Source organism: Rhizorhapis sp. SPR117 (assembly GCF_021742065.1).
Genome location: NZ_JAKKIE010000028.1, coordinates 1 through 55,339, shown reverse-complemented (window position 1 = coordinate 55,339; position 55,339 = coordinate 1). Strand labels below are relative to the sequence as shown.

The following is a 55,339-nucleotide window of genomic DNA, read 5'->3' as shown; positions in this document are numbered from 1 at the left end:
ATCGTCAACAACAACCAGCCCGTTCCCGACGTGTTCTCCAAGATGACCAAAATCGCAGCTTCGGGCCGACTGGGCCAAGATCGACCTGATATTGGCGGATATAAAACTGACCGGCAAGCGGAGTGGCATCGATGTTGCGCAAATCGCGCATGACAAGGGGGTCGCCGTACTGTTCGTGACCGCTTTTTGTCCGGCCGACGCCAAGCATCTGGCTATTGGATGCCTGTCAAAGCCCTATGCCCAACGTGACCTGCTGACCGCTATAGAGATCAGCGACGCTATTTTACGCGGTGAAAAGCCTGGTCGTCTGCCGCGCGCGCTCAGACTGTTCTGACAAGATTTGCGCACTGGTCAAAGCCTGAAATTACTATAGTTTCGCAGACGGTTACAGCAAGCGGAGGGTTAGGCGATGGAGGCAGCGCAAGACGTAAAGGGTTGGCGCATGGCATTGCCGGAATCCGTGCGACCCTATACCGAAGCTGCGCCGCTTGCGGCCTTTTTTTTGGGGGTTTCATCGGGTTTTCCCTATGCGATGATCGGCGCGACGCTGACCACGCGACTGGCGCAGGACGGTATTGACAAGAAGGCTGTAACCGCCTTTTCGCTGGCCTTTCTTGTCTATAATCTGAAATGGCTTTGGGCATGGATTGTCGATGGCGTCCATATTCCGTTGCTGGGCCGGCTGGGCCAGCGCGTGTCCTGGCTGCTGCTTGCCGGGGTGTTCGTCATTGCCGCGGTGGCCAATCTTGCTCTCGTCAATCCGCAAACAAGCTTGCTGGAAACGGCGTATGCCGCCGTGTTGGTGGGCGTTGCCGGGGCTACATTCGACATTGTGATCGATGCCTATCGTATCGAGATATTGAAACCGCGACAGTTGGGTGTGGGGTCGGGCATGGTGCAATATGGCTGGCGCATAGGGTCCGTGGCGGCGGGCGGCCTTGCCCTGGTCCTGGCGGCGCGCATTGGGTGGCAGGGGGCGTATCTCGCCTGCGCCATGTTTGCTTTGCCCGCCATGCTGACCGGCCTCATCATGGGCGAACCAGCGCGTCATAGAGAGCCAAGCGAGAAACGCGGTATGGCGGAAGTGTGGCAGTCGATAGCAGGACCGCTCGTCGAGTTCTTCAAACGGCGTGGAGCGTTTCTGGTGCTGCTGTTCATCCTATTGCACAAGATCGGAGACACGCTGGCGAACCTGACATTCCGCCTGTTGTTCGAAGATCTCGGTTACAGCAATGACGAGATTGCAATATACGACATTGGCTTTGGTTTCTGGGCATATCTGGCCGGCATATTCATTGGCGGTATCCTTTATTCCCGCATGGGGATGAAGCGATCGGTGCTGCTCAGCCTGATATTGATGGCCGTGTCCAATTTCAGCTTTGCCGCGCTGGCCGCAGCGGGACACAGCAATTGGGGGATGGCGGGCGCCATTGGGTTTGAAAATTTTGCCAGCGGCATCGGCGGAGTAACCGTCGTCGCTTATTTCTCGGCGCTCTGTGATCTGCGCTTTACCGCATCACAATATGCAATGATTTCAGCGGCGGCGAGCATTGTCGGACGGTTCCTGACTGGAACAACGGCGGGTGCGCTGATCGAAGCGTTTGGATATGTGAATTTCTACCTGCTCACCACGCTGGCAGCGGTTCCGGGCATCATCCTGTTCTGGCTGATGATGAGGTCGGGGTTGATAGACAGCTCGGTAGGCAGTGCAGGGACAGTGAATGGCGAAGGTCAGGCAGGATAGCGGGTGGTCAGGCAATTTCCGCCATCCATTCAGCCAATTCCGCCCGCGCGCGTGACGTCATGGCTTCCTTGCGCTGCTTCTTGTGCACTTTTTCGTCCATCGGCGGGAACAAGCCGAAATTGACGTTCATCGGCTGATAGCTATCGGCTGTCGCGCCGCCGGTAATATGGCCCAGCAATGCACCAAGGGCCGTTGATAGCGGGGGTGGGGCAATAGCATTTCCAGCCAGTTCAGCCGCCGCAAAACGTCCGGCAAGCAAACCGATGGCCGAGCTTTCGACATAGCCCTCGCAGCCCGTGATCTGACCAGCGAAACGGATGTGCGGCGTTTTTTTCAGGCGCAACTGTCGATCCAGCAGCTTGGGCGATTGAATGAAGGTATTACGGTGCAACCCGCCCAGCCGCGCGAACTCCGCCTTTTCCAGCCCTGGAATGGTACGAAACAATTCGACCTGCGCGGCATGCTTCAACTTCGTTTGAAACCCCACCATGTTCCACAACGTGCCGAGCGCATTGTCTTGCCGCAGTTGCACCACTGCCCATGGCCAGTGACCCGTGCGCGGATTGTCGAGGCCCACCGGCTTCATCGGCCCGAAACGCAGAGTGTCGAGCCCCCGCGCGGCCATTACTTCAATCGGCATGCAGCCTTCGAAATAAGGCGTGTCCTTTTCCCACTGCTTGAATTCGGTCTTTTCGCCATCCAGCAGTCCCTGATGAAAGGCGAGATATTCTGCCTTGTTCATCGGACAGTTGATATAATCCTTGCCGTCGCCTTCCGGACCCACCTTGTCCCAACGGCTCGCCATCCAGCAAATGTCCATATCGATGCTGTCACGATGGACGATGGGTGCAATGGCATCAAAAAAGGCCAGCGCCTCTTCCCCTGTTGCCGCGCCGATACTTTCCGCCAAACCCATGGCAGTCAGAGGGCCGGTGGCGACGATCGTCAGGCCGAACGATGGAAGAGCATCGATCCGCTCACGGACAATTTCCACATTGGGATGTTCGGCAAGGGCGCGGGTGACACCGGCGGAAAAGGCGTCTCTGTCGACAGCCAGCGCCGATCCGGCGGGCACCTTTGCTTTGCCGGCTTCTGCCATGATGAGTGAATTCAGGTTGCGCATTTCGGCATGGAGCAGTCCGACCGCATTGCGATCCGCATCGTCCGAACGGAAGCTGTTCGAACATACCAGTTCAGCAAGGCCATCGGTCTGATGCGCTGGCGTCATGTCGCCGCTACCACGCATTTCCGACAGGCGCACCTTGACGCCAGCTTGCGCGAGTTGCCATGCCGCCTCTGAACCGGCAAGGCCGCCACCGATGATATGAACCTGATATGTCATGGTCTGGGGAGATAGGCTTTGCGGGGCGGATGGCAAGTGGAAGGTTATTTCATACTGTTGAGCCAATTCTTCGTCATTCCCGCGAAGGCGGGAATCCATCTCCCAATGTCACATCACGCGAACAGGTCTGGAGCTGGATCCCCGCCTTCGCGGATATGACGGTGGATAAGACCCTAAAACCCCGCCGGAAAGCTGTGTTTGCCATCGGAACCCAATCGAAGGGTTGCTTTGGTCACAACCGCAGCCAAGGGAAGCGGCTCGTATAAATGCGGAAACTTCTGCCCTCCGCGCGATACCTCCCATTTGACCGCATCGCCCAGGGCGGCAAGATCGACCATCGCGAGCACCAGATCATCCTGGCCGGCAAAGTGCTTTGCCACGGTTTCAGCCACCTGCTCGCGCGTAGACATATGGATATAGCCATCACTCAGATCGACAGGCGCACCCTGGAAGACCCTGTCGTTTCCAAAGGTCTTCCATTGATCGCGGGTGAAAACTTTATAGACGAAGAGTTCGCCCATCGCTTACGCCTCCGTTTCGCCAATGACCTCTTCTGCGCCTTCTTCTCCCTCGCTTTCCTTGATCTTTGCAGCACTGACCACATGTTCATTGTCGGCAACGTTGAACAAACGCACACCCGCTGAATTGCGGCCGATGACGCGCAGAGAATCAAGGCCCATGCGAATGAGCTTTGCCTGATCCGTGACGAGCATCAGCTGATCGTCCTTGTTCGCGGGGAAGCTGGCGACGACGGGGCCGTTACGTTCGATATTGTCGATATTGGTGATGCCCTGACCACCCCGACCCGTGCGGCGATATTCATAGGCGGATGACAGCTTGCCATAGCCATTGGAGCAGACTGTAAGGATGAACTGTTCCTGTTCTGCAAGTTGCTGGAACCGTTCGGCGTCCATGCTTGGTTCGCCGTCTTTTTCGGGCTTCCAGGGGGCAAAGCGCAGATAATCCTCACGCTCTTCCTGGCTTGTACCGACGCGGTGGAGGATCGAGAGCGAAATGACGTGATCGCCATCTTTCAGCGTCATACCACGCACGCCGGTTGAGGTGCGGCTCTGAAATTCGCGGACATCGGTGGCGGCAAAGCGGATTGCCTTGCCGTTTCGCGTAGCCAGAAGGACGTCGTCCCCTTCTGTCAGCAAAGCAACACCGATCAGATGGTCCTCGGCATCTTCGTCGAACCGCATGGCGAACTTGCCATTCGTTGGGACATTGGTGAAGGCATCCATGCTGTTACGCCGCACGCCGCCATGCGCGGTTGCGAACACGACATGCAGATTCTTCCATTCTTCCTCATCGTCCGGCAGGGGCAGGACGGTCTGAATGATTTCGCCATTGGCAAGCGGCAACAGATTGACCATCGGTCGTCCGCGTGTTGCCGGACCGCCCTCCGGCAAGCGCCAGACCTTCATGCGATAGACCTTGCCATGATTGGAGAAGAACAGCACCGGCGTATGCGTGCTGGTCACGAACAGATTGGTGATGGCGTCTTCGTCCTTGGTCGCCATACCCGCGCGACCTTTGCCGCCACGCGCCTGAGCACGGAAACTGTCGAGGCTGGTACGCTTGATATAGCCTTGCAGGGTCACGGTCACGACCATGTCTTCACGCTCGATCAGATCTTCGTCGTCGATTCCGTCGGCAGCAGGCGCAATAAGCGAGCGGCGCGGCGTCGCAAATTCGTCACGTACAGCCTCCAACTCGCCGCGCATCACTTTATAGAGCTTGACCCTATCGCCGAGAATTGCGAGATATTCTTCAATATGGACTGCAAGCCCTTGTAACTCATTGCCTATTTCATCACGACCAAGGGCGGTCAGGCGATGCAGACGCAGGTCGAGTATGGCGCGTACCTGCAGTTCGCTCAGCTTGTATGTGTCGCCTTCAACCTCATGTTCGATGGCTTCGACCAGCTTGATATAAGCTGCGATCTCAGCCACCGGCCATTCCCGCGCCATCAGCGCTTCGCGCGCGGCGAGGGGGCTGGGGGAGCCACGGATGATCCGGACGACCTCGTCCAGGTTGGTGACGGCGATAACAAGGCCAAGCAAAAGATGCGCCCGCTCCCGCGCCTTGTTCAATTCAAATTTGGTGCGGCGCGTGATGACTTCTTCGCGGAACTTGATAAATGCTTCGATAATGTCGCGCAGGTTCAGCAGTTCGGGACGACCGCCCCGAATGGCGAGCATGTTGGCGGGGAAGCTCGATTGCGCCGGGGTGTGACGCCAAAGCTGGTTCAACACGACTTCTGGCGTCGCGTCGCGCTTCAGATCGATGACGATACGCACGCCAAGACGATTGGATTCATCACGAATGTCGGAAACGCCTTCGATCCGTTTGTCCTTGGCGGCTTCGGCGATCTTTTCCACAAGGCCGTTCTTGCCGGTCTGGTAAGGAATCTCGGTCAGAACGATCGACCGGCGGTCGCCACGCCCTTCCTCGACTTCATATTTCGATCGAACCATGATCGAACCGCGCCCCGTGTGGTATGCGGACCGCGCACCAGATTGGCCAAGGATCGTTGCGCCTGTCGGAAAGTCCGGTCCCGGCACGATTTCGATCAACTCATCCACACTGATCGCTGGGTTGTCGATATAGGCGAGGGCCGCTGCAATGACTTCGCCCAGATTATGGGGCGGAATGTTGGTCGCCATGCCAACGGCGATACCGCCCGCGCCATTGACCAGCAGATTCGGGAAACGCGCGGGCAACACCTGCGGTTCGCTTTCCGATGCGTCATAGTTGGGCGTGAAATCGACCGTATCCTTGTCGAGGTCGTCCAGCAGACTGTTGGAAACCTTTGCCAGTCGTGCCTCGGTGTACCGCATGGCCGCAGGATCGTCCGGGTCCATCGACCCGAAATTGCCCTGACCGTCGATCAGCATAACCCGCATCGACCAGTCCTGGGCCAAACGGGCAAGCGCCATGTAGATCGCGCTGTCGCCATGGGGGTGATATTTACCCATGACGTCACCGACGATGCGGCTGCATTTGCGATAGGGGCGCCCCGCGACATAGCCCGCTTCCTGGCAGGCATAAAGGATACGGCGATGCACGGGCTTCAATCCATCGCGCACGTCTGGCAGGGCGCGGCTGACGATGACGGACATGGCATAGTCGAGATAGCTCGACTTCATCTCGTCAACGATATTGATGGGTCTGATGTCCGAAGGATCGGCGAGTAATGTCTCGTCGGTGCTCAAATGTTTTACTCTTTTTTTCTGAGTGGCAGTTCGGTGATGCTTCTAGCCGAGGGGGCGAGTTATGTCACCCCTCGCGCACGCGCACGCGCGAGAAAATACAGGATCATCGATGGACGAAGCGCCACATGGACTCGGAAGACGCTTCCTGATCGTAGCTGTAACCATCGCTATCGAAGGATTTGAGTGATTCGGCATCCGTCAGGTGATGTTCGCACATGTATCGCGCCATCATCCCGCGCGCCCTTTTTGCCCCGAAGCTGTTGAATCGCAGACCGTTGGGTCCCCGTTCGCGAAAGTCTATGTCGATGACGCGAATGTGCGGCGGCATATGTTCTTTGGCAGCTTTCCAATATTCCTGGCTGGCCAGGTTCACCAGTACGTCAGTGCCCTGTGCTCGCATATCGTCGGCAATCAGCGCCGCGATGCGCCCGCCCCAGTATCGATACAGATTTTTGGCCTTGGGCGCCCACGACGTACCCATTTCCAGTCGATAGGGACGGATCGCATCGAAAGGCCTCAATAAGCCATACAGACCCGACAATATGCGCACATGATTCTGTGCGAAATGCAGTGATTCTTCTGGAAGGCTGCGCGCTTCGAATCCGACATAGACATCGCCCGCAAAGGCCATGATGGCGGGCCGTTCCGATTGGCCAAAAAAATCGGCATAGCGTCCAACGTTCAGTTCAGCCAAGGCATCCGATATATGCATCAGCCTTTTCAAGTCTCCAGCTTTCAGCTTTGCTGCGGCGCGCACCAGTTCTTCGGTTTGCGGTCCAAAACGCAAGCTCGTGACCGGAAGATCTGGAAGAGCTGAATTATAATCGAGTGATTTGGCGGGCGAGAGGAGAGTGAGCATGCGTTCCGCCTAGCCGAGGCGGAGCGGTCGGTCAAAGGGGCTGTAAACGCGTTCAACCGGTATTCAGTCACGACTGTCTAGGTCCATGAACGAGAGTTGGTCTTGTGCAGGACCGGCGCGGCATCTAGGGACATCATCAGAGCCGTATCAAGGAAGTGTTTGGAGGGTAATATTATGCGTTTCGTTTCTCCCTTGGCCCTTGGCCTTTTGCTGACGGTCACTGGCGTTGCCGTGGTGGGCGCATCACCCGCCATCGCCGCGAAAAAGGAAAAGGCACCAAAACAGAATTTCAGCGACGGTTTCCGCACGCCTGCCTCAGAACTGCAAAAGGCGATTACGGACAAGGACTTCGAAGCTGCCAAAACCAAGCTAGCGGCCGCCGAAGCCGCGGCAAAAACGCCCGATGATATTTATACGCTTCATCTTTTGCGTCTCCAGCTTGGCATTGGCCTGAATGATAATGCGATGCAGCGCGCCGGAGTGGAAGGCATGCTGGCGAGCGGAGCGTCCCCGGCGAGCGAAGCTCCCAAATATCATTTCTATGCCGGCCAGTTCGCGTTGAATGCGGACGACGTTGATGCTGCGATTTCTCATCTGCAACAGGCAGTCGATGGGGGTTTTCCAGGCAGCGCCCCGCATGTGTTGCTTGCCGAAGCCTATTTCAAGAAAGCGACCGCCACTGCCAAGGGCAATCAGTTGACGCCGGATGGGAAGGCCGCCGTGCAGGCCGGATTGCCGCATCTCAAACAGGGCGTGGAAATTGAAAAAAGCGAGGGCAAAGCCGTCCCCGCCAGCTGGTATGAGCGTGGATTCCAGCTCGCCTATCTTGCGGGATTGCCGGAGGCCAGCGATTGGGCGATGATGACCGTTGACGCGGACCCGAATGCGAAGAATTGGCGGAATTTGCTGCGCGGCTATCAGGATACGCATCGCGCGCTGACCAAGGCCGAAAATCTTGATCTGATGCGCCTGATGCGCGTGACAGGCGCGTTGGAGAGCGAACATGATTATTCCGAATATGCTGAAGCGGCGGTCAGCAGCGGTCTGCCCGGCGAAGCCAAGGCGGTCATAGATGAAGGTCGCAGCAAGACCAAGATCGGCCCAGCGCGCCTGTCCGAAATCTACGGCATCGCCAATAGCCGCATAGCCGGCGACAAGGCCAGTCTCCCTGCAGGCGCGCGCGATGCGGCGAAGGCAGCCAATGGCAAGGTCGCATCATCAACTGCCGATGCCTATCTGGGCTATGGTGAATATGCAAAGGCAGCGGAACTGTACAAGCTTGCTTTGCAGAAGGGCTCCGTCGATGCCAATGAAATCAATACACGCCTTGGCATTGCGCTGGCCAGGTCGGGCGATTTGCCCGGGGCGAAAGCCGCATTTGAAAAGGTCACGGCAGGAGCACGGCAGGATATTGCCAAATTCTGGCTGACGTGGCTTGGCAAGCAGCAAGGCTGATTTGAATGCTAATTCAAAAGGGAGCAGAATTCCTCTGCTCCCGTTTTCATATCCGGTCGTTGTGACTGCGGTACAGCGAAAGATTTTATGAAAAACGACTCATTTCGCATAATGCTCACACTGGGCGCAGCCTTGGTGCTTGGACTGTCGACCGGTGCTAATGCAGCAAAAAAAAGCAAGACGCCCGATTATGTTCTTGGCAATGACTTTCGTTTGGCGGCGCGCAATGCTCAGGCAGCAATGGATATGGGCGACACCGTGACCGCCAGCGCCCGGATAGGAGCGCTTGAGGCGGCCGCTCACACAGGTTCGGAAAAATATATCGCCGCAGCGTTGCATATGCAGTTGGCGGCGAAACAGGCTGATTTTACCGCGCAACGGAAAGCATTGAATGCGATGCTGGAAAGCGGTGGAGCCCCCGGAAGCGAGATACCATATCTACGTTATCTGGCCGGCTATTTCAGTTTCATGCTGAATGAGTTGAAGGACTGTGTGGCGCAGATCACGTATGCACGGCAGTTAGGGTATGACAGTCCACAAGCAACACTGATGCTGGCAGATGCTCATCTGCGGATGGGCAACTATCCGGAGGGCATGGGTTTCTTGTCTCAAGCCGTGACACAGCAACGCGCCGCAGGCGGAAAAGCCGATGCATCATGGTATGATCGGGCCGTATCCTTCGCTTATAAGGCGAAGGATTGGAGTGGCCTTGCATCCTGGTACAGGCAGAAAATCACGCAGTATCCGGCGCCCGAAAACTGGCGCAGCGCTATCAGTAATTACCTGGATAATCCTGCATTGACCTCGGCGATGCGGCTGGACCTCTATCGCCTTGTTTCCGCCCGTGATGCACTGGCAAGTGAGCGTGATTATCAGGCCTATGCGCAGGCGGCCGTCGACAATGGCCAATATGGCGAGGCCAAGGCGGTTATAGAGGCTGGTCGAGCCGACGGCAGTCTATTGACGGGCGATGCGGCTATTGCAGGCATGTACAAGACCGCCGCAGCCAGAGCGACCAAGGACCGGGCGAAGCTCGCTACGCAAGCAGCCAAGGCCGCGAGCGCGGGAGAAGCGGCCAATGGTTATCTGGCGCTTGGTGAATATGGCCGTGCCGCCGAACTCTATCGAACTGCGCTGGCACAAGCATCTGCGGATCCAGGGCTAATCAATACCCGGCTGGGTATCGCGTTAGCACGTTCGGGTGATCGGGAAGGCGCCCAAAAGGTCCTTTCCGCTGTTACCGGGCCATGGACCGACATTGCTCAATTCTGGCTGCTATGGGCAAGTCAGACGGCGGCGGCGACTCCCAAATAAGTTTCATTTCCGTAGCGGGACGCCGGGCAAATTTTTCGCGGTGCGGATCGTAAGCGAAGTTTTGACGCTCACTACATTAGGCGCCGGCGTTAGTTGCGACGTGAGGAATTGTTGAAAGCTTTGCAGATCGCGCGCGACGACCTTTAACATGAAGTCGATTTCGCCGTTCAACATATGACATTCACGCACTTCCGGCAGATGCGCGACATGATCTTCGAATGCCTTTAAATCGGCTTCGGCCTGGCTTTTCAGACTGACCATCGCAAAAACGGTAATGCTGTAACCAAGCGAAGCCTGATCGATCATTGCATGGTATGATTTAATTACGCCGTTATCTTCCAGAGAACGCACCCGGCGCAAACAGGGTGGCGCGGTCAGGCCCACCTTTTTGGCCAGATCCACATTGGTCATGCGGCCATTGTCCTGCAATTCGGCCAGTATCTGCATGTCAATGTCGTCGATGTTCATTCCAGCCATGAACTTGCAATAACCTTTCCTGTTGATGCGCCGGATACTAATAATATTTCAGGAAAATGCAATTGTCCCACTATGCGACGTTTCATTCTGGTATCTTCCTATTTCGCGTGAACCGGCCTATTCGAAAACCTTAATGAAAGATTAGGAAAGTTCGGGAGCCAGCATTGCGCTTCAATGACATATTGCAGACTGTGCTTATGGCGCAGTCGTCAAATGGAAACGGGGCTGTGACCCGTTGGAGGCAATGTGTCGATTTACTGGCACAGTTCGACCGGCCGAGCGGCGATGCGATAGCGCCCGCTGACCGGGAATCGCTGATACATATACTGGAATCCATGCGTGATCAGATCAGCGAACGGCAACGGATATCCACCGTTGTTGACTTGGGCAGCCGTTTGCGTTCGCCCAGACTCATTCGTTTTTTTGCCGCGGACCGATCCGCGATTTGCGCGGCGGCAATGGCCCGCGCGGAATTGCCGGATGCATCTTGGGCCGAATTGATTGGGGAGCTGTCACCTACCGCACGAGGTATATTGCGCCACCGTCGCGATCTGGGGCCACTTGCACGCCGGGCAATCGACAGCTTTGGCGCGCATGATCTGGTGCTGACCAATCGCATGGCGGCCAATGCGAATGAGGGAAGCCCTCAATCAGAAACGCCATTGCAAGCCATATCGGAGCCGCAGGAGGAGGAAAGCCAGATCCGCCGCCTGGTGGATCGAATCGAAAGCTTTACCAGTGGTCGCGGCTTGCGTGCGCCTGTCGCTGAAACGCGCAAGGAATTGGATGCTGCCGTTGGGGAAGCAACTGAGCATGAAATCAGAGAATTCAGCTTTGAAACCAATATGGACGGCGTCATCCATTGGGTGAAGGATGCTCCGCGTGCCCAATTGATCGGTCTTTCCATTTCCCAGCCGCCGCCATTTGCCAATGCCGGTCCGGACGGGCACGTCGCAGGGGCTTTTCGCCATCGCACAGCCTTTCGTAATGCGCGTTTTACGATCGAATCGGGGCGACTTGCAGGCGAGTGGCGGATGTCGGCCATACCTTATTTCGACCAGCAAACCGGCCGGTTTCAGGGTTACAGAGGCAATGTCCGGCGACCGCATCTGCATGAAGTCAGCGCGACTACAGGCCGCTCCGGGGGACTTTACGGATCATCCGTTCCCGGCGAATCGCTGCGCGAATTGATCCATGAGCTGCGCACGCCTCTCAATGCCATTTTGGGTTTTGCGGAAATTATCGATCATCAGTTTTTCGGACCTGTAAGTGGGCAATATCGCACCTTGGCGAGCAATATCGTTACAGATGCGCAGCAGCTGCTCGGCACGTTCGATGATCTGGATCTGGCAAGTCGTATCGAACGCGGCGATCTGGAATCGCGTCCGGGATTCGTTGATGCCGCCGATCTCCTGCTTGGACTTGCGGCCCGGTTCAGCGACAACGGCGCAGCTGCGCGGCTCAGCATAGAGACAGGGGATGAACTGCCGCCACTGGGGCTGGAAGCCGTGCAGGCCGAACGCATGTTCCAGCATCTGTTACGTGCGGTCTTGTCCGTTTCGGGTCCGGGAGAGCCCGTCCAAGGCCATTGTTCATACGACCACAGCAGCAGAGCGATCGTATTTGCTCTGGATCGTCCGATAGCTTTGCGGGGTATGGCAGAAGCGGACATGTTCGATCCTGCTTATGGACCCGATGGCGAATGGCCGGACGCGCCCCTGTTAGGCATCGGTTTTTCGCTTCGGCTTGTACAGAATCTGGCGCGCGGTGGTGGAGGGCAATTCGTGATCGAGAACGACCGCTTCATTCTCACCTTGCCCGCCATGGTCGAGGCGGAGGAAAGCGGAACCGGCGCCTGATCGAATTATTGGCGGGCTGTCCCGTTCGCATTTTACCGGAATCTTCATTCCCATGAGTCATTTTCCCGTCAAAGCTTGATTCGGCTTCGACATCGAAAGGGAATGAACTTGCCTTCTGCCGCCATGCGGACCGATACTCACGACGGAGCCTTCAACCGCTATCCCGACCAGCGGGACGTCATCGCGCTCGCGCCCGAATTTGGTGTGCGTTTCACACTGTTTATCGACACGGAAGAAGAGTTTGACTGGGGAAAGCCATTTTCCAGAACGGACCACACAGTCAACAGCCTGCGGGGACTTGCTGAAGGACAGAGTTATCTGACCCGATCGGGAGTGCGTCCAGTACATATGGTCGATTATCCGATCCTAGAAAGCCCTGCTGCCGTCGAATTGCTGCGGGCATGGTTGGCGGCGGGGGAGTGCGATGTCGGGGCGCAGCTTCATCCCTGGGTCAATCCACCGCATGAAGAGCAAGTGACAGCCGCCAACAGCTATGTCGGCAGCTTACCGGAGGAACTGGAGCGCGCCAAAATTTGTGCACTTCGCGACCGGATAACAGCAGAATTGAGCAAGCCGCCGGTCAGCTTTCGGGCCGGTCGCTACGGGGTTGGGCCAAATAGCGCTCGCTTGCTGGAGGAGGAGGGCTTCCTCCTGGACAGTTCCGTACGGGCACTGTTTGATTACCGCGATCAGCTTGGTCCGAACTTCTATCACCTTCCGCTTGTGCCCTATTGGGCTGGGCCGGAGCGTCGGCTGGTCGAATTGCCGCTATCTACGACCTTTACCGGATATTTGCGGGGACTCGGGCGACCACTATACAGCTTTGCCCGGAAATTCGGCCCTCTACCGGGTGGCTTGTCGAAGCTTGGCATGCTGACACGCGTGGCACTGACGCCCGAAGGTATTCCGGTGGGCAATGCCCTTGAAGCGATCGACAAAATGCTGGACGATGGCGTGCGCGTGTTGAACCTGTCTTTCCATTCGCCTTCGCTGGAGCCGGGACATACGCCATATGTACGGGATGCCGCCGATCTACGGGCTTTTTATGGCTGGTGGGATGCTGTGCTGAACCGCATGACGCTGCGCGGCGTTCAAGCGGCATCGCTTGATGAGTTTCTTGCTGCTGTGCCCCCGCCTGAATTCCGCATAAAGGCTTGCAAAGACAAGCAGCGGTCCGCTATCGGACGGCCTTCGACTGGTGGGGGCCTGTAGCTCAACGGTAGAGCCGGCCGCTCATAACGGCTAGGTTGGGGGTTCGAGTCCCTCCGGGCCCACCAATTCGTCTGTAAATTTCATTCTTTCGCCCCGGCGCGGCCTTTTCGGGTTGCCAGAAGAGCGAAGGGGTGCTTAAGGCACATCGACCTCGGGGAGTGGCGCAGCCTGGTAGCGCATCTGGTTTGGGACCAGAGGGTCGCAGGTTCGAATCCTGTCTCCCCGACCATTTAAATCTCAGTAAGATTAATCCTAAAGGTCATATCTCGCGATTCAGGAGCATTTGAATTGGTGGCGGCTGCCGCCATAGTGCAACTGGATGACTAGCCAACGGCAGGTCTGCGTGAGGAAGAAAATTGCGACTGTTGCTGATCAACCATCGCTATTTCGTCGCGAGCGGCGCGGAGCGCTACCTGTTTAATGTGGAACGGGTGCTGCAGCGCGCCGGGCATGAAACAGCTGTCTTTTCGATTGATTATGAGGAAAACCGGCCCAGTCAATGGTCGGATTACTTCACATCGCCGATCGGCGGGCGGGATGAGGTTTATTTCGATGAACACCGCAAACATCCCGCGACTTATACCAAGACTGTTGCCCGTCTGTTTTATTCCAGAGAGGTCGAACGCGATCTGTCGCGTTTGATCGAAGCCTTTCGGCCTGATGTTGCGTATCTGATGCTTTTCCTGCGAAAATTGTCGCCATCCGTTCTCGTGGCGCTCCGCCAGACAGGAATACCCATCGTCGTCAGAGTATCGGATTATGGCTTCCTTTGCGCCGAGCATCATTTTCTCCGCGATGGAAAAATGTGCACGCTATGCCTTGGCGGCCGCCTGTTGCCCGGCGTCCTGCATGGCTGCGTTCATGACAGCCGCATTGTATCCGCACTTGATGCGGCTGCCACATGGCTTCACCGCAAACGAGGCTATTTCGATCTGATCGATCGGTTCGTGACGACTAATCCCTTTCTGACCGACATGATGATCAAGGGCGGTTTTGCTCCCGAAAAACTGACCTGCATCCCGACATTCGCCGATGAGGAAATTTTCTCGCCGCGTAAGGACGGCTCGGCGGAATATCTACTCTATACCGGACGACTTGATCCATCGAAGGGTCTGGAGACGCTGATCGATGCCATGGCGATCCTCAAACATCGTATGGGCAAGCCGCCGCCGCTCCGTATATTGGGAGGCCCCCAATATGAGAGCTATGAAAGAGCGCTGATCCGGCGGAGCGAACGGGCTGGTCTCCATGATTGCGTCCATTTCGAAAAACCGGTTCCGGCCAAAGCGGTAGCGGAGCTTTTGGACCGCGCAATCGCGTCGATTATTCCTTCGCGATGGTTCGAAAATCTGCCCAATTCCTATCTGGAAAGCATTTGCGCGGGTGTGCCCGTCATTGCTTCAGATCTGGGCTCACTCGCCGCAGCCATCAAAGATGGAGAGGATGGGCTGCTCTTTCAGGCAGGCAATCCGGTCGCGCTGGCCGACTGTATTGAAAAGCTGCTAGCGGATTCGCAGTTGGACAGACGTCTACGCTGCGCTGGCCCTTTGAAGGCGCAGGCTGAATATTCCGCAGAGCGCCACCTGCAGTTGCTGACGGATCTTTTCAATGAGGTGATCGGGACCAATGCGCGGCCTGCGGGCTTTAAAGTGGATTGAGTTCTGCGAAATCGCTGGCCGATTGTCCCTGATAGCCGCCGCTGCGCCAAACGCGGCCGATCACGCCTTTCAGAACCGAAACGGGCAGGGCTCCCACCAGCAGCGCGAAAAAAACGGGATCATGCCGTCCGATGGACAGCGCCAGCTTGCCCACTTCATCGGCTCGACCCCGCCGGATAGCACGGTGAAAGAGAAGACGGCTCAGACGATTGCGGCCGGAACGAAAGGCTCTCGCCAGCTCAGGGTGGCGAGGCAGCAGATCTGCCGTACACAGATCGCGCGAACGCAGCATTTGCAGCACATCGCTCGACATGTTGTCGGGAAGGTCGCGATAACCCGTCAGCGGTTCTGCCACGAGTCCGAACGCATAACGTTCGGCAATCTCGAAATAGAGCTTCCAGTCCTCGCAGCCCTGCCCACCGCGCATGCGTAAAAGGGGGTCATAGCCGCTGGTCCGGTCGAATGCTGCGCGCCTGATAAGGGCCGAACTGCCATTGCCGATGAAATTATTATAGGCGAGCGCTGAAAGCACGTCGCCCTGATGCCGCGGCTGATGCCGCAGTTGAATCACATGCGAATCCCGGTCGATCAGTGCAAACCAGCTATATACCAGACCAAGCCGATCCCCGCCGTCACGAAAGACGCGGAGTTGCCGCTCTATTTTCGCCGGATGCCAAAGATCGTCGGCGTCGAGCGGCGCTATGAATTTTCCGATGGATGTTGCAATTCCTGCATTGCGCGCCGCCGCAACACCCGAATTCGCCTGTCTTAGCAATCGCACGCGGTCGTCTTTGGCAGCATGAGCCAGGACAATTTCCGGCGTTTCGTCAGTCGAGCCATCGTCGACAACTATTATTTCCAGCGCGGCATGGGTCTGCGCCAGGGCGCTTTGAAGCGTCTCACCAAGAGTGCGACTCGCATTATAGGCCGGTATTATGACCGATACGGTGCTATTTTCTGCCGCGCTCAAGGGCTTCTCCTTTCCGTCTCGACAAAGTGCCTGAGGGCAGCGACCAGAGATAGCGCCGTTTGCCTCAAAATCGGAACCTGCCGCCGCGAGTCGGTGTTGTGTGGTCGTCAACTTGCAGCATGCTCTATGCCCAAGGATCAGGAGCCATACATGTCGCGCATCGCCATTGAACACGTCGATGCCTTCCGCATGCCGCCCGCGCTTGTCCGCGAAACGACCCGAACGCTTGTCGTCTTCTGGTGGGAAGACGTTCCGGTAGGGCAGGTCATGGACGATGGTCTGCCGGGTGAGCTTGTGGATTTGAAAGCCCATTGGCAAGTATTTTCGGCGTCCTCGGCCTGCAAGCGCGCGGAGCGTTTTTCTATACAAAAGAGGCGTCCGGCGCTTGATGCCTCGGTGATTATATGCACGCGCAACCGCCCCGATGCGCTGCGAAGCTGCCTTGCCTCTTTGACGCATCAAAGCCTCAAGCCACTGGAAATCATCGTCGTCGACAATGCGCCCAGCGACGACCGCACGCGCCGTGTCGCAGATGCAGCGGGCGTCAAATATGTACGAGAGGACCGTCCCGGCCTTTCAGCGGCACGCAACAGCGGAATTCGTTACGCCACATCGGACGTCATCGCCTTTACAGATGACGACGTCGTCCTGCACCCTCGCTGGCTGGAACGGCTGACTCTCGCCATTCAGGACAGCAAGGCGCTGGCTGTGACCGGCCTTGTCCTTCCGGCTGAGCTGGAGACTGAGGCGCAGCAACATTTCGAAACTTACTGGGGTTTCAGCCAAGGCTATGAACCTATGGCGTTCGATGCGGATTTCTTTGCCGCCGACAAGGGGACGGGCTGCGAAGCGTGGAAGATCGGGGCGGGGGCGAACATGGCGTTCCACCGCCGAGCCTTCGAATTGGCCGGCTATTTCGACACGCGGCTGGGTGCTGGCGCTGCCGGTTGTTCGGAAGATTCCGAATATTGGCACCGTATCCTGAGCCGGGGCGGCACATGCCATTACGAACCCGCAGCGGTCGCCTATCATTATCACCGGCGCGATCTGGCGGGGCTGGGCAGCCAGATATATCATTATATGAAGGGACATGCGGCCGCCCTGCTCGTACAATATGAGCGCAGCGGCAACCGGGGGAGTCTCTGGCGCCTCCTCTATTTCCTGCCGCGCTATGATGCCAAGCGAGCATGGCGTAAAATTCGCTACGGCGATCGACCGGAAAATCGCTTCCTCTGGCGGGAAATCGCAGGCCTTCTGGCGGGTATCGGCTATTATCTGCGGCACGGCAGGCCGCAATTGCCGTGAGTGCCGTTTCCGTCGTCGTTCCCGCACGCAATGCGGAGGCCACGCTGGCGGTCACGCTTGACAGTCTGCTCGCCCAACGATGGGACGATTGGCACGTCATCATCGTCAACGATGGCTCGACCGATGCTACAGCCGGAATTGCATCGGATTATTGCGACCGTGATGCCCGTTTCCAACTGGTTGAGACCGCTGGCGCTGGCGTTGCGGCAGCCCGCAATGAGGGGTTGCGTCATGCGCAAGGCCGCGCGCTGCTTTTTCTTGATGCGGATGACTGGATTGCGCCCGATCATCTGGCGCGGCTGTCAGAAAAGCTCAGGAGTGATCCCGGTGCGGGCGCGAGTTATTGCGGATATGTCCGTGTTACGCCGGAGGGGCAGGCATTCATGCCGCGTTTTTCTCCCGAAATTGCAGCCGATGCACGGCGAGTGTTTGGGCGGAGCAATCCGTTGGCGACGCCGCATACGGTCATGCTTGCGCGCGACAAGGTGGAAAATCTGGGCGGTTTCGACACATGCTTCCAAACCTGCGAGGATTGGGACCTATGGCAGAGGCTGGCCTTTTCCGGCGCACGATTTCTCCCGGTAGAGGATGTCCATGCCCGCTATTGTCTGCGGCGGGGATCGGCGTCGCAAGATATGGGGCAGCTTTTCCGCGACGCTGCCACGCTGCTTGACAAAGGCGCTGCCGGGCAGTCGAATGGGCATGGCGAGCAAGAATTGAGCCTCGCCTGGTTCGGCCTTTGGTGCGCGGCGCTATCCGCCGGTCAAGACCGCCCGCTTCCCAACTGGCTGCCCGAACTTCCGGCCGTTTCTGTCCCGGCCAGCGAAGCGCGCATGACTGCATCCCTGTTGATGGAGGCTCTATGCACGGGCGCCTGCTGTACGCCTGCTCACCTGACAAGCAGTTGGGCCGAAACCAAAGAGCGGCTTCGGATCATTCTGGATGAACATATCGAGCCGGATGCACATGGAATCGTGTTCGACAGCTTTGCCGATATGCTGGGTGTGGCCCCTTTGAATCCAATGGAACTGGTGAGCGTCGTCATCCCTGCGTACAAGGCGACTGAAACCATCGGAGAGACGCTGCAAAGCGTGCAGACCCAGACGCATGCGCCGCTGGACATCATTGTGGTCGATGACGGTTCGCCTGATGATACGCAGGCGATGATATTGTCGTTTGCGGCGAGCGATCCGCGCATCAGCCTGATGCAACAGGCCAATGCAGGCGTTGCCGCGGCGCGCAACCGGGGCTGGAAAGTCGCTGCGTCCGACCTCATTGCCTTTGTGGATGCTGACGATCTTTGGGCGCCGTCCAAGATCGAAAGGCAATTGGCCGCGCTAAAGGCGGAAGGGCCGGGGACCGGGCTTGCCTATACCTGGTACGCCCGGATCGACGAAGACAGCCTGATCACCAGTCGCAGCCACCGCCCCATTGTACAAGGGGATGTGTTGAAGGCGATGTTCCTGGGGAATTTCATCGGCAATGGCAGCGCCGCCTTGATGATCCGGGCTGCGTTGGAGGAGGCGGGTGGTTTCGATTCCAGCTTGCATGCGCGTGGTGCGCAAGGATGCGAAGATTTCTCGATCTATTTCCGTATTGCCGAGAAATATCGCTTTGCCCTCGTACCCGAGCCTCTCACCGGCTACCGCGTGCTGCCGGGCAACATGTCCAGCGACATGCTGCGCATGCTCCGTTCGTTCGATCTGGTGGCGGCAGAAATGTTGAGCCGCCATCCCGCGCACCACCGCGACATCATGGCAGGGCGCGCCTATTTTCTGGAATGGAGTATCCTCACAGCGGCAGAACGGGGCGCTTTTCGGACAGGAGTTCGTCTGTTTCTGGCCTATTTCCGACAAAAGCCGGTCAACAGTTCCATGCTGCTTGCTTGGAAGCTTCCGCGTGCGATTATCAGGGGACTGCGGCTCCGTGTCGCCGGGAAGCCACGTCGCCGCCGCGATTATGCACCGTCCCGCTTCCTGATCGGTTGTTATGATGGCGCAGCGATGGGGGAGACGAGCCATGGCTGACGCCGGAAAAACTGCCACGGGCGGCAAGATCGCGGCTCTTAAGGACCTACGCGTCTTGTTGGACATCGCCCCGGCGGCCAAGCGCACCGCGCCGCTGCTGATCGGTCTGGGCGTCTTTGCTTCACTCGCGGAAACGGCTGGCATCAGCCTCATCATTCTCTTCCTATATGCCGCACTAGGCCAATTTGATGCGCCGGGTGCGGCTGCACGGGACTTTGGCCAACTGGCGGCGTCGATATTGCAGGCGCTCGGCGGTCCCCTACAGCTTGCAGCTGCAATATTCGCGCTGATCGTGCTGAGGGGCATTATAGGATATGCCTATAGCCGCATTTCGCTGGGTCTTGCCGCCCGCATCAGCGAGACCGCCCGGAATGTCATTCACGGCCAGTATCTCGATGTATCCTATGATTTTATCCGCCGCCATGAACAGGCTGAGCTGATGGAGATATTGGGCACTGACAGCTGGGGGGTGGCGGCGGCCTATAATGCCTTCATGCGCCTGATCATAAATGTCTGCGCGATAGCGGTTTTTGTCTTTTTCCTACTGCTTCTTTCGTGGCGCATCACTTTGATCGCTGCCCTGTGCGCCACTCTGGTCTCGCTGTTCCTTGCGCGCCTGTCCCGTCCGGTGACTCAGCTTGGCGCTTCAGTGAAATCGGAACATCAGTCCATGGGCGCGCTCATGCTGATGACGCTTCAGGGGATGCGCGCCATTCGCGCCTATGGCCGGGAAAGGGCACAGCAAAAGGCATTTCTCAAATCATCGGCAGCCGCACGGCGGAGCCTCGCCCGAATGGAAAGGCTTTCGGCTGCCATCGGCCCCGCGACACAGATGGGTTACCTGGCCATAATCTGCCTTATCGTTGGAGGCGCTGGCTTGCTCAAGGTCGATTTCCATACGACCTTGACGATGGTCGCGCTGCTCTATCGCTTGCAACCGCATTTGCAGGAGTTTGAAAGCAATTCTCTTTTTCTCGCCCAGTCATCTCCGCAATTACAGTCGGTGAGACGCATGATCGGCCGGACCGGAAAATCCTTTCCAGATCAGGGAATGCTTCCCATGCCCGATCAATATCAGAGCATTGGCTTTCGCGATGTGACTTTCGGCTATGACGGAAAGCATGCACTCGACAATGTGAGCTTTGATATTCCTCACGGGCGGACCACGGCGCTGGTAGGCGCAAGTGGATCAGGCAAGACAACAATCGTAAGCCTGCTCCTGCGCCTCTACACACCCCAAAGTGGACAGATTCTGCTCGATGGCGTGGAGATCGGGAATATTCGCCGCGATGAATGGCTGCAGGCGCTTGCCGTGGCTGGTCAGGATATCGACCTGGTGGAGGGAACGGTGCGGGACAATGTTCTGATGGCCCGTCCTGACGCCGATGAAGCAGCACTGGCCCAAGCCTATGCCTTATCGGGTCTCGCCGATATGCTATCCGGGCTGGAATATGGCGACAGGAACTGGATCGGACAGCAGGGGCTCAACCTTTCCGGCGGCGAAAGGCAGCGCGTGGGGCTCGCCCGCGCCATATTGCGCGACCCGGACATATTGATCCTCGACGAAGCAACCAGCGCGCTCGATACCGCACTGGAAGCGCAAATTCGCAAGGCTCTGGAACAGCGATTTGCGGGTCGAACGATCCTGATCATCACCCATCGGCTGGAAACGGTGCGCCATGTGGATCATGTCATCTGCCTGAGCGAAGGACGAATGCTGGGGGAGGGGCCACCTGCCGAAATGCTCGAACCACGACCCGGCATATCCCTCGCCGCCCTGGCTTAGTTGTTAGGGCATGTTAAAGAGTTTGTAGTCGGATCAGCGTCAGTTGTCTGTCGTCTCTGCCAAGCCACGGCAGTGCGCACGATCATATCAATGTCCGACATCGTCGGCCTCCATCCCAACTCGCGGTGGGCCTTGGCGGCGTCGGCGATCAACACTGGCGGGTCGCCGGCCCGCCGCGGCCCCATGTGCGGTGGATGGTCGGCCTCGCAAATCCGGCCGACAGTGCGGGCGATCTCAAGGACGGTTGTACCCTGTCCAGTACCCAGGTTAAAAGGATGAAAGCCGCGCCTTTTCATGATCCATTCGCCCGCCAGGACATGCGCTGCCGCAAGGTCATCAACATGGATATAATCGCGCACGGCGCTTCCATCGCGAGTGTCGAAATCCGTGCCAAAGACGGTGAAGGGCCGCTGATCGGACAAGGCGCCCGCTATAGCCAGCGGAATGGCGTGGGTTTCCGGATCATGGCATTCGCCAATATCTCCATCCCGATCGCATCCGGCGGCGTTGAAATAGCGTAGCGCCACGCTGTCCAGCCCATGAGCAACTGCATAATCAGAGAGCATTCTTTCCACCATCAGCTTTGACCAGCCATAGGGATTGATCGGCCATTGGGGATGCGCTTCGTCGATTGGCACGCGCTCGGGCACGCCATAAGTGGCACAGGTGCTGGAGAATATGAGCTTTGAAACGTCTGCCGCGCGCATTCGGTCAAGCAGGGTGAAGCTGCCGATGCAATTGTTGCGATAATAGAGTTCCGGCTGGCGCACCGATTCCTCGACATAAGCGAAGGCAGCGAAATGACCGACAAGGTCAGGCCTGTACTCGTCGAACGCAGCATCCAGTGCGGTCCGGTCCAATATGTCACCCACGACCAACGGCCCCCATTTGACCGCTTCGGCATGACCACGTGAAAGATTGTCGAACGTGACCACCCTCCATCCGGCTTGCGCAAAAGCCTTGCAGCAATGCGAACCGACATAGCCCGCCCCGCCGGTCACCAATATCGTCCGCCCATTCATCCCTCTATCTGACCCAAATCCATCTGCTGACGGAAATAGTCGATAGTCCGGCCCAGCCCCTCTTCGAGTGACACGGCGGGCTGCCAATCCAGCAACTGTCGGGCAAGGCCTATATCGGGCTGGCGCTGGCGTGGGTCGTCCTGCGGCAGCGGGCTGTATTCCAGTTTCGACGCACTGCCGGTCAGTGCGATTACCATCTGCGCCAGTTCAAGCATCCTGAATTCCACCGGATTGCCTAGGTTCACCGGCCCCGTGACGTCATCGGGCGAGTCCATCAACCGGATGAGTCCCTCGATCAAGTCCTCAACAAAACAGAAGGATCGGGTCTGCTGACCATCGCCATAAATCGTGATCGGCTGGTTCCGAAGCGCCTGAAGGACGAAATTGGAAACGACGCGGCCATCGTCGGGCTGCATCCGCGGGCCATAGGTATTGAATATTCGAGCCACCTTGATCGGCAGTCGATGTTGCCGCCAATAATCGAAAAACAGTGTTTCGGCGCAGCGTTTTCCCTCATCATAGCAGGAGCGGGGCCCGATGGGGTTGACCCGCCCCCAATAACTTTCGTTCTGCGGATGAATTTCAGGATCGCCATAAATTTCCGAAGTGGAGGCCTGCAATATCCGCGCGCCTGTGCGCTTGGCGAGGCCCAGCATGTTGATCGCGCCGTGTACGCTGGTTTTGGTCGTTTGTACCGGGTCATGCTGATAATGGATCGGACTGGCCGGGCAGGCGAGATTGTATATCTCATCCACCTCGACATAGAGGGGGAACGTTATGTCGTGGCGCAATAACTCGAAACGATAGTTGCCCAGTATCGCCGCGATATTGTCGCGCGTGCCCGTGAAAAAATTGTCGGCGCACAGGACCTCGTTGCCCAGCGCCAGCAGCCTTTCACACAGAAACGATCCCAAAAAGCCAGCACCGCCCGTCACGAGCACACGTTTCCTGCGCATCAGCTGCCGCTTTTTCATTCCCAAGTCGTGATCCGATCAAGAATTTACAAAGGCACCTTATAGCCTATCGGATCACGCCCAAGCGGCATCAGACAAGCCGTGGCGCCCTCACGGCGGAGCGCCACATTCAGTCGATACCAGATCACCCCTTCTAAAATTCCGCCCCTGCGTCTAGGAAGGCCGCCAAACCTCCTGACAGAAGACCACAATGTCCCAGCCTTTCTATATCACCACGGCCATCAGTTACCCCAACGGCCGCCCGCACATCGGTCATGCCTATGAAGCGATTGCGACTGACGCGATCGCGCGTTTCCAGCGGTTGATGGGCCGCAACGTGCGGTTCCAGACCGGCACGGACGAACATGGACTGAAAATGGCGCAAGCCGCGCGCGCCAAAGACATTGAACCCCGCGCGCTCGCCGATGAAATGTCAGGCTATTTTCAGGAAATGGATGATGCCCTGAATATCAGCTACGACCGCTTTATCCGCACCAGCGAACCTGCGCATCATGAGGCCAGTCAGGCGCTTTGGAAAGCGATGGAAGCCAATGGCGACCTCTATCTTGGCCGATATGAAGGCTGGTACTCCATCCGCGACGAAGCCTTTTATGACGAAAAGGAACTGATCGGCGGGGAAGGGGAAGCTCGTCTTTCACCGCAGGGAACACCGGTCGAATGGACAGTGGAGGAAAGCTGGTTCTTCCGTCTTTCCAAATATCAGCAGCCGCTGCTCGACCTCTATACAAGCCAGCCGGATTTCATCCGCCCCGAAAGCCGGCGTAACGAAATCATGCGTTTTGTCGAAGGCGGTTTGTCGGACCTCAGCATTTCGCGCACCAGTTTCGACTGGGGCGTCAAGGTACCCGACAGCGATGGCCATGTCATGTATGTCTGGGTCGATGCGCTCACCAATTATCTGACTGGCCTTGGTTACCCGGCCGACACACGGGATTACCGCACGTTTTGGCAAAAGGGCGGCGACATTTTCCATATTATAGGCAAGGATATTGTCCGTTTTCATACGGTCTATTGGCCTGCCTTCCTGATGAGCGCCAATCTGCCTTTGCCGAAACAGGTATTCGGCCATGGCTTCCTGCTCAACCGGGGCGAGAAAATGTCGAAATCGGTTGGCAATGTCGCCGACCCGCTGGAACTGTCGCAGGCTTTTGGCGTCGATCAGCTCCGCTATTTTCTGCTGAGCGAAGTTACCTTCGGAAATGATGGAAGCTATAGCCCGGAAGCTATTGTTCAAAAGTCAAATAGTGAACTTGCCAACAGCTTCGGCAATCTGGCGCAGCGGACACTCAGCTTCATTGCAAAAAACCTGGACGGTCGTATGCCGCAGGGCGAAAAGCAGGATGTCGATGAAGAGCTTCAGCAAAGCTTGGGGATAGCGGCCTACGCCTTTCGGATGGCAATGAACGACTTTGCTCCATCTGTAGCGATCGAAGCGTGGATGCGCGCTGTTTTTGCGTGCAACGCCTATATCGATGCGCAGGCACCTTGGACGTTGCGCAAGACTGACCCGGTGCGAATGGAGGCGGTTCTGGGCACGCTGTACGAGGCCATTGCAAGCCTCGCCATCATGATTCAACCCATCATTCCGGCCAGCGCGACGACGCTGCTGGACCAAATGGGAGTGCCCGAAGGCGAGCGATCATGTGAAGATGGCGCCTTTTGGTATTCCATTCCTGCTGATAGCGACTTCATCCTCGCCGCGCCCAAGCCGCTGTTCCCGCGCCTCGAACTTACCGAAGCGGACGCCTGAGCGACATTCGCCTTACATCGCCATCCCAGCGAAGGCTGGGATCCATGTCGCTATTCGCATTAAGCCGACGATTGAGGATAGCGACATGGGTCCCAGCCTTCGCTGGGATGACGGAGAAGATTTGGGAAACTTCCTGAACTTCCAACCGTGACGAAGTCGGAAAGACCCCCTATATCCCCCTCATGCTGATCGATAGCCACTGCCACCTGAACTATAAGGGCCTCGTTGAGGATCAGACCGCCGTGCTGGATCGCGCCCGCGATGCCGGGGTCGGCGTCATGCTCAACATCTCTACCCGCGAAAGCGAATGGGATGCGGTGCTGGCGACAGCAGAGCGCAACGCGGACGTCTGGGCCACCGTCGGCATCCACCCGCATGAGGCCGACGCGCATCCTGCGGTCGATACGGCCAAGCTTGTAGATCGAGCGAAACATTCCAAAATCGTCGGCATAGGCGAGACTGGCCTTGATTATTATTACGATCACAGTGACCGAGACCAGCAAAAACGCAGTTTTCGTGCGCATATCGCTGCTGCGCGGGAGACCGGTCTGCCGCTGATCGTCCACACGCGGGATGCCGAAGCCGACACGATTGAGATTCTGACCGATGAAATGGGGAAGGGGGCGTATAAAGGCGTCATCCATTGCTTTACCGCTAGCGGCGAGTTTGCCGACAAGGCGTTGGCTTTGGGCTTATACATCAGCATTTCAGGGATAGTGACGTTCAAGAATGCCAAGGACCTGCAAGCAACGGCAGCGCGTTTGCCGAGCGAAAAGCTGCTTGTCGAAACCGATTCCCCTTTTCTGGCCCCCGTGCCGCATCGGGGGAAAAGTTGTGAACCCGCCTTCGTTGCCGACACGGCACGGTTTCTGGCGGGTTTGCGGGGTGAAACGGTGGAGGAATTGAGCGCCAGTACGGGGCGCAATTTCCTGACCTTGTTTGACAAGGTCACCGTGGCAAAGGCGGTCGCGTGAAGCTGACCATATTGGGTTGCGGGACATCTTCAGGCGTTCCACGCATCGGCAATGATTGGGGTGCCTGCGACCCCGCCGAGCCCAGAAACAGACGGAGCAGGGCGTCCGTCATCGTGGAAACTGCAACCACCCGGATCCTGGTCGATACATCGCCGGATTTGCGGGCGCAGTTGCTGGCGGCCCACGTCATTGATCTCGACGCCGTGCTCTGGACGCATGATCATGCCGATCATTGTCATGGCATCGACGATATGCGGCAGATATTTCACCACCATGGCCGCCCGGTGCCCGGATACGCACGACGTGAAACGCTCGGTCATCTGCGCCGCCGTTTCGGCTATGTTTTCGATGGACGCAATGACTATCCAGCCACGATTGAAGCCCATATATTGCCTGACGACATGACCATTGGCGACATCCGGATAACGAGCGTGGATCAGCCGCATGGAGACATTTTCTCTACGGGATTCCGTTTCGAATATGAAGGGGTTTCAATATCTTATTCAACAGACTTCCATGAATTTACAGACGAAATGATGGGCCTGTTTACAGGGACGGACGTCTGGGTGGTCGACGCCTTGCGCGAACGGCCGCACCCCACGCACACGCATCTGGCGCTTACCCTTGACGCCATCGATACGGTGCGGCCGAGACAGGCCATTCTGACGCATATGGATCAGAGCATGGATTATGCTCATCTATGCACCATATTGCCGCCCGGTGTGGTTCCGGGACATGACGGCATGACGGTCAGCATTCCATGACCGGGCCGCAATCCGCTGAACTCATATGGCTGCTGCTGGCGATGGTTCTTGTCGGAAGCGCGCTGTTGTCGCGCCGCTGGTCCTTGACTGGTGCGCTTGGCATGGTGCTCTGGTGGATCGTCATTTTTGCGATCGCGCTTGGTCTTTTCAGTTATCGAAGCCAAATCAGTTCTATCGTCAATCATGTAAAATCCGAAGTGACGGGTGAGGCGCAACAGCGGGTCGAAGGCGACACGCTGCGGATACAGAAGTCACCGGACGGTCATTTCTGGGTTGATGGCCTCGTCAATGGAAACAGCACGCGCTTTTTGGTGGACAGCGGCGCCAGCATTACCGCGCTGTCGGAACGTGCCGCGCTTGCCGCGGGATTGAACATCGACCAGTCCGGCTTCCCGATGATGCTGGCAACGGCCAACGGCTCCATCGAAGCACATCGTTCCAATATAGCGCTGCTTGAGATCGGACCGTTACGATCCAGCGATTTGGCTATCGTTATTTCGCCAGCGTTTGGCGATGTGAATGTTCTGGGCATGAATTTTCTCTCGCAGCTTAAAAGCTGGCGCGTGGAGGGCGACGAAATGATATTGGAGCCAGCCTGAAACTGTATGGGGCATATGGGGCTACCCCACCCTCACTGCCATATATGATTTAACATAATATATATTATCGGACTTTTAGAATGACCGTGAGCAATCCCCCCAACATCACTCCCCTGACGGACATCATGGCGCGTTTACGGAATCCGGAACATGGATGCCAATGGGACATCGCCCAGAATTTCGCGACAATCGCGCCCTATACGATCGAGGAAGCCTATGAGGTCGCCGACGCCATCAACAAGAATGACATGGCGGCGCTATCCGACGAATTGGGTGACCTCCTGCTCCAGGTGGTGTTCCATAGCCGAATGGCTGAAGAAGCCGGACATTTTGCGTTTCAGGATGTAGTAGACGGCATCTGCCAAAAGATGACGCGACGGCACCCACATGTTTTTGGCGAAGACAGCCATTTTCCGGGATGGGAAGAGATCAAGGCTGATGAGCGCAGGCATCATGATGACAAAAGTGCATTGGCTGGCGTCGCTGCTGCTTTGCCTGCGTTGTTGCGTGCTGCAAAGCTTCAGAAACGTGCCGCGCGGACTGGTTTCGACTGGCCCGACACTGATGGGGTATATGCTAAAATATATGAGGAAATAGAAGAAGTTAAGGAAGCAACTTCACAATCGGACAAGGAAGATGAGGTCGGCGATCTGTTATTCGCAGTCGTCAATTTGGCGCGCCACATGAACGTTGATCCCGAACAGGCATTAGGTAAGGCCAATAGCAAATTTGAGCATCGTTTCCGTGATATGGAGCAAGAAGCCGGAGATGCTTTTGCGGGCCTGTCCCTGATGGAAAAAGAAAAGCTCTGGCAGTTGGCAAAGGGGAGATAATCAGGCTTTGCGCCGCAGAAAACGTGCATAGTCCGCATTGGACATTCGTACCCTGACGTCCAGCCGTTTTCCATCAACGCTGCTGTCCAGAACTTGCCCATGGGCATGGAGCCATGCGAGGCCTGCACCATCATCGTTGGCCAGAGTTATGGCATGTTCTTCACTCTGCGTTGTCAACTTTGCGCTTATAAGCCGTTGCAAGGCATCGATCCCGGAACCATCCAATGCCGATATGACCACCACATCGTCCCGGCGTGTTGCGATCTGCTGAACGTGGATTTCTGCGTCGGGTGCAAGCCGATCGACCTTGTTCCATGCTTCGATCATCGGGGAGGCCCCTTCCCCGCCCAGACCCAGTTCTTCCAGCACGTCCAGAACGTCGGCCCGCTGCGCCTCACTATCAGGGTGGGAAATGTCACGGACATGGATAATGAGATCGGCAGCGACCACCTCCTCCAGCGTTGCGCGGAAGGCAGCAATAAGCTGGGTCGGCAGATCGGATATGAATCCGACAGTGTCCGACAAGATGGCCTTGTCGATGCCAGGCAGACTGATCTGTCGCATAGTGGGATCGAGCGTTGCGAAAAGCAGATCTTCCGCCATGACGTCAGCGCCGGTCAAGCGATTGAAAAGCGTTGATTTTCCGGCATTAGTATAGCCTACCAGCGCAATGATGGGCCACGGCGCGCGTTTACGCCGATCGCGGTGCAATCCGCGCGTGCGGCTGACCTGATCCAGTTCCCGGCGCAGCTTCGCCATGCGATCCCGAATCTGTCGCCTGTCCGCCTCGATCTGTGTTTCGCCCGGACCGCCCAGAAACCCGAAACCGCCGCGTTGGCGCTCCAGATGGGTCCAGCTTCGCACCAGTCGTCCGGCCTGATAGTCGAGATGCGCCAATTCCACTTGCAACCGGCCTTCAGCGGTGGCGGCGCGTTCCCCGAAAATTTCGAGGATCAACCCTGTGCGGTCGATAACCTTGGCTTTTGTGGCCTTTTCCAGATTGCTTTGCTGGACGGGTGAAAGAGGGTTGTCGACAATCACCAACTCTGCCTCGCTGGTTTCCACGAGATCAGAGATCATATCGACCTGCCCGCTGCCGAACAGTGTGGCGGGCCGGGAAGCCCTCACATGAAAGGATTGCCGCGCCTGCACGTCGATACCAATGGCCGCTGCCAAGCCTGTAACTTCATCCAGGCGCGCATCAATATCGCGTCCGGCCCGCTTCTGGTCAGCATGGACGACAACCGCGCGCGTACCGCGCGTTACGCCGTCCTCTGCTTCACGTTGAAAAACACTCAATCGTTTTCCATGTCCTCATCTTCACCTTCGCCCGACAAATCGAGGGCATGGGTTGGCTGTACTGTCGAAATGGCATGTTTGTAGACCAGTTGCGCCATGCCATCGCGCTCCAGCATCATGCAGAACAAGTCATAGGCGGCAATTTCGCCCTGCAGCATGACGCCATTCACCAGAAACATCGTGACCGGATAGCCTGATTTGCGTACCGCGCTGAGGAATACCTCCTGCAACAATTTGGGTTTGCGCTGCGTCTCTTCAAAAGCCTTGCGGATTTCGGTCAAATCCATTGGCTGGGCCGGCATCACAGTCGAAATGGCATGTTTATACACAAGCTGCGATTGACCGTCGCGCCGCAATAAAACCGAAAAATTATCGAACCAGGTGATGATGCCTTGCAACTTGACGCCCTTGACCAGAAACATGGTCACCGGAGTCTTGGATTTCCGTAGGGAATTCAGGAAGATGTCCTGTAAGTTATTGACTTTATCGGCCATATGAATAGCTCCGTTATTGGTGGGGCATGGCCCACATTGCGCCGTTGAGTGACGTCGTATGGTCCCCTGCGGGTCAGGAAACTCTTTCTGCGCATAACTCAAATATCTGTGCAGGTCTATTGTGCAGCGCAAAAATTTGCGATGGAAAGGTTTATTCCTCGCCGCCTTTGCTTTCACTGATTCCCAACAACTTCAATTTGCGATGCAACGCCGAACGTTCCATGCCAATAAAGGTTGCGGTGCGGGAAATATTGCCGGAGAAACGGCGAATCTGGATTTTCAGATACTCCCGCTCAAAGCTTTCCCGGGCTTCGCGCAATGGCGAACCCATGATCGCCGTCTGAGCGGCGCCATCATGCGAGCCTCCGCCCGTGATTTCCGACGGCAGCATGTCCAGGTCAATGCGGCTGATCCGGTCGCCGGGCGCCAATATCATCGTGCGCTCAATAATATTACGAAGCTGCCGGACATTGCCCGGCCATTCGCATGCTTGCAGCGCAGCCATTGCGTCGCTTGCGATGTCTGGCGCACGTACCCGGCGATCGGCGGCATAGCGGGCGACATAATGCTCGACGAGCGCCGGGATGTCCTCTCGTCTTTCGTTCAACGGCGGCAACGCGAGCGGCACGACGTTCAGGCGGTAGAAAAGGTCCTCCCGGAAACGCTTCTGCTCGATTTCTGTGGAAAGCAGCTTGGCCGTTGATGAAATGACACGCACATCGACCTTGACCAGCCTTTGTCCGCCAATGCGGTTAAAACTCTGGTCGGTAAGCACGCGAAGAATCTTGCCTTGGGTGGTGAGCGGCATGTCCGCTATTTCGTCAAGATAGAGTGTTCCCCCATGCGCCTGTTCCAACAGGCCGGGCCGCACCAGTCCATTGCCGTCCTCAATTCCAAACAGTTCCTCTTCCACCCGGTCAGGAGTCATGCGTGCGGCCGATACAATGATGAAAGGCGCATCGGCACGACCGCTCCAACTGTGGAGCATGCGCGCGGCCACTTCCTTGCCAACGCCCGCCGGCCCCGAAATCAGGACCCTGCTTCCCGTGCCTGCCACGCGCCTGAGCGTCGCGCGAACCGCGTTGATGGCGCTACTGACGCCGGTCAGTTCATCATCCTGCCCTACCCGCGCCCGCAAGTCTTCATTTTCACGACGCAAACGATCCGTTTCGGTTGCGCGCGAAACCAGGTGAAGCAATTTATCGGCTTCAAATGGCTTCTCAATGAAATCTACCGCTCCCTTGCGAATTGCGGCGACGGCAGTATCGATATTGCCATGTCCTGAAATCACCAATACCGGCAGCGAAGGGTCGCGTTTCTTGATCTCTTCGAGCAGTTCCAGTCCATCCAACCGGGATCCCTGCAACCAGACATCAAGCAGCACCAGCGATGGACGTCGGGCATCTATCGCGCCCAGCGCGGCATCGCTATGCGCCGCTGTGCGGGTTTCATATCCTTCGTCCTCCAGTACGCCGGAAACAAGGTCGCGAATGTCCTCTTCATCGTCGACAATCAAAATATCAAGCGCCATCGGTTGTCACTGCCTTGTTTTCAGTCGTGCTTAAGTCGAGATTTTCAAGCGTCTGCGGGTCGAGAATGATGCGCACACATGTCCCACCGCCCGGCGCGTCCTCAAAGGTCATCTCGCCGAAATGTTCTTCAACGATCTTCTTGACGATTGCGAGGCCCAGGCCAGTGCCTTTTTGCCGGGTGGTCATATAGGGTTCGATGATACGGTCTCGTTCGGCAGGAAGTCCGATACCGTCGTCTTGAACGGATATGACGAACCGGCCCTCCCCTTCATCATAGAGGCGCATTTGCACATTGCCACGCGGCAAGCCATCCTCAAGTTCTGACTTTGCTTCAATGGCTTCTACCGCATTCTTGACAATGTTAGTCAGCGCTTGTCCTATTTGCCGTCGATCGCATACGATTTCCCGCGCATCGACCTCGCTTGCAAAGGTGAAGGCGATGTCAGGATGCGCGACTTCATGCAGAAACAGGGAATGACGCGCAATGTCGCCGATGGCCTCATGCCGGAAAACCGGTTTTGGCATCCGTGCAAAGGATGAAAATTCATCGACGATCCTGCGCAGATCCGCGACCTGTCGAATGATCGTGCCGGTCAGCCGGGTGAAGGTTGGCCTATCGTTGACCACTTCGCTGGAATAGCGCCGCTGCAACCGCTCCGCCGCAAGCTGGATAGGAGTCAGGGGGTTTTTGATTTCGTGGGCAATCCGCCGCGCAACATCCGACCATGCCGCTCGCCGCTGATCGGTCAATTGCTGGGTTATATCGTCGAACGTCAGAACATGGCCAGAAGCATCCTTCACCACCTTGACCGCCAGTGTAAGCAGATCAGAGTTTACTTTGACCTGTACGATGGCTGCATTCTGGTCACTATCGAGCAATTCGGCCAGCTCCGGGGAAAGCGCCGAAAGCGGTTCTCCGATATTGCTGACGTTTCCCTGTTGCAGGATTGCCTGTGCCGAACTGTTGACGAGCTGGACTGTGCCATTCTGGTCAACCGACAATACGCCCGCCGTCACGCCCGACAGTACGGCTTCAATAAAGGCCCGGCGGTTGTCGAGCTGGCTGTTGGCACTCACCAATGCGCTGGTTTGCGCCTCCAGACGCTGGGTCATGCGGTTGAAAGCGCTGGCGAGTGTGCCGACCTCATCCCGGGTATGTGGGCCAGACACCCGGGCGGACAAATCACCTGCCGTAATCTTGCGCGCGGCATCGACAAGTTCTGCCACTGGACGCACCAGACGGTCGGCAACCGCAAGTGCAATCCACACCGCAATACCGACCAGTAGCAACGAACCAACAAAAAGTGCCGCATTGAATTGTAACTGAAGGGCGCGTGAGCGTTGGGTAAAATCTTCATAATCCGCCAGCACAGCGCGTGCACGCTTCATCTGGCTGAACGCAGGCACGTCGGAATCGCGTGAGGCGTAAAGATAGACTTTGGCCTCTGGATCAAGCAACGTCACGGCTTCGATCCGGTCAGCCTGAGCCTTCACCACCACATTTTCGCCTTTGGCTAGGCGTTCGATAACATCCTTCGTCAAGCGATTTTCTGCGGCGCGCTTGTCTGGGTCCACCATGGCGGCGGTCCGTGCGACGCCGTCCTTGCCAATTTCGATGATTGCCGATTCATTGAGTTTTCGTGTGACGACCTGGAAAATATACCCTTCCGCAAAATCCGGGCTGCTGACGGACGTCTGTGACAGATAGTCACGTAAATCCCCCGCCATCGTGACGGTTTCATCACCCACTTCCTTTTTGTTCTGTTCGTAATAACCCCGAGCAAGGCCGCTGGCGTTTTGCAGCATGGTTCGCGCGTTTTCGGAAAACCAGAATTGCACGCCATATTGGAACAACAGCGATGCGAAGATAACCACCAGCAGCATCGGCACGCTTGCAATAATCGAAAATATCGCAACCAGGCGGACATGAAGTTGGCCATCCCCGCCAATCAGAGATTGCGAGGCACGCTTTTTGGCGATGCGCCGCCCAAGCAGCACGAGCAGTGCAATCGCAGGAACCAGGTTTGCGACCAGCAACAAGGCGACGACCGGCGGCGCCAGCAACTTGTCGGGCCGGTCGTGTCCGGCAACGACGAAATAGGTAATGACGGCGATCAGCAGGAAGGTGAGCAGCGTGGCTGCTTCAACAAAAGTAGCGAAATGAGGATTGCGCCGGAGTTGCGCCAGTCTCATCCGCCAGGACATTTTACCCTGGTTATGCTGCAGATCAGCCAAACTATTCATAGTTGCAGAGGTACAACAATGGCGTTGCTATTAACACACGGTTTTTGCACGCGAGCCAAATCAAATCCGATTATTCATTCGTTATGGCGCAGGCTTGCCGGGTCCATGCCATAATCATTGAGTTTTTTGCGCAATGTATTGCGGTTTATCCCCAGTATCTGGGCCGCCCTGATCTGATTGCCATCTACGCTCAGCAAGGCCTCCCTCAGTAATACGGGCTCGACCACCGACAAAAGCGCCTCATGCAGGACCTCATCGTCCGGGTTGCCATTACCGCCGGCATTTCCCAATAAAAGACTGTCCTTTGCCCATATCCGCACTGCGTTTTCCAATCGTTCCACCGATTCACCGGAATGTCCCCGATCAACCTGCGTTGCCGGCAATATCTGCTGCACCATGGTAGAACTTATGACATCTTCACGGCTTAATACGGCCAAACGCTGCATCAGGTTTTGCAATTCGCGGACATTGCCCGGCCAATTATACTGTGACAGCCATCGTGCGGCATCGTCCGCCAGCAGCTTGCGGGGCAAGCCGTCATTGGCTGCAAGCTCAAGAAAATGCCGGGCGAGCAGTGGCACATCATCACGCCGATCGCGTAGCGCGGGCAGATGAATGGGAACGACATTCAGCCGATAATATAAATCCTCACGAAACTTGTTTTCAGTGATCAGTGTCGGCAAATCCTGATTCGTGGCAGCAATGATCCGTACATTCACCCTGATGGGATTGGCGCCGCCGACGGTCGTGAATTCACCCGATTGCAGCACCCGCAACAACCGGGTTTGCGCCTCCATCGGCATGTCGCCGATTTCATCGAGAAACAGCGTGCCGCCTTGAGCTTGTTCGAACTTGCCGGCCGTGCGCGCCTGCGCCCCTGTAAACGCACCCTTTTCATGGCCGAACAATTCCGATTCGATCAGTTCTCGCGGAATGGCCGCCATGTTGATGGCAACAAAAGGCTTGCTCCTGCGCGGTCCCAGATTGTGAATGGCTTCAGCGACCAGTTCTTTGCCGGTGCCGGATTCGCCCAGCACCAGGATCGTAAGGTCGTTGGAAATCACTCGGGCAATAGTACGATAGACCTCCTGCATCGCTATGGAGCGACCTATCAGCGGCATGCCATCGTTTTCGTCGATGGAATGCTCCTCGTCGTCATCGCTAATCTGCTTTTTCGACAAGGCGTCGCTTACGGCGCGGGCTAGTTCATTAAGATCAAAGGGCTTTGGAAGATATTCGAACGCCCCTTTTTCGGTCGCGCGGACCGCTGTATTCAATGTGTTCTGGGCTGATAATATGATGACGTTCATGTCGGGATGTGCGGAAATGATATGGGCGACATCGTCCAGGCCATCGCCATCTGGCAGCTTGACGTCGGTAATCAGGACATCGGGCGCGAAACTGTTCAGCAATTGCGCACGTTCAGCGATGGTCCCTGCCGTTTTGATCTTGTGACCGCCGCGACGAAGAGCCTCGCTGATGACCACGCAGATCGCCCGATCGTCATCCACTACCAAAATTCGACCTTTTGGCGTCATGCCTGTCCCCGCGCCATTGGTAGCAGGATACGAAAAACACTTCGTCCGCTGTCGGGTTCACGCGAATATTGAACCAGGCCATTCATGTCGCGCACCAGCTTGTCGACAAGCGCCAGTCCAAGCCCCTGCCCGTCCCGCTTCCCCGATATGAAGGGGCTGAACAAATGTTCGCGAATGTGATCGGGTACACCCGGTCCGTTGTCGGAAATCCGTATTTCAATGGGTAGCAGGGCATTGCCCTTTCCTTCTACCATCACAAAAACGCCATGGCGAAAGGCTGTGGTGATCAGGATTTCACCTTTATCCACTAATTCAAGAGCTTCTGCTGCATTCTTCAGAAGATTCAACATAATCTGGACAAAAGCGTCTCCGTTAATTTCGGCAAAGGGCAAGGATGGATCATATTGCCGCACCAACTTTACATTTTTGGCAAATCCTGCTGCTGCCAATTCAACAGCCCTGTCCAGCAGGGGATAGATGTTTTCCGATCTGCAAGTCAGCGGTTGATCCGTGGTAAAATGCTGCATCCGGTCTATCAACGCCGCGATCCGATCGACTTCATGACAAATAAGCTGCGTCAAAGTGGCCGAATCATCGTCCACGCTGGCTTCCAGCAACTGAGCCGCGCCTCTGATCCCGGATAATGGGTTTTTGATTTCATGCGCCAATATTGCGGCTGCGCCCATCGCGGTGCCGCTTGCCGCGCGTCGGTGAGCGATGTTTTGCGCCTGACTGTGCGCGTGGATCGCAACCACTCGCCATCCGTCATGCTCGGCAATGGGCGAAATCATCAGATCGACCTCCATCGCCGCCATACGACCCGCGTGCACATGGACGTCATAAGCCGACAGCGGCTTATCCGTGTTCCAGAAGTCGACGCGCGCCGTCATATCGGCAATGCGGATCGTGCGGGCTACATCGCTGCCAATAATGGCCGATCGCGCCATGTTGAACAAGCTTTCGGCCCGGACATTTGCATTCATGATCCGATTGTCCGGCGCCACGATCAGCGCGGCTACCGGCATGGCGGTGAAAATATCCGCAAGATCTGGGTAACCGTGATGTGTCCGATGAGGCGGCGCCTGTGCCATCGGGTTCAGGCGGCAGCTCGGCTTAGCCAGGGAGCATAGAAACGTTCCAGCATATCTAACACTCTTGCGCCGTCAGCGACTTGATTGACGGCGTTGCGAAATTCGGCCGATCCCGTCAGGCCCTTGGTGTACCAGCCGATATGCTTGCGAGCCATATTGACCCCGACCACTGGACCATAATGTTCCAACATCGCGCAATAATGCTCTGTAATAACTGCATATTGTTCATCTATAGAGGGATCGGGTCGACGTTGTCCGCTGGCAAACCAGTGCATCACCTGGCCGAGCAACCAGGGTTTCCCATAAGCGCCGCGTCCAATCATCACGCCATCCGCGCCGCTCTGTTCCAGAGCGATTTCTGCATCCTCAATGGTACAGATGTCGCCATTGGCAATCACGGGAAGCTTGACGGCATCCTTGACCTTGCGAATGAAGGACCAGTCGGCGCTGCCCTTGTACATCTGGCAACGGGTGCGGCCATGGACGGTGATCAACTGCGCACCCAGATCCTCCGCAATATGCGCCAGCTCCGGTGCGTTGAGGCTGCTGTGATCCCAACCCATGCGCATTTTCACCGTCACAGGCACGCTGACCGCCTTGACTGTCGCTTCGATCAGCGATGCGGCCAGCGGCAGGTCCCGCATCAGGGCGCTCCCCGCTTCCCCGTTCACAACCTTTTTAACCGGGCAGCCCATGTTGATATCAATGATCGCCGCGCCACGATCCTCGTTCAGCTTCGCCGCTTCCGCCATTTCATACGGGGAACAACCGGCGAGCTGCATGGAGACAGGTTCTTCAACAGGATGCCATGCGGCTTTTTGCAAGGATTGCCGTGTTTCGCGAATCATCGCCTGACTGGCGATCATTTCCGTTACGTTGAGGCCAGATCCATAGCGGCGCACAAGCGTGCGGAACGGCATGTCCGTTACGCCGGTCATGGGCGCAAGGATGACAGGCATAGCAATCTGCATTGGGCCAATGGATATCGGGTCAAGTCTGCGCATCGATCTGCCTAAAAAACAGGCAGGCCATAGCGGCAAAGCGGCTGGCGGGCAAGAGAGGGCTGCGCTATGGCGCTGGGCATGAGGAATGGCAAACGGAACATAGCCTTGATCGTCGCGGCAGGGCGTGGTGAACGCTCGGGCGGCGATGTGCCCAAGCAATTTCGCAAGGTCGCAGGAAAAAGCCTGATAAGGTATGTGGTTGAGGCTTTTTCCAGCCATGCCAGAATTGATGACGTCATTCTTGTCATTGCAGAGGGGCAAGGCGATGACGTCAAGGCGGCACTGGGAGACATGCCGGTTCCAACCTGCGTAATCGGCGGCGCTACGCGTCAGGCGTCGGTGCGGGCGGGTCTGAACCATATCGCGGCAACGGGAGGTGCAGCCAAAGTGCTGATCCACGATGCGGCGAGGCCATTTCTGCCGCATGATGTTATTGAACGGCTGCTCGATGCGTTGGAGCACAGCACCGGCGCGATTCCCGTTTTACCTGTCGTCGACACGCTCGCGCACGGTGAGACTATCCTTGGCGATAGCGTTGACCGCACAGGCATTGTCCGGGTGCAAACACCGCAAGCATTTGACTTCAAAGCAATATTGACGGCACATCAAACCTGGAATGAAGGCCTGGACGCATCCGATGATGCGCAGATTGCCCGTGCAGCCGGTCATGACGTCATATTGGTCGGAGGGGACGTGATGTTGGAAAAGCTGACTTATCCCGCCGATTTTATATTGGCAGAGCAGCGTCTGGCAGATCAATATTCAATCCGCACCGGCATGGGTTATGATGTCCATCGCCTGGTTGCTGATGTGCCGTTGTGGCTTGGTGGCGTTCATATTCCTCATGACAAGGGACTGAGCGGACACAGCGATGCCGATGTTGCCCTGCATGCCCTGACGGATGCGATTTTCGGAGCCTTGGCCGAAGGTGATATCGGCAGCCATTTTCCGCCGTCCGATCCCCAATGGCGGGGCGCCGCGTCGGTGATATTTCTGGAACATGCACGTGACAGAGTCGCCGCGCGTGGCGGTCGGATCATCCATGTCGATCTTACCATCATTTGCGAGGCTCCGAAAATCGGACCGCATCGTGACGCCATGCAGATACGCATTGCAGAGGTTTTACGAATCGCGCCGGATCGGGTCGGGGTGAAGGCGACCACGACCGAAAGGCTTGGCTTTACCGGACGCGGCGAAGGCATAGCTGCACAGGCCATTGCCACACTGGCCCTTCCCGGCCTATTCTAGCGCCATGATCGACACCCTTCTTCCCATCGAGCTGGTTGAAGCCGCGCGCAAGGTGATCGACGCGAATCGAGCCACGGGGCGAACGATCGCGCTGGCGGAAAGTTGCACCGGCGGGCTTGTAGCAGCGGCGCTCACCGAAATTCCTGGATCTTCCGATGTGTTCGAAACGGGATTCGTCACCTATTCGAACGAATCAAAAATGGAATTGCTTAAGGTCAGTCAGGATGTTCTTGAAACATTCGGGTCAGTATCGATCGCGGTCGCCTGGGGCATGGCGCAAGGGGCGCTCAATGAATCGAAAGCCGACGTGGCGGTCGCCATCACGGGAATCGCGGGACCGGACGGCGGCAGTGAAAAGAAACCCGTCGGCACCGTCGTTTTTGCCAAGGCAGAGCGGGTGGAGGATCCTGAAAACGTCATTGCCGACACGCGCGTCTTTGCCAATGAAGGGCGCGGATCGGTACGGCTTCAGGCAGCGCTGTGCGCGCTGGAATTGCTGATGCCGGATGCTGCCCCGTAAAGCGCCTTTGCCCGCTCTTCAAACGCACCGATCATCTTGCGCAGTGCCCGGTCGAACATTTGCCCCGCAAGCATTTCGAACAGATGGCTTTTAAAGGCGAAGTCCACGGAGAATTCAACCAACGTCCCTCCTGCCCCATCAGGCTGGAAACGCCAATGGTTGTGGAGATATTTCAACGGGCCGTCGAGATAATCGACATCGACTTCAGTCGGACGAATCTTGTGCACGCGTGATGTGAAGCTTTCGCGTAAGGCCTTGAATCCCACAATCAGATCAGCTTCCATCGCGGTACTGCTGTCTGAACGCACGCGAACGGCGCTGACCCAAGGCAAAAATTCGGGATAACGCCTGACATCGCATACAAGGTCGAACATCTGTTCCGGCGTGTACGGCAGATGGCGGGTTTCACTATGCTTTGGCATTGCTCTCTCTGGCCAGCTTGGCCTGACGCGCCGCGCGCATCTGTTCGAAATCTTCGCCAGCATGATAGCTTGAACGTGTGAGGGGACTCGACGCCACTTGCAAGAAGCCCTTCGCCCGCGCAATCGCCGCATAGGCGTCAAAAGCCTGCGGCGTCACAAAGTCGATGATCTTGGTATGACGCGGCGTTGGTTGCAGATACTGGCCCATGGTCAGGAAATCGATGTTGGCAGAGCGCATATCGTCCATCACCTGATGAACTTCCAACCGCTCTTCGCCCAAACCCAGCATGATTCCGGATTTGGTGAAAATCGAGGGATCATGCCGCTTCACGCTTTCGAGCAGGCGCAACGAGGCATAATATCGCGCGCCTGGTCTGATCGTAGGGTAAAGCCGGGGAACCGTCTCCAGATTATGATTGTAAACATCGGGCCGCGCCTGGACAATCGATTCGATGGCCGAATCTGCCTTGTTACGGAAATCCGGAGTCAGGATCTCAATAGTTGTTTGCGGCGTCATATCGCGCAATGCTCGAATTACCTCGACGAACTGACTTGCCCCGCCATCGGGCAGGTCATCACGATCAACCGAAGTGATGACTATATGGCTCAACCCCATTTGGGCAGCGGCCTCGGCTACATGCTGGGGTTCCAACTTGTCCACAGCACGCGGCATGCCTGTCTTTACGTTGCAAAAGGCGCAGGCCCGCGTGCATGTATCGCCAAGGATCATGACTGTCGCATGCTTCTTGGTCCAGCACTCGCCAATATTGGGGCAAGCAGCCTCTTCGCAAACAGTGACCAGATTTTTCGATCGCATCAGCCGTTTAGTTTCAGCGAAAGCGGCACTGGTGGGTGCTTTGACGCGAATCCAATCGGGCTTGCGTTGCCGTTCTGGACGTGGATTGTCGGGTTCAATGCGGGTTACTTCGTTCATATTGCCCAGATAGCGATGTAGTGGATCACTTGCCACCCCTCCTGTAACTATGCATATGCGAAACGCATGACCGACTTTGACAACATGCTGGCAGGCTACCGCCGTTTCCGCGAAACAGGTTGGGCACAGCAGCGAGAAAGATGGGATGAATTGCGCGATGGGCAGAGTCCCGGCGTGATGATTATCGCCTGTTCCGACAGCCGCGTTGATCCGGCGCAGATTTTCGACACCAATCCCGGCGAAGTCTTTGTCGTGCGCAATGTCGCCGCGCTGGTGCCGCCTTTTGAAACTGCTCCCGGCCGCCATGGCGTCTCCGCCGCACTGGAATTTGCTGTGCAGGTTATTGGGGTAAGCGAGATACTGGTCATGGGTCATGGTCGCTGCGGAGGCTGCCATGCGGCATTGACGCAGGAGCTCAAAGACGCTCCGCCCGGCGAAGGCGGCTTTATCGCGCACTGGATCGAACTGTTGGATGATGCCCGTGCCAAGGTTGTGGCTCAATTTGGGAACGAACACAGCCCCGAATCCCATCGGGCGATGGAACATGAGGGCGTGAAAGTCAGTCTGGAAAATTTACGTACCTTCCCCTGCATTCGGGAGAAGGAACGCAATGGGGAACTGCGCCTCATCGGTGCGTTTTTCGCCATATCAGACGGCGTGCTAAATCTATTGGATGAAAACACGGGGCAGTTTGCGTCGGCGTGACTTAAGCGCCTCCTCCATAAAGCAGGTGCCAGCCGTCGATATTTCGCAATCATCAGGTGTGGAGACTATGGTTCACAATGCTTCGGAGGTCAGTCCCAATATCGCACTCCTCATTGACGCTGATAATGCTTCAGCCGCCTCACTTGATCCGGTCCTGACTGTCCTGGCAGAATTGGGCACCGTGAACATCCGTCGGGCCTATGGCAATTGGCGAAAGCCCGCGCTCAAGGCATGGGCGGATATGACGCTCAGCCATGGCATTGAACCCTATCAGCAATTCGACGTCACCAAAGGCAAGAATGCCACTGATATGAAAATGACGATCGACGCGATGGATCTACTCTACAGTGGCCGGGTTCATGGGTTTGGCCTGATGTCCAGTGATAGTGACTTCATGCCGATCGCCATGCGCATTCGGCAAGATGGCCTGCCCGTTTATGGCTTTGGCACCACAAAGGCGCCACAGGGATTTATTCAAGCCTGCACGCGCTTCATCGATGTCGGTGCCTTGGTAAAAAAAGAAAAGAAAAAGGCTGCTGATACGCCGGTTACGTCTGAAACGCCTGTGGCCGCAGGTGGTGATGCGATCGATCCGGAACTTATCAATCTTCTCGTGGCTGCCTATGATGCCGTCAAGCGCGATGACAAGGGCTATGCCCGCCTTTCTGAAGTTGGCAAAATTGCAGGCAACAGGTCCAGCTTCGACGCACGCAACTATGGTTATCCCCGCCTCTCTGACTTGTTTGAAGCCGTACCGATCTTTAAGACAGAACGGCGTGAGGGCGGGCAGATATTTGTGAAGCGAATTCGATAAAAGCCCCTCCCTATCGAGGAAGGGCTTTTTATCGGTCGAGCCAGTTCAGCGCGTCAATTTTTTATATGCCAGGCGCGTCGGCCTGTCTGCCGCATCGCCCAGACGACGGCGTTTATCTTCCTCATAGGATTCGAAGTTTCCTTCAAACCATTCCACATGGCTATCGCCCTCGAACGCCAGGATATGCGTTGCCAGACGATCAAGGAAGAAGCGGTCATGGCTGATGACCACGGCGCAACCAGCGAAATTTTCCAGTGCATCTTCCAATGCGCGCAGCGTTTCGACGTCAAGATCGTTGGTCGGTTCGTCGAGCAACAACACATTGCCGCCCTCTTTCAGCAACTTCGCCATATGGACACGGTTGCGTTCGCCACCCGATAGCTGACCAACCTTTTTCTGCTGATCGACGCCCTTGAAATTAAAAGCACCCACATAGGCGCGGGTCTGCATTTCATGCTTGCCGATAGTCATCAGGTCATGGCCACCCGAAATTTCTTCCCAGACATTATGATTGGGGTCCAGATGATCGCGGCTCTGATCGACATAGCCGAGCTTCACTGTATCGCCGACCTCGATAGAGCCGCCATCGGCCTGCTCTTTGCCGGTAATGAGCTTGAACAGCGTGGATTTACCCGCGCCGTTGGGACCAATCACCCCGACAATACCCCCTGGAGGCAAGGTAAAGTCAAGATTTTCGAACAGCAGCTTGTCGCCATAGGCTTTGGTCAAGCCCTTGGCCTCGATCACCTTGCTACCCAGACGCTCGGGCGTCTGGATAACGATTTGCGCCTTGCCGGGGGCGCGGGCATTCTGCTTTTCGACCAGTTCGTCAAAGGCACGGATACGAGCCTTGCTCTTGGTCTGGCGCGCCTTGGGGGACTGCCGAATCCATTGCAGCTCTTCATTGATCGCCTTCTGCCGCCCCGCTTCCTCACGATCTTCCTGCACCATGCGCTTGGCCTTGGCTTCCAACCATGCGCTGTAATTGCCCTCAAACGGGAGGCCGCGACCACGATCGAGTTCAAGCACCCAGCCGACGACATTATCAAGGAAATAGCGGTCATGGGTCACCAGAATGACGTTGCCCGCATAGTTGATAAGGTGATTTTCCAACCACTGCACACTTTCGGCGTCCAGATGGTTGGTCGGTTCGTCGAGCAGCAGAATGTCCGGCTTCTCGAGCAGCAGGCGACAGAGTGCCACGCGGCGCTTCTCACCGCCCGATAGGGATGTAACATCGGCGTCACCTGGTGGGCAGCGTAGCGCTTCCATGGCGATTTCCAACTGGTTGTCGAGCGTCCAGCCGTCGACCGCGTCAATTTTTTCCTGAAGCTCGCCCATTTCGGTCATCAGTGCATCAAAATCGGCATCTTCAGGCGGATCGGCCATCAGCATGCTGATTTCATTAAAGCGGTCCATCATGTCGGCAACAGCACGCACGCCGTCCATGACATTGCCTTTGACGTCCTTGCTGGCGTCAAGTTCCGGTTCCTGTGCCAAATAGCCGACCTTGACCCCTTCGGCGGCCCAGGCCTCCCCCTGAAATTCCTTGTCTATGCCGGCAATGACCTTCATCAAGGTCGACTTGCCCGCGCCATTGACGCCGATAACGGCGATCTTGGTGCCAGGCAGGAATTGCAGGTGGATATTATTGAAAATGGGTTTGTTAGCGCCGGGAAAGGTCTTGGTCAGGCCTTTCATGACGAAGCTGTATTGCACGGCCATTATAAATGGTGACTCCACGATCCAAAAAGGGTGAGAATTTGCGCGTGAACTAACCGAGCGGAGGCGCGTTGGCAAATCCGCTTTTAACGGCAGGCCTCGTCTCCGTCAGAACAGGCAGTAATGGCCATGGATTAGCAAGGTTATCCCGCCTCTGGCCATAATGTAATACGCATGGCGCATTGAGCAAGGCCTTCCCCGCCAGCTTACCCAGAATGGCGCGTAGTTTCCCCCTGCCCCATCGTCTGTTGTATATTGCGAAGAAAGCAGCTTTTCAGGGGGAGAACAGCATTTCGTTCGCGTAAAGAAACCGCTCGGCCTTGCGAAAAACTATTGACGTTCCGTGCGCGCACGTTAATGCGGACCGCTCGCGACGGGCGTAATGCTTCGAAGCGACTTATTGCTATGGGAGCCTTATAACATGAACAAATTCGCTGTTGTCTTTGCTGCAGCCGGCCTGATGGCCCTCGCCGCATGCGGTGAGAAGCCTGCTGAAGAAGCAACCAACGCTTCGAACGAAGTTGTTGAAAACGTCGTAGAAAATTCTGCTGCGGTAATGGAAAACGTTGCTGAAAACGCGACTGCCGTTGAAAACGCCGCTGGAAACGCCGCTGAATAATCGCGCGTTCACTGCGGAATAAATGAGAGGCGGCCAGTAACGGCCGCCTCTTTTTTGTTGCGCGTGGGAATGAATGATCTGCAAAACAATGGTGAGACTTTGCAGATTACGCTCCAACTGAAATCAGCCGGCCTTCGCCTTCTTGCCCGCAGGCTTCTTCGATGCTGCTTTTTTCTTGGGGGCTGTCTTTTTCTTCCCTTTCGCCGGAGCCTTGGCAGCGCGCTCGTCGATAAGCTGAGCGGCCTCCTCCAATGTAAGGGCGTCCTTTTCTGCTGTTTTTGGCAATGTAGCGTTGGTCGTGCCATCTGTGACATAGGCGCCATAACGCCCGTCCATCAGCTTGATCTCCATACCCGTGCGGGGATGCGCGCCCAGCAGCTTTAACGGCTCACGGCTTGCCCCCGCCGCCCTACCGCCCCTGTTGGCGGCATCGGCGAGCTTTGCGACTGCCGCATTCATGCCGGTATCGAACACCTCCAATGTACCCGAAAGCTTGGCATATTTGCCGTCATGGGCAAGATAGGGGCCATAGCGGCCTATGCTGGCGGTAATCGGTTTCCCGGTTTCAGGGTGATCGCCAATAGTACGCGGCAGGCTCAGCAGCTTGATTGCCCATTCCAGACCGAAATCTTCGCCCGGAATATCGCGGGGAATGGAGCCACGTACCGCTTCCTTGCCGCTGCCCATTTCGATATAGGGACCAAAACGTCCGGATTTGCGGACGATGTCCAATCCGGTTTCGGGGTGCTGACCCAATATTTCGGGGCCGTTGCTGTCTCCATTGGCATCGCCGCCGGGTTGGCCGAATTTACGGGTGAACTTGCATTCAGGATAGTTTGAGCAGGCAATAAACGCGCCAAAACGTCCACCGCGAAGGGATAGTTTGCCATCGCTGCACAGCGGGCAGGCACGCGGGTCGCTTCCGTCGCCCTTATCGGGGAACAGCATGGGGGCAAGGAACGTATCCAGTTCGGCAGTGATGTCAGAGGGTTTCTGTTCCATGACTTCAACCGTCTTCGGCTTGAAATCGCGCCAGAAGGCCTCAAGGACCTTTTGCCACAACGCCCGACCGCCGCTGATTTCGTCCAGTTCATCCTCTAGCCCAGCGGTAAAATCATAGGAGACATAGCGTTCAAAAAAACGTTCCAGAAATGCGGTTACGAGCCGCCCGCTCTCTTCGGCAAAGAAACGGTTTTTTTCGATCCGCACATAATCGCGGTCCTTGAGCGTTTGCAGCGTCGAGGCATATGTCGAAGGGCGACCGATGCCCAGTTCCTCCAGCTTTTTGACCAGACTCGCTTCGCTGTAGCGCGGCGGCGGCTGGGTGAAATGCTGGTCGGCGGTCACCGACTTCTTGGCTGGCGCATCGCCGTCTTTCAGGCGTGGCAGCAATTTGCCATTCTCATCGTCGCTGTCGTCGACGCCTTCTTCATACAATGTCAGGAAGCCCGGAAAAATAACCACCTGTCCAGTTGCGCGCAGGCCCGTCCGACCGGTGCCGTCACGCAGTTCGACTGTCGTGCGCTCCATACGGGCGGAAGCCATCTGGCTTGCCAGGGCCCGTTTGAAAACGAGTTCATAAAGCTTTGCATGATCGCCAGATCCTGCTCGATCACGCGTAAAATCAGTGGGGCGGATAGCTTCATGCGCTTCTTGCGCATTTTTTGCCTTGGTCTGATACTGGCGCGGTTTGTCGGGGACGTAAGCGCCGTCGTAACGGTCCGTGATGGCTTTCCGCGCAGCCGAAATGGCGCTGCCGTCCATCTGCACGCCGTCTGTCCGCATATAGGTAATCGCGCCGTCTTCATATAGCTGCTGCGCAATCCGCATCGTATGGCTGGCAGAAAAACCCAGTTTGCGTGCGGCCTCCTGCTGAATTGTCGAAGTCGTGAACGGCGGCGGCGGATTGCGGGTGATTGGCTTCGTCTCAACGCTCTCGACCTTGAACTGCCCGGCATCGACATCCGCCTTGGCAGCCAAGGCCTCAGCCTCTGTACCCAGCGTCAATTTTTCGACTTTATCGCCACGCCAACGAACAAGGCGCGCGGTGAAGCTCTGGCCGTCCTGTTCCATTTCGGCAGCGACGGACCAATATTCCTGCGGCTTGAACGATTCGATCTCGCGTTCGCGCTCTACAACAAGACGCAGCGCCACCGATTGCACACGACCCGCCGATTTTGCACCGGGAAGCTTGCGCCACAAAACAGGTGAAAGGGTGAAACCGACCAGGTAATCCAGAGCGCGACGGGCGCGATATGCATCGATCAGATCTTCGTCCAGAGCACGCGGGTGCGCCATCGCCTGCGTCACGGCATCCTTTGTGATGGCATTGAAAGTAACGCGATCAACCTTTTGAGGAAGCGCTTTTTTCTTTCTCAAAACTTCCTGCACATGCCAACTGATCGCTTCGCCCTCCCGATCAGGGTCAGTTGCGAGAATCAGGCGGTCGGCCTTTTTTGCCTCGTCGGTAATGGCCTTGAGCTGTTTGCCCTTGTCGGCATAATTTTCCCAGGCCATTTCAAAGCCATTATCGGGATCGACCGAGCCGTCCTTCGCTGGCAAATCACGAATATGTCCGTAGGACGCCAGCACGCGATAATCCCCACCCAGATATTTCTCGATGGTTTTCGCCTTGGCCGGCGATTCGACGATGACAAGCTGCATGTGTTCAGTTTTCCCGGTCTTACGCGTACACGCACGAGGCTGGCGATGAACCACCCCCGCCGTCAAGAGGGCGCTGGATAGGCGCATCCATAGGGTCCGAGCAAGTGGAGAGCGTCAGACCAGTGAAACTTTGCCGCCTGCGTGTCGTTCCAGACGCCCCGCAAGTTCCAGTTCGAGCAGCACTGTCTGAACGATAGCAGGTGGCGATCCTGACTGGCGGATAAGTTCATCGACCGGCGTTGGCGTCAGACTGAGCAGGCGTACGATGCCCTGCCGCTCCCTTTCGTTCACATCGACGGAAACCGGCTCATGGGCGAAAGGTGTATTGTGCTGTCGAACGAACCGCGCGTCCATGGGACCCACCGATTCCATGACATCGGCAGCGCTCTGAATCAGCGTTGCGCCTTCACGGATCAGGCCATTGCAACCTTGTGCTCGCGGATCAAGCGGAGATCCTGGCACGGCCATCACCTCCCTGCCCGCTTCCGCTGCAAGCCGTGCTGTAATCAATGAACCTGACCGGGGGGCAGCCTCCATAACTACCGTCCCGGCGGCCAGTCCGGCAATGATGCGGTTGCGATAAGGGAAATGCCGTGCACGCGGCTCCGTACCCGGCGGCTGTTCGGCCAGCAACAGTCCTTCCTGAGCTATCTTTTCCTGAAGCGCCGCATTCTCCGGCGGAAAGACAATGTCTATGCCGCTCGCAATGACTGCAATCGTACCGCTTTCCAGCGATCCCGCATGCGCCGCAGTATCGATGCCGCGAGCAAGGCCTGACACAATACTTGCCCCTGAACGACCCAAATCACGGGCCAAGCCTCGCGCAAAGCGGCAGGCGGCCGCCGACGCATTCCGCGCGCCAACCATCGCGATCATTGGTCGATCGAGCAGGCCAAGGTGCCCTCGATACATCAACACGGGTGGCGCGTTTTCTATTTCAGCCAGCAAATGCGGATAATGAGGCTGCCCGACAAACAGATAGCGCGCACCGAGCGCCTGCACGCGTTCGACCTCCCTCTCTATCGTGGCAAGGTCAGCGAGGCGCGGCGCACGTCCGCCGCCACGCGCAGCAAGGCCGGGAATGGCGCGCAACGCCGCCTCCGCTGTGCCATAGCGGGCAATGAGATGAAAATAGGTGACCGGCCCGATATTGGCTGAACGAATGAGTTGCAGGCGAGCGAGCTGATCCTGCGCCCCGAAATTATCTATTCTCAATGTGTTCGGCCCACCTTGGGTTCAGTGCCGGCAAGAAGCCGCATGATATTTCCACGATGTTTCCACAATACAAGCAGCGTGAGGGCCAGGAAAAGTGGAACAAGTTCGAAACGGCCAAAAGCTGCCGCGCTTACCGGGACTGAAATGGCGGCGAGCATACCCCCTACCGAAGAATAGCGCAGCAGGAGGAACGCCAATATCCATACAACCGCGAAAATGAGACCACAGGGCCAGTGCAGGGCCAAGGCTATGCCCAGATAGGTTGCAACGCCCTTCCCTCCCCTGAAATTAAGCCACACAGGATAACAATGGCCAAAAAATGCGCCAGCGCCGCCCAGAACCCCGCCGCCATCCATCAAGATCGCGCCAACGAGCACTGCGGCCACGCCCTTGCCGATGTCGAACAGCAGGGTTGCCGCAGCTATCCCTTTTTTTCCTGTGCGAAGCACATTGGTAGCGCCGATATTGCCCGACCCGATCGAACGTAAATCACCCCCGCCTGCCGCCTTGGTCAGCAACAGACCGAAAGGAATCGAACCAAGCAGATAGCCCAGCACAAGCACCGTCGCCGGGAGCCATATAATATCCATTAAATCCCACTCTCACCCTCTGCCCAAATAACTATAGACCCTTACTGCATTGCCGCAATGGGAAGGACGGCAATGAGTGCAGGACAGCAAGATGGCAGGAATATCCTTCGACAAGCGCGACGGGATCATTAAAAGACCGTCACGCAGACAACAACATATCGGACTTAGATGACTCCTGGAATCGCACCCCTGCTCTTTTTTGATTCCGGTGTCGGCGGACTGTCGATTCTGGCTCCCACCCTATCGTTGCTGCCGAATGCACCCGTAGTTTATGTCGCCGATTCCGCATTCTATCCCTATGGCACAAAGACCGAAGCGGAAATCGCCGCGCGGGTTCCAGCATTGCTGGGGCGCTTGGTGGAACGATACCGGCCCCGCCTTGCGGTCATTGCCTGCAATACCGCATCGACCATCGCTTTATCCGTTATACGCGCCGCGCTGGACATCCCCGTCGTCGGCACGGTTCCGGCCGTGAAGCCTGCTGCGCTGGGGTCCAAAAGCCGTGTAATCGGCGTGCTGGGCACACAGGCGACTGTGCGCCAGCCCTATGTCGATCGACTGGCGCAGGAATTTGGCGCCGATTGCACCGTATTGCGCCATGGCAGCTCCGAACTCGTGGATCTGGCGGAGGCCAAGCTACGGGGCGAACCGCTCGACCCCGATATAGCGTCACGGGCATTGGCCGGGTTGCTGGAGCAGGAAGGCGGTGACCGTATGGACATTGTCGTGCTCGCCTGCACGCATTTCCCACTGGTCGAAGCGGAACTTGCCGCCGCAAGTCCTCGTCCTTTGACATTCATGCATGGCGGCGACGGCATTGCGCGTCGGATCGCGTATCTTACTCAGGGACAGACATGGCCTGACCACCCAGTCGAAGGAACTGCCGTCTTTACCCGACTGGGGCCCGATATCCAGGCATTGGCCCCTGCGCTGGCGGCATTCAACCTGACGGAAATTAAAGGGCTGTAGGCTCGCAAGGCTCTCTATCAGGCTGTTAAATTTTCATGATTGGCACATGGCTTGCGCCTTCCGCTAATGGCGTGGTTGCGCATTATCTGTTTATTGCGAACGGTTCTTGCTGGAAAAACAATCTTTCAGCAGGTATTGGCGCATGATACGAACGGGCAAACGTGCGGGCAGGATATTAAGTGAACTATCAGCATATATTTTCGCAGGCGATTGAGCGGCTTCATGGCGAAGGCCGCTATCGTGTATTCATCGATATATTGCGGAATAAAGGTTCCTATCCCAATGCGCGCTGCTTTGCCGGACATAATGGCCCAAAGCCGATCACTGTCTGGTGCTCCAACGATTACCTCGCCATGGGGCAACATCCCAAGGTCGTGACCGCGATGGAGGAAGCGCTTCATGATGTGGGTGCAGGTTCCGGCGGCACGCGCAATATTGGCGGAAATACACATTATCATGTCGATCTGGAGGCTGAGCTTGCCGACTTGCACGGCAAGAAAGACGCTCTGCTGTTCACCAGCGGCTATGTCTCAAACGACGCCACCCTTTCGACGCTGGCAAAAATACTGCCCGGCTGCATTATCTTTTCCGACGCGCTGAACCATGCGTCAATGATCGCCGGCATTCGTAATTCAGGCTGCGAAAAGCAGGTGTTCCGGCACAATGACATTGCGCATTTGCGCGAATTGCTGGAAGCGGCCGATCCCGAAGCGCCCAAGCTGATCGCCTTTGAATCCGTCTATTCGATGGATGGCGATGTCGCGCCTATCGCGGAACTGTGCGATCTGGCCGATGAATTCAATGCGCTCACCTATCTGGACGAAGTTCATGCGGTGGGTATGTACGGCCAGCGCGGCGGCGGCATTTCCGACCGCGACGAGGTTGCTCATCGCATAACCATTATCGAAGGTACGCTGGGCAAGGCATTCGGTGTGATGGGCGGCTATATTGCCACAGACAAGGTGATCATAGACGTCATCCGTTCCTACGCCCCCGGTTTCATCTTTACGACCAGCCTGTCGCCGGTGCTGGTCGCTGGCGCGCTTGCCAGCGTGCGGCATTTGAAGGCATCCAGCATGGAGCGTGAAGGGCAGCAGGAGGCGGCCCAGACGCTCAAGGATATGTTTGCGGGGGCGGGCCTTCCAGTTATGCCATCGACGACACATATCGTTCCGCTGATGGTCGGCGACCCGGTGAAGGCAAAGCGGATCAGCGATATCCTGCTCGCCGAATATGGCGTCTATGTACAGCCGATCAATTTCCCCACCGTGCCACGCGGCACTGAAAGGCTGCGTTTCACGCCCGGCCCAACGCATGACGAAGCGATGATGCGCGATTTGACGGCGGCACTGGTTGAAATCTGGGGCAGGATGGAATTGCAGTTGCAGCAGGCAGCATAAACGCCTTCTGCTCACTCCTTCCCCACATGAACACCCTTTAGCAAACTCCCGAACTCCAGCGGGAATGGGAACACGATGGTCGAGTTTTTCTCGCCCGCGATGATGTTGAGTGAACTCAAGAAACGCAATTGCATGGCTTCGGGTTGTCGGCTCAGAATCTGAGCGGCCTCCAACAGCTTTTGCGCAGCCTGTTCTTCGCCTTCGGCATTGATGATCTTGGCGCGGCGCTCGCGTTCCGCCTCGGCCTGACGAGCGATGGCGCGGATCATGGTTTCATTGATATCGACATGCTTGATCTCGACATTGGCGACCTTGATTCCCCAACTGTCGGTCTGGACATCCAGTATCTCCTGAATATCCCGGTTAAGCTTGTCTCGCTCGGCCAGCATTTCATCCAGTTCATGCTTACCCAGAACGGACCGCAATGTTGTCTGCGCAAGCTGGCTTGTCGCCTGCATGAAATCTTCGACCTGAATGATGGCCTTTTCGGGGTCCATGACACGAAAATAAATGACGGCGTTCACCTGCACAGAAACGTTGTCGTGGCTGATGACGTCCTGTGTCGGCACGTCGAGAACCAGGGTGCGCAGGTCAACGCGGACCATCTGCTGCACAAAGGGGATCAGAATGATAAGTCCCGGTCCCTTGATTCCTGTAAAGCGACCCAGCGTGAAAACCACGCCCCGCTCATATTCCCGCAATATCTTTATCGCCGCCGACAGAAAAATCAGCAAAAGGATGGCTGCCGGAATGTAATATGCAAGTTGGGTATACATGATGCTATTCTCCTTCGGCTTGCGGGGGTGGAGCGGGCGCGACGCGCAGTGTAAGGCCGTCAAGCGCCAGAATCCGAACATGCTCTCCAACGTGCAACGGAGCGGCGCTGGCCGCGTTCCACCGTTCGCCATGCGCGAAGACATGGCCCTGATCGCCGCTCCAGTCCTGTACGATACCGTTCCTGCCGATCATCTCCTCCCGTCCACTCACTACCGGTCGGTGGTGAGCGAAAAACGCAAGCCGGCCGATAGCCAGCACGAAAACCAGACTTGTAGCGGCAAGTGTGCCAATCACTGGCCAGGCGATCTGAAATTCCGGAACGTCAGTATCGATCAATATGGCCGCGCCCAGAACGAAAGCCACGACTCCGCCCAGGCCCAATATCCCGAAAGATGGCGTAAAATGCTCAGCAATCATCAAGCCGATGCCCAGAACCATCAGCGCCATGCCCGCATAATTGACCGGCAACGCCGCGAAGGCATAAAATCCCAGCAGCAAACATATCGCGCCGATCGTTCCGGGATATAACGACCCTGGATTGATGAATTCGAAAATCAGACCATATAGTCCCACCATCATCAAAATGACGGCAACATTGGGATTGGTGATTGCGCTAAGCAAAGTGGTGCGCCAATCAGGTTCGATCTGTTCGATGCTCAGACCGCGCGTGTGGAGCGTCAGCTTGCGGCCTCCCACGTGCACTTGTCGACCATCTGCCTTATCAAGCAATTCGGTGACTGTTCTCGCTTCCAGGTCGATGACGCCTGCCTTCAGGGCGGCGCTAGCCGACAGACTTGCGGCCTCGCGGACAGCCTTTTCTCCCCAATCGGCATTGCGTCCACGCATTTCGGCGAGCGATCGGATATAGGCGACGGCATCGTTGGTCACCTTTGCCGTCATGGCGTCACCTGATTTGGCCGCGTCCTTCTTTTTCTCTTCATCGCCGTCCCCTATCGGCAATCCCCCGATTTGTACGGGTGTCGCGGCTCCGACATTAGTTCCGGGCGCCATCGCCGCGATATGGCTTGCGTACAGGAGAAATGTACCTGCACTTGCCGCCCGCGCGCCACTGGGACTGACAAAGGTTGCGACCGGGATCGGAGAAGCCAGAATATCCCGGATGATCGTCCGCATCGATGTATCGAGGCCCCCGGGCGTATCGATCCGCAAGACGACCAGCGGCGCGTTTTTTTCGGCGGCTTTATCCAGACCTCTGGACACATAGGTGGCCGTTGCAGGGCCAATCGCTCCATCCAGATTGAGCACGACAGCGGGGGGACGCGGTTGGGCGCCCAACAACGCCATTCCCAGCAACAGCAGGGCCGCAGCACGCCAGAATGGGGCTTCCCTTCCCCACGCGGCACATGTTGCTAACGCTTTCTGCATCGTTCCAGCCTTTTGCCACGAAAATGTTCGTCACGGCATAGTTTGCTCGGTGATGACATGCATCAAACCAACGGCTTGCTCTTAATTCCGGCAACCGTCAGGCTAGTTTAACATGATTTCATGCGAAAACCGAGCGGGACGCCCCCGCATGTCCCAAATGGAGCTTTCCTTCGGTCCAGGCTAGCGATAGGTCGAATTGAATGCCCGCAAACCAGTATGTCATCGCGCTCGGATCCAACCGGCCTCATTTCCGACATGGAGGGCCGCGTGGCGTGATCATGGCCGCGCTGGACAGGCTGAACGATCAGGATCTGAAATTACGCAGCGTATCCTCGATCATCATGACGCCTCCAATCGGCCCCTCGCGCCGCACTTTCGCAAATGCGGTCGCCCTCATTGAAACCAGTATGTGCCCGATTGAACTTCTGAGCTTCCTCAAGCGCCTTGAACGCTATTTCGGGCGACGCACCGGGCGACGTTGGGGTGCGCGGACACTTGACCTTGATATTATATTCTGGTCCGGCGGCATATACGCAGACAAGCATCTTACCATCCCTCACCGTAGCTTTCGTGAACGCACATTCGTGCTCGCTCCCATGGTTCAGATCACCGCACAATGGCGCGATCCGGTAACCGGATTGACACCCCGTCACCTGCATGCGCGGTTAAAAAAGCCAAAGCCAGTTGACCGCAGAGGAAAGCCTGACTAGGTGAAGCGCCTCACCCGCTGTCCGGACCATCCAGGCAACCGCAGGGGGCCCTTAGCTCAGTCGGTAGAGCAACTGACTTTTAATCAGTAGGTCGCTGGTTCGAATCCAGCAGGGCTCACCATAAATTCAATAACTTACATATAAGCCCGCTACGCTTGCGGCTCGATCAAGGCCATCTAGCAATCAGATAGCAATCAGGTCGTCGAGATTCGGCTTGCTGGCCGCTCCCTGCCTGAACGAGAGCCCGTGGAGCCCGGCGATACCGTCGCCAAGTTGATGCTGGGCGTATTCCATCCGTGTCGAACCAGCCTTAAGCAACCGACTACTGTGCTGGCGAATGCAGTCTCGGAGAGCGACACGAAAAAGGATTATTTTCCCCAGGGAGACCCCATAGGGGGGATTTGATTTCACGACAGGGGGTGGGGGGCTTGATGATAGCTCGCGGAATTTTTCGGAATTTTTGCGATTTTGTTCGACGGCCCAGTCACGGATGGCTGGATTCCCGTGCTCAGATATTAGGCCACACCCCTGGGCATGACATCTGCGAAGTTCTTGTGCGGGATGGTTGAACTCGACTGCAGTCTAAAGAGAATAAGAACTGCAGTATGTTGCTTCTGCTTCTCTGATTGCTGCCTCACCCTGAGTCATATCCGCTCGAAAGTATGGGTATTCGAGCCCCGTGTATCCCCTTCCCCAACGGTGTTCCATCTGTGTCCTCACCCGGACGACTATGGTGTCTATATAGTGGTGGCGCCCTTTCTCACATTCAGCTTCAGTCTCGAATTTTTCTCCAATGACAATCGCTCCGTTATAAGTCAGCATCCAGCGCGTTGAGACAGCGCTATCAGCCTGTGGCGCCGGTTCCACGGCTGAAGATGGGACAGGTTCGGCGGAGCCCTCGGGAATTTTGGAAATTCCCCAGCCGACCATAGTACCTACCAACAGCCCGCCGACAACGAGCAAAGTGGTCAATCTTTTTGTCGCTGGCACCATGTCACTGCACTCCCCCTCGCCGCCGACGTTGACCTCAGTTAGTCGGGCTAAACTCACCTGTTCGAGTGTTTATGACACCATGAAGTCCGGCTTGCGTATAAACGTCGCCGTTGCCGTCAGAGTAAATGCCGGGCCCTGCTCCGTTAAGGAGGACTGGAGAACCGATATTAACGTTAGGTATCGCAGTCCGCGCTCTCGCCCCTATATATCTGCTACTCGCCGGAGGTTCGTTTAGTGTCCCGCTTTTTGGAGGAAACCCCCCGACTTCAGTCGGGAAGAGGCTTCAGCCGTTGCCTCGGGGAATAGT

General features: G+C 56.7%; 46 protein-coding genes and 3 tRNA genes. 26 read left to right on the top strand and 23 right to left on the bottom strand.

The window, feature by feature from the left end; translation table 11 throughout:
* Window positions 1–91: 91 nt before the first annotated feature.
* Both L3X40_RS12145 and L3X40_RS12140 read left to right on the top strand, forming a co-directional pair.
* Window positions 92–334, top strand: coding sequence for a hypothetical protein (locus L3X40_RS12145; RefSeq protein WP_237365905.1), 243 nt, complete (start codon window positions 92–94; stop codon window positions 332–334).
* Between the two features lie 108 nt (window positions 335–442).
* Entirely contained in the window at window positions 443–1,744 is a 1,302-nt protein-coding gene (locus L3X40_RS12140; RefSeq protein WP_445177185.1) for an AmpG family muropeptide MFS transporter, read from the top strand.
* A gap of 7 nt (window positions 1,745–1,751) precedes the next feature.
* Here the strand turns inward: L3X40_RS12140 and trmFO are convergent, their stop codons facing one another.
* From trmFO to yaaA, 4 genes are all read right to left on the bottom strand, one after another.
* A complete protein-coding gene (gene trmFO / locus L3X40_RS12135; RefSeq protein ID WP_237365903.1) occupies window positions 1,752–3,086 on the bottom strand; it encodes a methylenetetrahydrofolate--tRNA-(uracil(54)-C(5))-methyltransferase (FADH(2)-oxidizing) TrmFO in 1,335 nt (444 codons plus the stop codon).
* 173 nt (window positions 3,087–3,259) lie between these two features.
* Window positions 3,260–3,607, bottom strand: a complete 348-nt coding sequence (locus L3X40_RS12130; protein WP_237365902.1) for a DUF952 domain-containing protein — start codon at window positions 3,605–3,607, stop codon at window positions 3,260–3,262.
* 3 nt (window positions 3,608–3,610) lie between these two features.
* Complete coding sequence (gene gyrA / locus L3X40_RS12125; protein ID WP_237365901.1) at window positions 3,611–6,304, bottom strand: DNA gyrase subunit A; 2,694 nt, start codon at window positions 6,302–6,304, stop codon at window positions 3,611–3,613.
* A gap of 103 nt (window positions 6,305–6,407) precedes the next feature.
* Complete coding sequence (gene yaaA / locus L3X40_RS12120) at window positions 6,408–7,163, bottom strand: peroxide stress protein YaaA (RefSeq protein ID WP_237365900.1); 756 nt, start codon at window positions 7,161–7,163, stop codon at window positions 6,408–6,410.
* Between the two features lie 174 nt (window positions 7,164–7,337).
* Here yaaA and L3X40_RS12115 point away from each other — a divergent pair, with 174 nt between their 5' ends.
* Both L3X40_RS12115 and L3X40_RS12110 read left to right on the top strand, forming a co-directional pair.
* On the top strand, window positions 7,338–8,618 hold the full coding sequence (locus L3X40_RS12115) for a hypothetical protein (protein ID WP_237365899.1): 1,281 nt from the start codon (window positions 7,338–7,340) through the stop codon (window positions 8,616–8,618).
* A gap of 87 nt (window positions 8,619–8,705) precedes the next feature.
* Window positions 8,706–9,932, top strand: coding sequence for a hypothetical protein (locus L3X40_RS12110; RefSeq protein WP_237365898.1), 1,227 nt, complete (start codon window positions 8,706–8,708; stop codon window positions 9,930–9,932).
* 3 nt (window positions 9,933–9,935) lie between these two features.
* Here L3X40_RS12110 and L3X40_RS12105 read toward each other — a convergent pair whose 3' ends face one another.
* Window positions 9,936–10,409, bottom strand: coding sequence for an Lrp/AsnC family transcriptional regulator (locus L3X40_RS12105; protein WP_237365897.1), 474 nt, complete (start codon window positions 10,407–10,409; stop codon window positions 9,936–9,938).
* Window positions 10,410–10,636: 227 nt separating this feature from the next.
* Between L3X40_RS12105 and L3X40_RS12100 the strand changes: the two genes are divergently transcribed.
* From L3X40_RS12100 to L3X40_RS12080, 5 genes are all read left to right on the top strand, one after another.
* Entirely contained in the window at window positions 10,637–12,268 is a 1,632-nt protein-coding gene (locus L3X40_RS12100) for a histidine kinase dimerization/phospho-acceptor domain-containing protein (RefSeq protein ID WP_338331142.1), read from the top strand.
* Window positions 12,269–12,391: 123 nt separating this feature from the next.
* Complete coding sequence (locus tag L3X40_RS12095; RefSeq protein ID WP_237365908.1) at window positions 12,392–13,480, top strand: polysaccharide deacetylase family protein; 1,089 nt, start codon at window positions 12,392–12,394, stop codon at window positions 13,478–13,480.
* Window positions 13,471–13,545, top strand: a tRNA-Ile gene (locus tag L3X40_RS12090). Before L3X40_RS12095 ends, L3X40_RS12090 begins: the two co-directional genes overlap by 10 nt.
* Before the next feature lie 87 nt (window positions 13,546–13,632).
* Window positions 13,633–13,709, top strand: a tRNA-Pro gene (locus tag L3X40_RS12085).
* A 127-nt stretch (window positions 13,710–13,836) separates the two neighbouring features.
* On the top strand, window positions 13,837–15,138 hold the full coding sequence (locus L3X40_RS12080) for a glycosyltransferase (protein WP_237365896.1): 1,302 nt from the start codon (window positions 13,837–13,839) through the stop codon (window positions 15,136–15,138).
* Here the strand turns inward: L3X40_RS12080 and L3X40_RS12075 are convergent.
* Window positions 15,125–16,108 carry a glycosyltransferase family 2 protein gene (locus L3X40_RS12075; RefSeq protein WP_237365895.1) on the bottom strand — a complete coding sequence of 328 codons (984 nt, stop codon included), beginning with the start codon at window positions 16,106–16,108 and terminating at the stop codon, window positions 15,125–15,127. The genes L3X40_RS12080 and L3X40_RS12075 overlap by 14 nt on opposite strands.
* A 150-nt stretch (window positions 16,109–16,258) precedes the next feature.
* On the opposite strand from L3X40_RS12075, the gene L3X40_RS12070 reads away from it, so the two are divergent.
* From L3X40_RS12070 to L3X40_RS12060, 3 genes are read left to right on the top strand one after another with little or no spacing between them, the layout of a single operon-like run.
* Window positions 16,259–17,413, top strand: coding sequence for a glycosyltransferase family 2 protein (locus tag L3X40_RS12070; RefSeq protein WP_237365894.1), 1,155 nt, complete (start codon window positions 16,259–16,261; stop codon window positions 17,411–17,413).
* Complete coding sequence (locus tag L3X40_RS12065; protein ID WP_237365893.1) at window positions 17,410–19,440, top strand: glycosyltransferase family 2 protein; 2,031 nt, start codon at window positions 17,410–17,412, stop codon at window positions 19,438–19,440. Before L3X40_RS12070 ends, L3X40_RS12065 begins: the two co-directional genes overlap by 4 nt.
* On the top strand, window positions 19,433–21,226 hold the full coding sequence (locus L3X40_RS12060; protein ID WP_237365892.1) for an ABC transporter ATP-binding protein: 1,794 nt from the start codon (window positions 19,433–19,435) through the stop codon (window positions 21,224–21,226). The genes L3X40_RS12065 and L3X40_RS12060 overlap by 8 nt, the downstream gene beginning before the upstream one ends.
* Here the strand turns inward: L3X40_RS12060 and galE are convergent.
* Both galE and L3X40_RS12050 read right to left on the bottom strand, forming a co-directional pair.
* Window positions 21,223–22,248 carry a UDP-glucose 4-epimerase GalE gene (gene galE / locus L3X40_RS12055; protein WP_237365891.1) on the bottom strand — a complete coding sequence of 342 codons (1,026 nt, stop codon included), beginning with the start codon at window positions 22,246–22,248 and terminating at the stop codon, window positions 21,223–21,225. The genes L3X40_RS12060 and galE overlap by 4 nt on opposite strands.
* Window positions 22,245–23,222, bottom strand: coding sequence for a UDP-glucuronic acid decarboxylase family protein (locus L3X40_RS12050; RefSeq protein ID WP_237365890.1), 978 nt, complete (start codon window positions 23,220–23,222; stop codon window positions 22,245–22,247). The genes galE and L3X40_RS12050 overlap by 4 nt, the downstream gene beginning before the upstream one ends.
* 190 nt (window positions 23,223–23,412) lie before the next feature.
* Here L3X40_RS12050 and metG point away from each other — a divergent pair, with 190 nt between their 5' ends.
* The 5 genes from metG to mazG all read left to right on the top strand — a co-directional run bounded on the left by metG (window position 23,413) and on the right by mazG (window position 28,142).
* Window positions 23,413–24,972: a methionine--tRNA ligase gene (metG, locus tag L3X40_RS12045; protein WP_237365889.1), complete on the top strand. Its 1,560-nt coding sequence runs from the start codon at window positions 23,413–23,415 to the stop codon at window positions 24,970–24,972.
* 182 nt (window positions 24,973–25,154) lie between these two features.
* Entirely contained in the window at window positions 25,155–25,946 is a 792-nt protein-coding gene (locus tag L3X40_RS12040; protein ID WP_237365888.1) for a TatD family hydrolase, read from the top strand.
* Complete coding sequence (locus L3X40_RS12035; protein WP_237365887.1) at window positions 25,943–26,710, top strand: MBL fold metallo-hydrolase; 768 nt, start codon at window positions 25,943–25,945, stop codon at window positions 26,708–26,710. Before L3X40_RS12040 ends, L3X40_RS12035 begins: the two co-directional genes overlap by 4 nt.
* A complete protein-coding gene (locus L3X40_RS12030) occupies window positions 26,707–27,309 on the top strand; it encodes a retropepsin-like aspartic protease family protein (RefSeq protein WP_237365886.1) in 603 nt (200 codons plus the stop codon). The genes L3X40_RS12035 and L3X40_RS12030 overlap by 4 nt, the downstream gene beginning before the upstream one ends.
* Window positions 27,310–27,389: 80 nt before the next feature.
* Complete coding sequence (gene mazG, locus L3X40_RS12025) at window positions 27,390–28,142, top strand: nucleoside triphosphate pyrophosphohydrolase (RefSeq protein WP_237365885.1); 753 nt, start codon at window positions 27,390–27,392, stop codon at window positions 28,140–28,142.
* Here mazG and hflX read toward each other — a convergent pair whose 3' ends face one another.
* The 7 genes from hflX to dusB form a co-directional block, all read right to left on the bottom strand.
* Window positions 28,143–29,441, bottom strand: a complete 1,299-nt coding sequence (gene hflX / locus L3X40_RS12020; RefSeq protein ID WP_237365884.1) for a GTPase HflX — start codon at window positions 29,439–29,441, stop codon at window positions 28,143–28,145.
* A complete protein-coding gene (gene hfq / locus L3X40_RS12015; protein ID WP_272907951.1) occupies window positions 29,438–29,995 on the bottom strand; it encodes an RNA chaperone Hfq in 558 nt (185 codons plus the stop codon). Before hfq ends, hflX begins: the two co-directional genes overlap by 4 nt.
* Window positions 29,996–30,086: 91 nt before the next feature.
* On the bottom strand, window positions 30,087–31,466 hold the full coding sequence (gene ntrX, locus L3X40_RS12010) for a nitrogen assimilation response regulator NtrX (RefSeq protein ID WP_237365882.1): 1,380 nt from the start codon (window positions 31,464–31,466) through the stop codon (window positions 30,087–30,089).
* Window positions 31,456–33,672, bottom strand: a complete 2,217-nt coding sequence (locus tag L3X40_RS12005) for a sensor histidine kinase (RefSeq protein WP_237365881.1) — start codon at window positions 33,670–33,672, stop codon at window positions 31,456–31,458. The genes ntrX and L3X40_RS12005 overlap by 11 nt, the downstream gene beginning before the upstream one ends.
* A 113-nt stretch (window positions 33,673–33,785) precedes the next feature.
* Window positions 33,786–35,249 carry a nitrogen regulation protein NR(I) gene (gene ntrC / locus L3X40_RS12000; protein ID WP_237365880.1) on the bottom strand — a complete coding sequence of 488 codons (1,464 nt, stop codon included), beginning with the start codon at window positions 35,247–35,249 and terminating at the stop codon, window positions 33,786–33,788.
* On the bottom strand, window positions 35,246–36,340 hold the full coding sequence (locus tag L3X40_RS11995) for a two-component system sensor histidine kinase NtrB (protein WP_445177184.1): 1,095 nt from the start codon (window positions 36,338–36,340) through the stop codon (window positions 35,246–35,248). Before L3X40_RS11995 ends, ntrC begins: the two co-directional genes overlap by 4 nt.
* Window positions 36,341–36,345: 5 nt before the next feature.
* On the bottom strand, window positions 36,346–37,344 hold the full coding sequence (gene dusB, locus L3X40_RS11990) for a tRNA dihydrouridine synthase DusB (protein WP_237365878.1): 999 nt from the start codon (window positions 37,342–37,344) through the stop codon (window positions 36,346–36,348).
* A 78-nt stretch (window positions 37,345–37,422) separates the two neighbouring features.
* On the opposite strand from dusB, the gene L3X40_RS11985 reads away from it, so the two are divergent.
* Together L3X40_RS11985 and L3X40_RS11980 are read left to right on the top strand one after the other, a co-directional pair.
* Window positions 37,423–38,592 (top strand): bifunctional 2-C-methyl-D-erythritol 4-phosphate cytidylyltransferase/2-C-methyl-D-erythritol 2,4-cyclodiphosphate synthase, encoded by a 1,170-nt coding sequence (locus L3X40_RS11985; protein ID WP_237365877.1) that lies wholly within the window; start codon window positions 37,423–37,425, stop codon window positions 38,590–38,592.
* 4 nt (window positions 38,593–38,596) lie between these two features.
* A complete protein-coding gene (locus L3X40_RS11980) occupies window positions 38,597–39,112 on the top strand; it encodes a CinA family protein (RefSeq protein ID WP_237365876.1) in 516 nt (171 codons plus the stop codon).
* On the opposite strand, the gene L3X40_RS11975 is transcribed toward L3X40_RS11980, so the two are convergent.
* Together L3X40_RS11975 and lipA are read right to left on the bottom strand one after the other, a co-directional pair.
* Window positions 39,061–39,534, bottom strand: a complete 474-nt coding sequence (locus L3X40_RS11975; protein WP_237365875.1) for a type II toxin-antitoxin system RatA family toxin — start codon at window positions 39,532–39,534, stop codon at window positions 39,061–39,063. The genes L3X40_RS11980 and L3X40_RS11975 overlap by 52 nt on opposite strands.
* On the bottom strand, window positions 39,521–40,468 hold the full coding sequence (gene lipA / locus L3X40_RS11970; RefSeq protein ID WP_237365907.1) for a lipoyl synthase: 948 nt from the start codon (window positions 40,466–40,468) through the stop codon (window positions 39,521–39,523). Before lipA ends, L3X40_RS11975 begins: the two co-directional genes overlap by 14 nt.
* A 66-nt stretch (window positions 40,469–40,534) precedes the next feature.
* Between lipA and L3X40_RS11965 the strand changes: the two genes are divergently transcribed.
* Both L3X40_RS11965 and L3X40_RS11960 read left to right on the top strand, forming a co-directional pair.
* Window positions 40,535–41,173, top strand: coding sequence for a carbonic anhydrase (locus L3X40_RS11965; protein ID WP_237365874.1), 639 nt, complete (start codon window positions 40,535–40,537; stop codon window positions 41,171–41,173).
* 67 nt (window positions 41,174–41,240) lie between these two features.
* Complete coding sequence (locus tag L3X40_RS11960) at window positions 41,241–41,987, top strand: NYN domain-containing protein (protein WP_237365906.1); 747 nt, start codon at window positions 41,241–41,243, stop codon at window positions 41,985–41,987.
* A 45-nt stretch (window positions 41,988–42,032) separates the two neighbouring features.
* On the opposite strand, the gene ettA is transcribed toward L3X40_RS11960, so the two are convergent.
* Window positions 42,033–43,712, bottom strand: a complete 1,680-nt coding sequence (gene ettA, locus L3X40_RS11955) for an energy-dependent translational throttle protein EttA (RefSeq protein ID WP_237365873.1) — start codon at window positions 43,710–43,712, stop codon at window positions 42,033–42,035.
* A gap of 418 nt (window positions 43,713–44,130) precedes the next feature.
* Here ettA and L3X40_RS11950 point away from each other — a divergent pair, with 418 nt between their 5' ends.
* Window positions 44,131–44,328 carry a hypothetical protein gene (locus L3X40_RS11950; protein ID WP_237365872.1) on the top strand — a complete coding sequence of 66 codons (198 nt, stop codon included), beginning with the start codon at window positions 44,131–44,133 and terminating at the stop codon, window positions 44,326–44,328.
* 123 nt (window positions 44,329–44,451) lie between these two features.
* Here the strand turns inward: L3X40_RS11950 and topA are convergent, their stop codons facing one another.
* The 3 genes from topA to plsY form a co-directional block, all read right to left on the bottom strand.
* The gene (topA, locus tag L3X40_RS11945; RefSeq protein WP_237365871.1) at window positions 44,452–46,992 is read right to left on the bottom strand and encodes a type I DNA topoisomerase; all 2,541 of its coding nucleotides are present in this window, start codon (window positions 46,990–46,992) and stop codon (window positions 44,452–44,454) included.
* 114 nt (window positions 46,993–47,106) lie between these two features.
* Window positions 47,107–48,207, bottom strand: a complete 1,101-nt coding sequence (gene dprA / locus L3X40_RS11940) for a DNA-processing protein DprA (RefSeq protein WP_237365870.1) — start codon at window positions 48,205–48,207, stop codon at window positions 47,107–47,109.
* Window positions 48,204–48,797, bottom strand: coding sequence for a glycerol-3-phosphate 1-O-acyltransferase PlsY (gene plsY, locus L3X40_RS11935; protein WP_237365869.1), 594 nt, complete (start codon window positions 48,795–48,797; stop codon window positions 48,204–48,206). Before plsY ends, dprA begins: the two co-directional genes overlap by 4 nt.
* Window positions 48,798–48,965: 168 nt before the next feature.
* Here plsY and murI point away from each other — a divergent pair, with 168 nt between their 5' ends.
* Together murI and hemA are read left to right on the top strand one after the other, a co-directional pair.
* Window positions 48,966–49,766, top strand: coding sequence for a glutamate racemase (gene murI / locus L3X40_RS11930; protein ID WP_237365868.1), 801 nt, complete (start codon window positions 48,966–48,968; stop codon window positions 49,764–49,766).
* 179 nt (window positions 49,767–49,945) lie between these two features.
* Window positions 49,946–51,166: a 5-aminolevulinate synthase gene (gene hemA / locus L3X40_RS11925; protein ID WP_237365867.1), complete on the top strand. Its 1,221-nt coding sequence runs from the start codon at window positions 49,946–49,948 to the stop codon at window positions 51,164–51,166.
* 11 nt (window positions 51,167–51,177) lie between these two features.
* Here hemA and L3X40_RS11920 read toward each other — a convergent pair whose 3' ends face one another.
* Both L3X40_RS11920 and L3X40_RS11915 read right to left on the bottom strand, forming a co-directional pair.
* Window positions 51,178–51,942, bottom strand: coding sequence for a slipin family protein (locus tag L3X40_RS11920; RefSeq protein WP_237365866.1), 765 nt, complete (start codon window positions 51,940–51,942; stop codon window positions 51,178–51,180).
* A gap of 4 nt (window positions 51,943–51,946) precedes the next feature.
* Entirely contained in the window at window positions 51,947–53,329 is a 1,383-nt protein-coding gene (locus tag L3X40_RS11915) for an NfeD family protein (RefSeq protein ID WP_237365865.1), read from the bottom strand.
* Window positions 53,330–53,529: 200 nt separating this feature from the next.
* Between L3X40_RS11915 and folK the strand changes: the two genes are divergently transcribed.
* A complete protein-coding gene (gene folK, locus L3X40_RS11910) occupies window positions 53,530–54,039 on the top strand; it encodes a 2-amino-4-hydroxy-6-hydroxymethyldihydropteridine diphosphokinase (protein ID WP_237365864.1) in 510 nt (169 codons plus the stop codon).
* 45 nt (window positions 54,040–54,084) lie between these two features.
* Window positions 54,085–54,160 (top strand) — tRNA-Lys (locus tag L3X40_RS11905).
* Window positions 54,161–55,339 lie beyond the last annotated feature (1,179 nt).

Excerpts from the sequence above, each read along its gene's own strand:
- L3X40_RS12140 (WP_445177185.1), top strand. The coding sequence starts at position 443 with ATGGCATTGCCGGAATCCGTGCGACCCTATACCGAAGCTGCGCCGCTT.
- trmFO (WP_237365903.1), bottom strand. The coding sequence starts at position 3,086 with ATGACATATCAGGTTCATATCATCGGTGGCGGCCTTGCCGGTTCAGAG.
- L3X40_RS12130 (WP_237365902.1), bottom strand. The coding sequence starts at position 3,607 with ATGGGCGAACTCTTCGTCTATAAAGTTTTCACCCGCGATCAATGGAAG.
- yaaA (WP_237365900.1), bottom strand. The coding sequence starts at position 7,163 with ATGCTCACTCTCCTCTCGCCCGCCAAATCACTCGATTATAATTCAGCT.
- L3X40_RS12115 (WP_237365899.1), top strand. The coding sequence starts at position 7,338 with ATGCGTTTCGTTTCTCCCTTGGCCCTTGGCCTTTTGCTGACGGTCACT.
- L3X40_RS12110 (WP_237365898.1), top strand. The coding sequence starts at position 8,706 with ATGAAAAACGACTCATTTCGCATAATGCTCACACTGGGCGCAGCCTTG.
- L3X40_RS12105 (WP_237365897.1), bottom strand. The coding sequence starts at position 10,409 with ATGGCTGGAATGAACATCGACGACATTGACATGCAGATACTGGCCGAA.
- L3X40_RS12095 (WP_237365908.1), top strand. The coding sequence starts at position 12,392 with ATGCGGACCGATACTCACGACGGAGCCTTCAACCGCTATCCCGACCAG.
- L3X40_RS12070 (WP_237365894.1), top strand. The coding sequence starts at position 16,259 with ATGTCGCGCATCGCCATTGAACACGTCGATGCCTTCCGCATGCCGCCC.
- L3X40_RS12060 (WP_237365892.1), top strand. The coding sequence starts at position 19,433 with ATGGCTGACGCCGGAAAAACTGCCACGGGCGGCAAGATCGCGGCTCTT.
- galE (WP_237365891.1), bottom strand. The coding sequence starts at position 22,248 with ATGAATGGGCGGACGATATTGGTGACCGGCGGGGCGGGCTATGTCGGT.
- L3X40_RS12050 (WP_237365890.1), bottom strand. The coding sequence starts at position 23,222 with ATGAAAAAGCGGCAGCTGATGCGCAGGAAACGTGTGCTCGTGACGGGC.
- metG (WP_237365889.1), top strand. The coding sequence starts at position 23,413 with ATGTCCCAGCCTTTCTATATCACCACGGCCATCAGTTACCCCAACGGC.
- L3X40_RS12040 (WP_237365888.1), top strand. The coding sequence starts at position 25,155 with ATGCTGATCGATAGCCACTGCCACCTGAACTATAAGGGCCTCGTTGAG.
- L3X40_RS12030 (WP_237365886.1), top strand. The coding sequence starts at position 26,707 with ATGACCGGGCCGCAATCCGCTGAACTCATATGGCTGCTGCTGGCGATG.
- mazG (WP_237365885.1), top strand. The coding sequence starts at position 27,390 with ATGACCGTGAGCAATCCCCCCAACATCACTCCCCTGACGGACATCATG.
- ntrX (WP_237365882.1), bottom strand. The coding sequence starts at position 31,466 with ATGGCGCTTGATATTTTGATTGTCGACGATGAAGAGGACATTCGCGAC.
- L3X40_RS12005 (WP_237365881.1), bottom strand. The coding sequence starts at position 33,672 with ATGTCCTGGCGGATGAGACTGGCGCAACTCCGGCGCAATCCTCATTTC.
- ntrC (WP_237365880.1), bottom strand. The coding sequence starts at position 35,249 with ATGACGCCAAAAGGTCGAATTTTGGTAGTGGATGACGATCGGGCGATC.
- L3X40_RS11995 (WP_445177184.1), bottom strand. The coding sequence starts at position 36,340 with ATGGCACAGGCGCCGCCTCATCGGACACATCACGGTTACCCAGATCTT.
- dusB (WP_237365878.1), bottom strand. The coding sequence starts at position 37,344 with ATGCGCAGACTTGACCCGATATCCATTGGCCCAATGCAGATTGCTATG.
- L3X40_RS11985 (WP_237365877.1), top strand. The coding sequence starts at position 37,423 with ATGAGGAATGGCAAACGGAACATAGCCTTGATCGTCGCGGCAGGGCGT.
- L3X40_RS11980 (WP_237365876.1), top strand. The coding sequence starts at position 38,597 with ATGATCGACACCCTTCTTCCCATCGAGCTGGTTGAAGCCGCGCGCAAG.
- L3X40_RS11975 (WP_237365875.1), bottom strand. The coding sequence starts at position 39,534 with ATGCCAAAGCATAGTGAAACCCGCCATCTGCCGTACACGCCGGAACAG.
- lipA (WP_237365907.1), bottom strand. The coding sequence starts at position 40,468 with ATGAACGAAGTAACCCGCATTGAACCCGACAATCCACGTCCAGAACGG.
- L3X40_RS11965 (WP_237365874.1), top strand. The coding sequence starts at position 40,535 with ATGACCGACTTTGACAACATGCTGGCAGGCTACCGCCGTTTCCGCGAA.
- L3X40_RS11960 (WP_237365906.1), top strand. The coding sequence starts at position 41,241 with ATGGTTCACAATGCTTCGGAGGTCAGTCCCAATATCGCACTCCTCATT.
- ettA (WP_237365873.1), bottom strand. The coding sequence starts at position 43,712 with ATGGCCGTGCAATACAGCTTCGTCATGAAAGGCCTGACCAAGACCTTT.
- L3X40_RS11950 (WP_237365872.1), top strand. The coding sequence starts at position 44,131 with ATGAACAAATTCGCTGTTGTCTTTGCTGCAGCCGGCCTGATGGCCCTC.
- topA (WP_237365871.1), bottom strand. The coding sequence starts at position 46,992 with ATGCAGCTTGTCATCGTCGAATCGCCGGCCAAGGCGAAAACCATCGAG.
- plsY (WP_237365869.1), bottom strand. The coding sequence starts at position 48,797 with ATGGATATTATATGGCTCCCGGCGACGGTGCTTGTGCTGGGCTATCTG.
- murI (WP_237365868.1), top strand. The coding sequence starts at position 48,966 with ATGACTCCTGGAATCGCACCCCTGCTCTTTTTTGATTCCGGTGTCGGC.
- L3X40_RS11920 (WP_237365866.1), bottom strand. The coding sequence starts at position 51,942 with ATGTATACCCAACTTGCATATTACATTCCGGCAGCCATCCTTTTGCTG.
- L3X40_RS11915 (WP_237365865.1), bottom strand. The coding sequence starts at position 53,329 with ATGCAGAAAGCGTTAGCAACATGTGCCGCGTGGGGAAGGGAAGCCCCA.
- folK (WP_237365864.1), top strand. The coding sequence starts at position 53,530 with ATGCCCGCAAACCAGTATGTCATCGCGCTCGGATCCAACCGGCCTCAT.